This window comes from Algoriphagus vanfongensis DSM 17529, from assembly GCF_000429465.1.
In the GTDB taxonomy this organism is placed as follows: domain Bacteria; phylum Bacteroidota; class Bacteroidia; order Cytophagales; family Cyclobacteriaceae; genus Algoriphagus; species Algoriphagus vanfongensis.
In genome coordinates, this window is the sequence record NZ_AUBX01000009.1 from 1 (window position 1) to 57671 (window position 57671).

The 57671-nt window shown below is 42.3% G+C and carries 44 protein-coding genes (1 of these 44 running past the window's edge); 27 read left to right on the plus strand and 17 right to left on the minus strand.

Annotated elements, in window-relative coordinates; translation table 11 throughout:
• The first annotated feature begins 968 nt into the window (after positions 1-968).
• Positions 969-1421 carry a carboxymuconolactone decarboxylase family protein gene (locus G460_RS0101190; RefSeq protein WP_026953656.1) on the plus strand — a complete coding sequence of 151 codons (453 nt, stop codon included), beginning with the start codon at positions 969-971 and terminating at the stop codon, positions 1419-1421.
• A gap of 77 nt (positions 1422-1498) precedes the next feature.
• On the opposite strand, the gene G460_RS21190 is transcribed toward G460_RS0101190, so the two are convergent.
• The 7 genes from G460_RS21190 to G460_RS23135 form a co-directional block, all read right to left on the minus strand.
• A complete protein-coding gene (locus G460_RS21190) occupies positions 1499-2350 on the minus strand; it encodes a glycosyltransferase family 2 protein (protein WP_051315858.1) in 852 nt (283 codons plus the stop codon).
• A gap of 20 nt (positions 2351-2370) precedes the next feature.
• Entirely contained in the window at positions 2371-3315 is a 945-nt protein-coding gene (locus G460_RS21195) for a glycosyltransferase family 2 protein (RefSeq protein WP_051315859.1), read from the minus strand.
• Between the two features lie 3 nt (positions 3316-3318).
• Entirely contained in the window at positions 3319-4263 is a 945-nt protein-coding gene (locus G460_RS0101205; RefSeq protein ID WP_026953657.1) for a glycosyltransferase family 2 protein, read from the minus strand.
• Complete coding sequence (locus G460_RS0101210; protein ID WP_026953658.1) at positions 4260-6077, minus strand: ABC transporter ATP-binding protein; 1818 nt, start codon at positions 6075-6077, stop codon at positions 4260-4262. Before G460_RS0101210 ends, G460_RS0101205 begins: the two co-directional genes overlap by 4 nt.
• 7 nt (positions 6078-6084) lie before the next feature.
• Positions 6085-7071: a glycosyltransferase family 2 protein gene (locus tag G460_RS0101215; RefSeq protein WP_035463726.1), complete on the minus strand. Its 987-nt coding sequence runs from the start codon at positions 7069-7071 to the stop codon at positions 6085-6087.
• A 710-nt stretch (positions 7072-7781) separates the two neighbouring features.
• A complete protein-coding gene (locus tag G460_RS23460) occupies positions 7782-7904 on the minus strand; it encodes a hypothetical protein (RefSeq protein WP_281171638.1) in 123 nt (40 codons plus the stop codon).
• Between the two features lie 304 nt (positions 7905-8208).
• A complete protein-coding gene (locus G460_RS23135; RefSeq protein WP_157366841.1) occupies positions 8209-8349 on the minus strand; it encodes a hypothetical protein in 141 nt (46 codons plus the stop codon).
• Between the two features lie 429 nt (positions 8350-8778).
• Between G460_RS23135 and G460_RS0101225 the strand changes: the two genes are divergently transcribed.
• From G460_RS0101225 to G460_RS0101245, 4 genes are all read left to right on the plus strand, one after another.
• Complete coding sequence (locus G460_RS0101225; RefSeq protein WP_211226729.1) at positions 8779-10218, plus strand: hypothetical protein; 1440 nt, start codon at positions 8779-8781, stop codon at positions 10216-10218.
• Positions 10215-11780, plus strand: coding sequence for a hypothetical protein (locus G460_RS0101230; protein ID WP_026953661.1), 1566 nt, complete (start codon positions 10215-10217; stop codon positions 11778-11780). The genes G460_RS0101225 and G460_RS0101230 overlap by 4 nt, the downstream gene beginning before the upstream one ends.
• Before the next feature lie 246 nt (positions 11781-12026).
• On the plus strand, positions 12027-13172 hold the full coding sequence (locus G460_RS21200) for a glycosyltransferase (RefSeq protein WP_035463727.1): 1146 nt from the start codon (positions 12027-12029) through the stop codon (positions 13170-13172).
• Between the two features lie 279 nt (positions 13173-13451).
• Positions 13452-14228: an ABC transporter permease gene (locus G460_RS0101245; RefSeq protein ID WP_051315919.1), complete on the plus strand. Its 777-nt coding sequence runs from the start codon at positions 13452-13454 to the stop codon at positions 14226-14228.
• Positions 14229-14648: 420 nt separating this feature from the next.
• Here the strand turns inward: G460_RS0101245 and G460_RS0101250 are convergent, their stop codons facing one another.
• Positions 14649-15665, minus strand: coding sequence for a polysaccharide deacetylase family protein (locus G460_RS0101250; protein WP_026953664.1), 1017 nt, complete (start codon positions 15663-15665; stop codon positions 14649-14651).
• 343 nt (positions 15666-16008) lie between these two features.
• Positions 16009-16947: a GNAT family N-acetyltransferase gene (locus G460_RS0101255; RefSeq protein ID WP_026953665.1), complete on the minus strand. Its 939-nt coding sequence runs from the start codon at positions 16945-16947 to the stop codon at positions 16009-16011.
• 245 nt (positions 16948-17192) lie between these two features.
• Here G460_RS0101255 and G460_RS0101260 point away from each other — a divergent pair, with 245 nt between their 5' ends.
• From G460_RS0101260 to G460_RS0101290, 7 genes are all read left to right on the plus strand, one after another.
• Complete coding sequence (locus tag G460_RS0101260; RefSeq protein ID WP_026953666.1) at positions 17193-18011, plus strand: polysaccharide biosynthesis/export family protein; 819 nt, start codon at positions 17193-17195, stop codon at positions 18009-18011.
• 5 nt (positions 18012-18016) lie between these two features.
• Positions 18017-20479 carry a GumC family protein gene (locus tag G460_RS0101265; protein ID WP_026953667.1) on the plus strand — a complete coding sequence of 821 codons (2463 nt, stop codon included), beginning with the start codon at positions 18017-18019 and terminating at the stop codon, positions 20477-20479.
• A gap of 342 nt (positions 20480-20821) precedes the next feature.
• Complete coding sequence (locus tag G460_RS0101270; protein ID WP_157366842.1) at positions 20822-21742, plus strand: DUF6263 family protein; 921 nt, start codon at positions 20822-20824, stop codon at positions 21740-21742.
• 447 nt (positions 21743-22189) lie between these two features.
• A complete protein-coding gene (locus G460_RS21205; protein ID WP_084421125.1) occupies positions 22190-23524 on the plus strand; it encodes a purple acid phosphatase family protein in 1335 nt (444 codons plus the stop codon).
• Positions 23525-23617: 93 nt separating this feature from the next.
• The gene (locus G460_RS21210) at positions 23618-24550 is read left to right on the plus strand and encodes a glycerophosphodiester phosphodiesterase family protein (RefSeq protein ID WP_051315860.1); all 933 of its coding nucleotides are present in this window, start codon (positions 23618-23620) and stop codon (positions 24548-24550) included.
• Positions 24551-24643: 93 nt separating this feature from the next.
• Positions 24644-25444, plus strand: a complete 801-nt coding sequence (locus G460_RS0101285) for a DUF3050 domain-containing protein (protein ID WP_026953669.1) — start codon at positions 24644-24646, stop codon at positions 25442-25444.
• 63 nt (positions 25445-25507) lie between these two features.
• Positions 25508-26302 (plus strand): SDR family NAD(P)-dependent oxidoreductase, encoded by a 795-nt coding sequence (locus G460_RS0101290; protein ID WP_026953670.1) that lies wholly within the window; start codon positions 25508-25510, stop codon positions 26300-26302.
• Between the two features lie 99 nt (positions 26303-26401).
• On the opposite strand, the gene G460_RS0101295 is transcribed toward G460_RS0101290, so the two are convergent.
• The 3 genes from G460_RS0101295 to G460_RS0101305 all read right to left on the minus strand — a co-directional run bounded on the left by G460_RS0101295 (position 26402) and on the right by G460_RS0101305 (position 30568).
• A complete protein-coding gene (locus tag G460_RS0101295) occupies positions 26402-26929 on the minus strand; it encodes an RNA polymerase sigma factor (RefSeq protein ID WP_026953671.1) in 528 nt (175 codons plus the stop codon).
• Between the two features lie 247 nt (positions 26930-27176).
• Complete coding sequence (locus tag G460_RS0101300; RefSeq protein ID WP_026953672.1) at positions 27177-29387, minus strand: ligand-binding sensor domain-containing protein; 2211 nt, start codon at positions 29385-29387, stop codon at positions 27177-27179.
• Positions 29384-30568, minus strand: coding sequence for a sialidase family protein (locus G460_RS0101305; RefSeq protein WP_026953673.1), 1185 nt, complete (start codon positions 30566-30568; stop codon positions 29384-29386). The genes G460_RS0101300 and G460_RS0101305 overlap by 4 nt, the downstream gene beginning before the upstream one ends.
• Before the next feature lie 382 nt (positions 30569-30950).
• Between G460_RS0101305 and G460_RS0101310 the strand changes: the two genes are divergently transcribed.
• Entirely contained in the window at positions 30951-32228 is a 1278-nt protein-coding gene (locus G460_RS0101310; protein ID WP_026953674.1) for an MFS transporter, read from the plus strand.
• Positions 32229-32230: 2 nt separating this feature from the next.
• Positions 32231-33400 carry an AraC family transcriptional regulator gene (locus tag G460_RS0101315; RefSeq protein WP_026953675.1) on the plus strand — a complete coding sequence of 390 codons (1170 nt, stop codon included), beginning with the start codon at positions 32231-32233 and terminating at the stop codon, positions 33398-33400.
• 92 nt (positions 33401-33492) lie between these two features.
• On the opposite strand, the gene G460_RS0101320 is transcribed toward G460_RS0101315, so the two are convergent.
• Complete coding sequence (locus tag G460_RS0101320) at positions 33493-33870, minus strand: hypothetical protein (protein ID WP_026953676.1); 378 nt, start codon at positions 33868-33870, stop codon at positions 33493-33495.
• Complete coding sequence (rlmD, locus tag G460_RS0101325) at positions 33867-35273, minus strand: 23S rRNA (uracil(1939)-C(5))-methyltransferase RlmD (protein ID WP_026953677.1); 1407 nt, start codon at positions 35271-35273, stop codon at positions 33867-33869. The genes G460_RS0101320 and rlmD overlap by 4 nt, the downstream gene beginning before the upstream one ends.
• A 119-nt stretch (positions 35274-35392) precedes the next feature.
• Between rlmD and G460_RS0101330 the strand changes: the two genes are divergently transcribed.
• The 5 genes from G460_RS0101330 to G460_RS0101350 all read left to right on the plus strand — a co-directional run bounded on the left by G460_RS0101330 (position 35393) and on the right by G460_RS0101350 (position 43057).
• Positions 35393-36196 carry a hypothetical protein gene (locus G460_RS0101330; protein WP_026953678.1) on the plus strand — a complete coding sequence of 268 codons (804 nt, stop codon included), beginning with the start codon at positions 35393-35395 and terminating at the stop codon, positions 36194-36196.
• A gap of 400 nt (positions 36197-36596) precedes the next feature.
• Complete coding sequence (locus G460_RS0101335; RefSeq protein ID WP_026953679.1) at positions 36597-37409, plus strand: SDR family oxidoreductase; 813 nt, start codon at positions 36597-36599, stop codon at positions 37407-37409.
• Positions 37410-41279, plus strand: coding sequence for an AAA domain-containing protein (locus G460_RS0101340; protein ID WP_026953680.1), 3870 nt, complete (start codon positions 37410-37412; stop codon positions 41277-41279). It abuts the gene before it with no gap.
• A gap of 129 nt (positions 41280-41408) precedes the next feature.
• Positions 41409-41762, plus strand: coding sequence for a helix-turn-helix domain-containing protein (locus G460_RS21215; protein WP_035463729.1), 354 nt, complete (start codon positions 41409-41411; stop codon positions 41760-41762).
• Positions 41756-43057 (plus strand): type II toxin-antitoxin system HipA family toxin, encoded by a 1302-nt coding sequence (locus G460_RS0101350; RefSeq protein WP_026953681.1) that lies wholly within the window; start codon positions 41756-41758, stop codon positions 43055-43057. Before G460_RS21215 ends, G460_RS0101350 begins: the two co-directional genes overlap by 7 nt.
• On the opposite strand, the gene G460_RS0101355 is transcribed toward G460_RS0101350, so the two are convergent.
• Positions 43054-43938, minus strand: a complete 885-nt coding sequence (locus tag G460_RS0101355) for a DUF72 domain-containing protein (RefSeq protein ID WP_026953682.1) — start codon at positions 43936-43938, stop codon at positions 43054-43056. The genes G460_RS0101350 and G460_RS0101355 overlap by 4 nt on opposite strands.
• Before the next feature lie 511 nt (positions 43939-44449).
• Here G460_RS0101355 and G460_RS0101360 point away from each other — a divergent pair.
• The 8 genes from G460_RS0101360 to G460_RS0101400 all read left to right on the plus strand — a co-directional run bounded on the left by G460_RS0101360 (position 44450) and on the right by G460_RS0101400 (position 56313).
• The gene (locus G460_RS0101360) at positions 44450-47521 is read left to right on the plus strand and encodes a SusC/RagA family TonB-linked outer membrane protein (protein WP_026953683.1); all 3072 of its coding nucleotides are present in this window, start codon (positions 44450-44452) and stop codon (positions 47519-47521) included.
• A gap of 2 nt (positions 47522-47523) precedes the next feature.
• Complete coding sequence (locus G460_RS0101365) at positions 47524-49125, plus strand: SusD/RagB family nutrient-binding outer membrane lipoprotein (protein WP_026953684.1); 1602 nt, start codon at positions 47524-47526, stop codon at positions 49123-49125.
• Positions 49126-49208: 83 nt separating this feature from the next.
• Positions 49209-50357 carry a glycoside hydrolase family 18 protein gene (locus tag G460_RS0101370; protein WP_026953685.1) on the plus strand — a complete coding sequence of 383 codons (1149 nt, stop codon included), beginning with the start codon at positions 49209-49211 and terminating at the stop codon, positions 50355-50357.
• Positions 50354-51199 (plus strand): ROK family protein, encoded by an 846-nt coding sequence (locus G460_RS0101375; RefSeq protein ID WP_051315862.1) that lies wholly within the window; start codon positions 50354-50356, stop codon positions 51197-51199. The genes G460_RS0101370 and G460_RS0101375 overlap by 4 nt, the downstream gene beginning before the upstream one ends.
• A 53-nt stretch (positions 51200-51252) precedes the next feature.
• Complete coding sequence (locus G460_RS0101380; protein WP_026953687.1) at positions 51253-53106, plus strand: FAD-dependent oxidoreductase; 1854 nt, start codon at positions 51253-51255, stop codon at positions 53104-53106.
• 190 nt (positions 53107-53296) lie between these two features.
• Positions 53297-54121 carry a hypothetical protein gene (locus G460_RS0101385; RefSeq protein WP_157366843.1) on the plus strand — a complete coding sequence of 275 codons (825 nt, stop codon included), beginning with the start codon at positions 53297-53299 and terminating at the stop codon, positions 54119-54121.
• 265 nt (positions 54122-54386) lie between these two features.
• On the plus strand, positions 54387-54935 hold the full coding sequence (locus G460_RS0101395) for an RNA polymerase sigma factor (protein ID WP_026953689.1): 549 nt from the start codon (positions 54387-54389) through the stop codon (positions 54933-54935).
• Positions 54922-56313, plus strand: a complete 1392-nt coding sequence (locus G460_RS0101400; RefSeq protein WP_026953690.1) for an outer membrane beta-barrel protein — start codon at positions 54922-54924, stop codon at positions 56311-56313. The genes G460_RS0101395 and G460_RS0101400 overlap by 14 nt, the downstream gene beginning before the upstream one ends.
• A gap of 460 nt (positions 56314-56773) precedes the next feature.
• Here the strand turns inward: G460_RS0101400 and G460_RS0101405 are convergent, their stop codons facing one another.
• Together G460_RS0101405 and G460_RS0101410 are read right to left on the minus strand one after the other, a co-directional pair.
• Entirely contained in the window at positions 56774-57505 is a 732-nt protein-coding gene (locus G460_RS0101405; protein WP_026953691.1) for a DUF4397 domain-containing protein, read from the minus strand.
• Between the two features lie 90 nt (positions 57506-57595).
• Positions 57596-57671: the 3' portion of an aldo/keto reductase gene (locus tag G460_RS0101410; RefSeq protein ID WP_026953692.1), read on the minus strand. The gene runs 911 nt beyond the window's last position; 76 of the gene's 987 nt are visible here — the last part of the coding sequence; the start codon falls outside the window, past its right edge; its stop codon occupies positions 57596-57598.

The following is a 57671-nucleotide window of genomic DNA, read 5'->3' on the forward strand; positions in this document are numbered from 1 at the left end:
GAGCTTGTCTCGGAGATCCGATTGTTTTTAGCCGGACTTTGAACCAATAAATGAATTGTCCGAAGGCAATTCAAAGCTGATTTCGGGCAAAGGCTCCCGCATAGTTATCGGGATGGGTACTTTTGGCCTTCAAAAGTACCAAGAAGGAGATTTGTCCACTGCTGCCTTCTGTCTTTATGTTATGCGGGGCCTTGGCAAATTCTGCCTAATCTTCGCCCAAGCCCGTGTCTCCACGGGTGTTATTCGAATGGATTTTTTTGTGCTGCTTCTCCAGAAGCTGCACTTTGATCCAATAAGACATCCGACACCCAACCTCCAACTTCCTAACCTCCAACTTCCCGTTTCCATCTTGCTGGCAAATCGCCTCCGTCTCCGAATCACGATCCTCGGCCAGCGCTGAGGAAGATTTTAATTCTCGTTTTGCGCCGGGTTAAAACCCGCCGCTACCCATCTTGCATACCTACGGCATGCTCTCCAAAATCCAGAGTGCTTAACATTTTATATTCTCAATTCATCCAGCCCCCATCACCGGACACAGGGCATCCGGCATCCAATCATTTTCAGCTTTTTCACTTCAAATTTTAGACTTTCAAAAAGCTTCCAACTTCCCAACATCCCTGCATCCTAATCTCCAACTTCCCGTTTCCATCTTGCTGGCAAATCGCCTCCGTCTCCAGATACAGGGCCAGCGCTGGGAAAGATTTTAATCCTCGTTTTGCGCCGGGTTAAAACCCGCCGCTACCCATCTTGCATACCTACGGCATGCAATCAAAATTCGAGAGTGCTCAACATTTTTCAAAACACTATCCTGAGTTTTTACAGCGCCTTCCCCAATATCTTTTGGCTTCATTTTTAGGTTTTACTCCAGAATACTCGAGTGAAATTCGGAGCAAGTATCGTTCTTAAACCAGTTTAAGTTTTTTCGTAGAAGCATTGATGAACTTTGATTCATCAAAAAATAAACTGTCATGGAAAAACGAATCAACATTCAAGCAGTAGAGCCACTTGCCTACAAAGCATTGCTTGGCTTGGAAAACTATCTTTCTCAGGTTTCAATATCCAAGAGATTTATAGAGCTGATAAAAATCAGAAGTTCGCAATTAAACAACTGTGCATTTTGCATCAATATGCATGCAAAAGATGCGATGTTCAATGGCGAGTCGCTGCAAAGAATTCTTTTATTGAGTGCTTGGAGGGAGGCTCCAGATCATTTCACTGAAGAGGAAAAAGTGATTTTGGAATTGACTGAAGAAATCACCTTTATCCACAGAAAGGGGCTTAGCAGCGAAACTTACGAAAAGGTAAGAATATATTTTTCTGAAAATGAGATCGCCCAATTGATCATGGCTGTGGTCACAATCAACAGTTGGAATAGAATCGCCGTGAGTATACACTTGCCTATTGGGGATTTGTCAAATTAAGAATAAGGAAGAGTGTTATTCTGTCTCTTCCTTATTCATTTGCTCAGCAAAGCTGATTTGCGTTGCAAAAAACACGTTTATTTATGTTTTTCAAAAACAAAGGAATGACTTGTCCTTTTTAATCGATAGCTAGATAAAAAGGATAGCGAAAGTATTAACTTATTGATAAACTTCGACCAGCTTCTAGGATTGCGGATGGGGCCATGCAAGTGCTGCTGAAGAAAATGTGCGTGCTTTTGGTTGAGCAAGTCTATAGTGGATTTTTTGTCCTGTTTTGTCACTGATTTTCGTCGAGAAATCGAATGAATTCTATAATAGAAACCAATGCAGGGCAGTTTTTTTACCCGTCCTCCATCTTTCAAGAGACTGATCCAAAATTCCCAATCTTCCCAACCCCACTTCATCCGCTCATCAAACCCGCCTGCCTTTGCCCAGTCTTTTTTTCGAAATAAAGCCGAAACAAAAATCATGTTATCCTGGGCAAGTGATTGTCTGCAGAATGGACGCAATTTCCAACGGCCCGTTTTTTTGCCAAATTTTTCTGCCTCACAATAGACCAATTTGATATCGTCATCTGCCTCCAGAAGCCTTATGGCTTGTTTGATATATTTTTTGCCGATTTTGTCATCCGCATCCAAAGGCAAAATATAGGTGCCTTTGGCCAGTGAAATTGCTTTATTCCTGGCGACTGACGGGCCTGAATTTTCCTGAGAAAATGCACTTACTTTCTCAGGATGCCGCTCAGCTAGTTCTTGTGCCAATGTGTACGAGTTGTCTGTAGATCCATCATCTACGATGATAATCTCGGTTTGTTGGTAGCTGGAGTTAAGCACGGAATTCACCGCTTCCTCCAGATACATGACATGGTTGTAGCATGGGATAATGACAGAAACGAGGGGCTTTTTTGTGGAGTGTAGTTGGGTTTTCATGGGGTGTGGTGTTGGTTTTTCTAAAAGTTGGTTTGTGGATGTGTATGCTGATGCTTTCTGGCGAGCTTGTGGTATTTGAGCATCTTGTTCAGATCACTGAATTGATACATCTTCTTTAGGTGAGCGAAGTCCCAGAGGGGACCAGTGAGCATGGTATGCTCAAATAACTTTTCTTCCTGAGCCTGATTTAAAATCAAAAGATGTTCTTTCTCTTTTGCTGATAGTGATGTGTTTATTAATTGTAAAGAGAGCCACTTTCTGAGCTGAAGTTCTCCGTAGTACATTTTCAGCTTTTGCTGGCTCATGCTGCCTTTGTGAACCCGGATTTTTGTGTAAGCAGCAGGATTATCTAGAAACTGAACATGGAAACCTGCGAGGGCACATTGTATCCAGAAGTACCAGTCTTCTGAATTTGAAACGGTTTCAGGAAATGTGATCCCGTGATTTACGATGCCTTTCCGGATCAAAGGACTGGATACCGTGGTGAAATTTCCTCTGATCAGGGATTGTACCAATTCATAGCCTTTGCAATCCAAAACAGGATGGCTATTTCTGTTTTTTAATGCTATATCTTCAAACACCTTTTCTGGGGATTTTGAATCAAAATACCATGTCTGACAATAGGAGATTGCTACCGCTGGATTTTCCTCCAGATGCTGGACTTGAAGTGACAGCTTTTCCTCGCTAAGTAGATCATCGGCATCCAGAAATTGGATCAAATATCCCTTACATAGCTTGATGCCCTTGTTCCGTGCATGGGATAACCCGCTGTTCTCCTGAAAGTGATAGTTTATCCTAGAATCTTTTTCTTGATAGAGCTGTGCTATTTCTCGGGTATTGTCGGTAGATCCATCATCAATCACCCAGACTTCCCAATCCTTCCAGCTTTGCGCTAGGATAGAATCCAGGCATTGCCCTAAATAGGCCGCATAGTTATAGCTCGGTATGATTATCGATACTTTCATGGACTATTTGAAAAGAGTCTTGGTTTTCATTCCCCAGATCTGTCGGATGGCAAAGCCTAAGCGTCTTTTTGGTTTTTGTTTTGGGATATGAAGCAAGTCATTTTGATACTTCCAGATGGTATATCCAAATCTGAAATTGAAGAAATTACTAGCGCGATTTTTTCCCTGCTCGTAGAGACTGCTGTTGAAGCCCGGCCCCATAACCTGTTGCTCATAGGCGGCGCAGATTTCCAGCCAATCATTTTCACGCTGGATTCTGGAAATTGTCGTTTGGAGTTTAGTTTCCTTTCTCTTAGCTCCCAGGATATCAGTTAGGTTTTTCTGATGCTGCCGGTATTGGACTAGGCATTCGTCATGATAATCTATGGTGCCATAGTGGGAGGCTACAAAGACCATCCAATGATCATAAAAGCCCTTTTGTGGGAAAGGGAAAATGTAATCCAGCAAGTCTTTTCGGAAAAGCATGCTGTGTCCGGATACACAATTGAAAAAGAGAAAAGGCAAGGGGTTTTTCCCCCTGACAAAGTTCAATTTGGTACGCATGCTGATTCCCATGCTCTTTCCTTGCTCATCTATCAATTCGGAATCATGGTACACCAGCATGTTGTCTTTTAGGATATGAAATAACTTTTCCAGTTTATCCAATGCCCAGACGTCATCCTGATCACAAGGTGCAATAAGCTCTCCCTGACATGCTTTGAAATTTGCAGCGAAGTTGCCCTGATAGCCCAGGTTGATCGGATTTCGATGCAACTTGATCTGAGGATGCTTCTCCATGTATTCCTGCACGATAGACACGGTTTCATCTGATGAGCAGTCGTCAAATACGGAGATTTCCAAATTGGGATAAGTTTGATTGATCAAGCTGTCCAATTGGGGTCTCAGGTAGCGGGCACCGTTATAAGTGCACATGGCTATGGATATCAGAGGGAATGATTGGTTGCTCATGCCTGATTGAATTGTTGTTTGTCGATAAGCTTGCTATAAAGGCCTTCCTGGAGCAAAAGCTCGTAATGAGTGCCTTGTTCCACGATCCTTCCATTGTCCAAAACCAATATCAGATCGGCGTTTTGGATGGTGCTCAAACGATGGGCTATCACCAAAGTAGTCCTGTTTTTCATCAGCTTATTCAGCGCGTCTTGAACCAGCCATTCTGATTCAGTATCCAGTGCAGAAGTTGCCTCATCCAATAGCAAAATGGGAGGGTTTTTTATCACCGCTCTGGCAATACACAACCGCTGTTTTTGTCCTCCGGAAAGTTTGGTTCCCCGGTCACCAATATTGGAAGCATACCCATTTGGTGTTTGTAGGATAAAGTCTTCTGCGTTGGCGATTTTGGCAGCTTGTTCGATTTCCTCTTGGCTGGCGTCTGGCTTACCAAAAGAGATATTGTTGGCTATGGTATCGTGAAATAGGATGGAATCTTGATTGACTATCCCGATCAGATTACGTAGGGATTCACTGGATACGTTCTTAATGTCTATTCCATCAAAACTTATGCTTCCTTCCTGAGGATCGATAAATCTAGGTATCAGATCCATCAAGGTTGATTTACCTCCACCGGAAGGCCCTACCAATGCAACTGTAAATCCCCTGGGGATAACCATGGATATGTTTTTCAATATCTTTTCATTCCCATAGGAAAAGCTTACGCCTTTGATTGCGATGCCGCTCTTTAGCCCTTTTAATTGGAAAGCTGCTTCCTGATCTTGAACAGCCGCTTTTTCATCTATCAGATTCAGTACTCTTTCGCCCGCTGCTATTCCAGAATGGATCGTGCTAAAAGATTCCGTGATCGCTTTAGCAGGTCGCATAATTTGCGAGAAAATTGCAATGTAGGTGATGAAGGCAGAGGCATTTAGTTCGGATTGGTCAGTGATGACCAGCGATCCTCCGTATAGTACGATGATGATCACCATTACCACACCGAGCAATTCGGAGACTGGAGCTCCCAGTTGCTGTCGGTAAGACATCTTTCTGCCGATTTCGGAGAACTGGATGTTTTCTTGGTGAAATCGGTTTTTGATCCGCTCGGTCGCATTGAAAGCCTTGATGATCTTGATTCCAGATAGAGCTTCATCCAGGTAGCTTACCATCATTCCGAACCTTTCTTGGGCTTCTGTTGCCTGAGCTTTCAGTCGCTTGACAATTTTTGAAATCACAAAGGCCGATACCGGAATTACCAACATGGCAAACAAGGTGAGTTTGACGGATATAGCAAAAAGTATAAACAGATATGCCAGCAACTGAAAGGGCTCTTTGAACAAGACCTGCAGTGTGCTAGTCACTGAATACTGCACCACTTGCACATCTGAGGTGATTTTGGCGATTATATTTCCCTTCCTTTGCTCATTGAAGTAGCCTACATGTAAATCCATTACATGATTGAAAACTGACTTTCTCAAGTTTAACAAGGTGTAAATCCTCAGGTTTTCTATCACTCTCTGGGAGATATACCGAAAGGTATTGCTAAGTAGTACTGAGAGAAAGATGAAAAAACATACCCATTTGAGCGCCTCATAGATGCCCCAGTTCTGCTGTATATGATAAACATAGTAGCTGAAATAATCCATGATTTGTACCCAGGATTCAGGCTTCGCCATCGTTGCAGGTTCTTCCTTGAACAGCGTGCTGAGCAATGGGGCAAGTAGTGCCAAGTTCAGCGTATTGAACAGAACTGCCAGAATGGTAAACAACACATAGGGTATCGCATACTTTTCTATAGGTTTGGCATAGGAAAGCAAGCGCCAATAGGTCTGCATCATAGTATTACAGGACAGTTAGTTCTTTATAGTTCAATAATCCCTGGATGGTGGCAGTGACTTCAGCTATGCTTTTTCTGCCACTATTGCTCATCATCAGGTTTCTTATTTTTCTTCGGGAGTTTCTGATCTCGTATTTATGGTCCTTAAAGGAGGAATATGATTTTAAAATCCAAAACTGGCCCAGCAATAATTTGGGAAGCACTTCTCCCCAAAAGAGGTAACGTCTCCAGCGCTTGAGATCTTGACGATCCATATGGATGGCATGAAACAGCATCCTGTTGCGGAAGTAGATCTCTTTGACTTTTATCTTCTGGAAGAAATTTTTTGTGGTATGAGATCCCAGATGAATGCAACTGGCTTGATGCTCGTAATAGCTCGCCCATCCAAGCTTCCAAGCCCGTATGCTGAGATCCAAATCCTCTGAATAAAAGGGAGAGTAGATTTCATCAAATCCTTCCAGTTTGAGTAATTTTTTGCGGTCTATCAGGCAGTTGGCGCCAGAGAGGAAAGTCGTAGGTATTTTGATATGCTGGGCATTTTTCGGACAAGCCTGCTGGTCAGATTTCAATTTATATCCATTGAACCTTGGGATTTTTGCGGCCACTTCAATTTTGTTCTCAGACTTATCCAGCATTTTTCCCATCACGCCAAAAGTGTTTGTGTCCTTAAAATAGGGGAGAAGCTTTTCCAGATAGTCAGGGGCTAATTTTACATCAGAGTTTAGCAAGAGCACCAGGTCATGCCTGGCAGTCATTATTCCCTGATTACATGAATAGGAAAATCCTTTGTTTTTGGGGTTTGTGATTAGAATGATCTCTGGATAGTTTTTCCGAATAAATGAAACAGAATCATCCTGCGAAGCATCGTCTACCAGAATAATCTCATACTTGCATTTTGAGTTATTCAGTGCTTGTATTGTGAATGGCAAATACTTAGCGAGGAGGTCCTTCCCATTGAAATTGGGGAGAACAACTGAAATGGAAAAATTCAAAATTGTGGCGGTTTAGTTATAAGAGTAACGCCAGAGATACCAAAAACGCTACATTCGGTTAATGGAATCTTGTTTTTGTTGAAAATATGATAATGTGTTTTACTGACACATTACCCCTTGACTTAGTCGGATTTTTGATTGGGGCAGTGAGTTTTCTTTGCTACTATTTCAGGTTGTTTTTTTTAGTGAGTTCCAATCAGAGCGCTCTGTATATGATTCACTTGATAATAGTGTATGCCAAGCTCTGATATGATCTTCATACTTGATTCTCGGCGTTTGTTATTTTGAGCTGAGTTAGCTTATTGATGTTGATTCCTCTGCTAGAGGATGCCTTTGTCTACTTTGATTTTGAGGGTAAATACCCAAGACTAACATTCAATCGACTTTAAGAGGCTTTTTCCATTTATGTTAACCATGCCCGTGTCTCCACGGCGTTATTCGAATGGATTTTGTGGTGCTGCTTTTCCAGAAGCTCCAACTTCATCATTCCAGCTGTTCGACATCCGCGATATTTATCGGGAGCAATGTCGAACCACTTATCATAGGATTTTCAATCCGCAATAAATGAGGTTTTTTGTCGATAAATCGAGACAGTTCCTTCGGTCGTAATGAATCCTAGGCAAGAGAATCCATTTTTTGGGTGATTTTGTATGAATTGGAATGGCGCTTTAGCCCATTCCAACAAATTGAGCCTCATTCCACTCTGGGCTTTAGCCCAATCTTCGGGATTTGGTCTCGTTCAAGCCCGTGTCTCCACGGGCGTTTTTCATATAGATTCTACGTTGTGCTGCTTCTCCAGAAGCTGCACTTTGATCCAATAAGACATGGGACACCTAACCTCCAACTTCCCAACCTCCAACTTCCCTGCCTCCTAACCTCCAACTTCCCGTTTCCATCTTACTGGCAAATTGCCTCCGTCTCCGAATCACGATCCTCGGCCAGCGCTGGGAAAGATTTTAATCCTCGTTTTGCGCCGGGTTAAAACCCGCCGCTACCCATCTCGCATACCTACGGCATGCAATCAAAATTCCAGATTACTCAACATTTTAAATTCTCAATTCATCCAGCCCCCATCACCGGACACCGGGCATCCGGCATCCATCCATTTTCAGCTTTTTCACTTCAAATTATAGATTTTCAAATAGCTTCCAACTTCCCGACTTCCAACATCCTGTGCTGCTTCTCCAGAAGCTGCACTTTGATCCAATAAGACATCCGACACCCAACTTCCAACTTCCCAACCTCCCTGCCTCCTAACCTCCAACTTCCCGTTTCCATCTTGCTGGCAAATCGCCTCCGTCTCCGAATCACGATCCTGGGCCAGCGCTGGGAAAGATTTTAATTCTCGTTTTGCGGCGGGTTAAAACCCGCCGCTAACCATCTCGGATACCTACGGCATGCAATCAAAATTCCAGATTACTCAACATTTTAAATTCTCAATACCTCCAACCCCCATCACTGTACACCGGGCATCCGGCATCCATCCATTTTCAGCTTTTTCACTTCAAATTATAGATTTTCAAATAGCTTCCAACTTCCCAACATCCCAACCTCCAACTTCCCAACATCCCAACCTCCAACATCCCTGCATCCTACCTCCAACATCCCTCTTCAAACCTCAATTTCCCAATCATCTCCCTCAATTAGAATTTTTAGGTTTATTTTGAATCAATGATTCGCTTGCTTTCTGTTTTTTCCAGTCTGATTGTGGCATTAGTTGTAATTGCCGCGCCTTTGGGTTTTGATGTGTCCGATGAAGGCCTTTATCTTATGCTGGCACATCCTCAACAGGAGAATCAAGCTGGTATTTTGAACTATGATTTGTTCTTCAAACTACTACACGAGCTGACGGGCTTTCATATTGGAATAGTAGGATTGCGAATCGCACGATTAGTTGCCTACTTTTTTGCAGCATTTGCATTGTCCGTTTTTTATAAAAAAATTCAATGTAAGGAAAAGCTCTCCTTCTCCGTTTTTCTTTTGGCATTCTTGGGGCTTTCCACTGCCTACGCCTTTTTGCCTGCCAGTCTCTCTTACAATCATCTTTCAGTAGTCTTGGTGTCTGCTATTCTGGCTATTCTTTCCTATTCCAATCAGGATTGGAGTAAATATTTCCTAATGGGGATAATTCTCGGTGCTTTGGTTTATGTGAAAATAAGCACCGCTCTCTTGATGAGTATCATTGTCTTATTGGTAGGAAAGTCAATTCACACAAAGCTAGCTACTAAGTTCCTACTCTTGACTCTGCCTTTTTTGGTCTTTGAGATCCTTTTTTACTTTTTTCTTGGAGAAAATGCCTCTTTAAGGCTACTGAAGGGGATAGAACTTCAATCTGCCCGGCCGGATTATCATTTTCTACTCTTGTTTAAATACACTCTGGTAGGCGTGTTTTGGTTTCTCCTCACCTTTGGTCTTGCCTTTGTCACACTGCATTTGGTACGGAAAGTCTATCTTCAAAGCCTGCTTCTAATTCCTATGGTAGGAGGGATATTTTATCTTACGATGATTACAGACGAATTCAATCATCTGTTTTTATTGATAGCTGCTGTAGCCTGGGCAGTTTTATTTAAAAAACATCGATTTTTTGCTCTTTCTTTAAATCAGAGAAAGTGGCTGATTTTATTGCTCACCTTACCTTTTTTACTTCACTTTGGGAGCAATGTCTATTGGCTAAGAATCGGAATCCATTACCTGATATTTTGGATTATTGCTTGGTATATCTGGATAGATCAACACAGTCCATCATGGAAACCTTCATTTACTTGGGGAGTGTCCTGTACTAGTTTATTCTTAGTTTTTTATGGCTTGTGGTGGCATCCATTTCAGCAAAAAGCTCTTTGGGAGTCCACTGAAACTTGGGAATATTTGCCAGGAAAAACCATCTTACTTTCGAAGAGTCAAGTGAATCAATTGCATAAAACGAAAGAACTATTCCATGGGCAAGAGCAAGTATTTGCTGCCTACAGAATTTCTGGACTTCCATTTCTTCTGGGTAAAACAATGCCCAAAACACCAGGTATTTGGGATGAATCACAATTGAAAGCTCATTTTCCCAACGGATTTGAGGGGATGTATATTTATTACCCCATAGATTCACTGCCTGATTCTTGGCCTGCACCGACTCTTATTTTGGAATCTTTTGAATGAGAAGACATAGTTTACTTCCTATTATCCATCACTATTTACCTATTGTCTGGTTTATTCTAATCTGGGCAGTTTTCTTTTTGCCTTGGAGATTTCAAGTCAATGATGATGTCATCATGATGTGGCTGGTTTCAGGTGCTTATACCGGTCAAACAGAAACCTACGCCCTCTTTATCCATCCCTTGCTCAGTTATTTTTTGGCTCAGTGCTATACCGTGATACCCCAGTTCAATTGGTATGGCTTTGTGATGATATGTACCAATGGTGTATCGGCTTATTTACTTTCCAACTGGATATTTTCAAGACCTGCTACAGATACATGGAAGTGTTTTTTTTTACTGTTTACTTTTGCCATTTTCTTACATCTGAGCCTATTTGTACAGTTTACTACAGTGGCTGGATTCGCTGCACTAGCGAGTCTATTGTATTGTACTGAGTTTGACAGGCAACCCAAAGGAATCTCTATTCTTGCATTTGCTTTATTTCTTGTCGCCACTATGATACGTTGGGAGTCAGTAGTTTTGATAGGTCTAGGATTCTCCATGTTTTTGATTTGTTTCTATCGTAAAGCAATAAATTCCTGGAAAAAATGGATCTCTTTTTTCGCTGCTTTTTTCATTCTGATAATTGGGAAGTCGCTCTATGAGAATCATTGCGTAGATCAAGATTTTCTTCGTTTTGATCGTCTACGTGCTGCAGTAATAGACCACCCAATGTTTGTAGAAGATATTTTGAGAGATCAGGTAAAGGAAGATTCCGATTGGTTTTATTTTGGAAGATGGATGTTTGAAGAGCTTCCCATTGATAATAAGTTGCTGATTGATAAAAAGAAAGAATTAGATCAAAGACTGTTTTCCACAAGGGCAGTTGCCAGCGGAATCAATAGAATATTGCGTATACAATCCACAGAGTTATTCAAGTCCATGCTCATGGGATGTATGCTGGTTTTGTTTTGCTTTCTCATACTACCTGCATATAGAAAATTAGTGTTTGGCTTAGCTTGGGGGCTTTTTTACTTGATCTTCAATCACTTTTACTATCTCCAAGGCAGAGTTAATTTCTTATTTTTCTTGGTGTTTTTAGTTCCCCTTTTATTCTTTCCGAGATTAAAAATAAACAGGATGTGTCTGAAAACACTGTCTTATGTGGTGGGTTTTCTGATCTGTATGCACTTTTGGAATTTTTATCAGGAATATCTCGGAAGAAATATCATTGGAAAGGAACTCAAATCTTTGATAGAGCGGCGGGAATCGGATACTCCCATTTATTTGGAAGGGGTTTTGGAGTATCATTTTTTGGATCATTATTCTTACGAAAACCCTGTTCCTTTTCTCATTCAAGGCTGGATTTCGAGAAGTCCATTTCAACAACAAGCCAATCAACGCTTTCATTTCGAGGATCAAAGCAAACTTCAAGAGTTTGGACTTTTGTCTTTTCGCTCACCCGAACCTTTGGAGTTTCCAGATTATATGGAACGTATCTCTTCGAAGTTTATCCAAAATCAAGAAATAAAGACTGAATATTTGCGACTGGAATATTACAGTCAAGTAAGTCCAAAACAATAGGAGGTAATGTATTTATCTGCCACTGAATTAGTATAAAATGAAGCTCGCAAAAAAGAAACAATAAAGATCCGGTTTATTTTGCTTCCGTTTGCTGACTTCAATCCTTGATAACAAAGTGGATTTTGGGTATGTGGAAAAGTATATCTTTTTTTTAGCTTCCAAAAATCCTTTTGCCAGACCTTTAATTCCAACAAGTCCACTGGGCTTTATCACGAAACAGATATCTTTGAAGCAAATTTCGCACTCTTGGCAAAAACCAGAATACTACATCTGATCAAATCCTTGGGAAGAGGTGGAGCTGAAAAGCTAATCCCTCAGACGGCCTTGGTTCATGATCAGTCCAAATTTGAGTTTCATTGTCTCTACTTTTATCATCAGAAAGAAAATATAGTAGATGAATTGGAGGCAGCTGGCGTACAGGTTCATTTGATTCCTTCTGGTAATTTGGGACTGTTTTTTCAAGTCAATAAGGTCTGCGAATTTGTAAGAGAAAATGAGTTTGACCTTATCCATGCCCACCTTCCCTGGGCCGGAATCTTGGCCCGCCTGGTAGGGAAGAAGGTAAAGATTCCTATAGTTTATACAGAGCATAATACCTGGGATAGATATAACAAATTGAGCTATTGGGGAAATCGTCTTACGTTTAAAAATCAGGATATCGCCATCGCAGTTTCTTATGAGGTAGCACTTTCTATGCAACTCAACTCCATCTGGGATCCTTATCAGAGAGGAGGAAGGCTCCAAGTCAAAGTCATCCAAAATGGTGTCAATACAGATGTATTTGTCAAAAAAGAGGATGAGCTTGCCCTGAAGGAAAAATTAGCTATTCCTTTAGATTCTCCTATTATAGGAAAAGTAGCTGTGTTCAGATCTCAAAAACGGCTTTGGCTATGGGTCGAAGTCGCGATTAAGATTCTTCAGCAATTTCCACAAGTCCACTTTTTGTTGGTTGGCGATGGAGAGTGGAGATCAAAGTTGGAAAATCAAATATCGGCCTCTGGATGGCAGGATCATTTTCATCTGGTAGGAGTGCAGAAGGATGTACTTCCGTATTTGCGCATCATGGATATTTATATGAGTTCTTCTGAGTTTGAAGGCCTACCTATAGCGATGCTGGAAGCCATGTCCTGCGAGGTGCCAGTAGTAGCTACGAGAGCTGGAGGTATCGGGGAAGTAATACTGCATGGCAAGCAGGGCTACCTTTGTGGGATTGACGATTGGGAAGAGTTGGAGAAATATTGTTTACAACTCCTTCAGAACCCTACTGCTAGAGATGAAATGGGGGAAGCATCCAGAAAGCAAGTGCTCGAAAACTTTAGCATGAAAAAAATGGTAGCCGAACTAGAGTCTATTTACCTTGCTTCACAAGCGTCTAAATCCGAAATTCATTAAATAGTAAACTTCGTTCCCAGTATTTTTTCAATATTTCGTCTTTTTTTTAGCTACTTAGAGATGTCATCAATGATTCACTATTCAGTTATTCTCTGCCCAAAAAATCTGATTGTTTTTTTAATCACATTTTTTACCATTAATTTGGACTGAGTAATTTTATTACTCGGTGAGCCTTTTCATACCTCATCACATTTAGCATTAGTATCTAACAAGTTGAAATCAACCAGCCCCAGCGAATCTCCTTACTACAAGGTCATAGAACCTTCTTCCGGATGGAAAATGGTAGATTTTCAGGAGTTGTGGAGGTACAAGGATCTGCTGTATTTTTTGACACTCCGGGGAATCAAAGCCCGCTATGCACAGTCGATTTTAGGAGTTTCTTGGGCGATTATTCAGCCACTTTTTACCACGTTGGTATTTACATTGGTATTTGGTGGACTGGCAAAAGTTGACTCCGATGGCATGCCTTATATTTTGTTTTCTTATTTGGCGCTATGGCCTTGGAATTATTTCTCTGGCACATTGACAGAGTCTGCTAATTCCTTGATTCAGAATGCCAACATGATCACCAAGGTTTATTTTCCCCGGATGGTATTGCCGCTGTCAGCCATTTTGTCCAAACTTCTGGATTTTATTATTGCCTTTGTGGTCGTGATTGGCCTCTTGATTTACTTTGGTCAGATGCCGGGATGGGGAATCCTGTTTCTTCCATTATTGATTATTCAATTGCTGATGTGCAGTCTTGGAATCGGGATGTTTTTGTCAGCTCTGGCTGTCAAATACAGGGATGTCAAGCATGCCCTGACCTTTATGGTTCAGCTGTTGCTATATGCCGCTCCGGTAGTATACAGTACTCAGGCAGTTCCTGAAAAATACCTTCAATTTTATATTCTTAATCCCATGGTAGGAGTGATTGAAGGCTTTCGGGCGGCCTTTTTGGATAGACCTATGCCTTGGGGATGGATTTGGCCGGGCTCTATCGTGGCACTTTTCGTTTTTGTTTTTGGGATGATGTATTTCAGAAGAATGGAAAGGATCTTTGCCGATGTGGCTTAGTTATTTCAATCAACCATTTATAATTAAATAGGCCTAAAATGAAGCTTTTAGGTTAGTCAATTGATCACTAAATAGTCCATGGCTCATTGAGTCCCAAGCCCGTGTCATCACGGGCGTTTCAATTGAATCTCGTTGCTATCCTCCGGCACCAATTCTCTCTATCCAATTAAATCTCTTGGCCGGAGTGGATTGGCTTGATATCCTTTTTTACCAGGGGTTCCGCTGCGCTTTATCCCTGGCTAATAGGATTTCGCCCCTACGGGGCTCTTACCTTTCTCAATTCCTAATTCTCAATTCAACATTCTTCATTCCTCACTTTAAACTCTCCATTTTAAATTTTAAACCTCTCTAAATTCTGTCTTCCGTCTCCCGTCTTCACCCTTCTCCTTTAAGCTTTCAGATTTGGCTGATCACTGATCTCTACCTAATTCCATTTTCAACCATCGATAGCCTTCCTTCCATGTATTCGAGTTTTTCTCCTAATCCTTTCATATTCATAGATTGAAAACCATAGGTTTCTTGAAGTTGAATGAATTTCTGAATGAGCCGATCCAGCTCCTTTAAGCTGGCCACAGGGTTATTGCCAAAATTATGCGGATGCCACCAAAGATGGTACACTTGAGCATTTTTGGCAGCAAACTCCATTTCATCCATAATTCTAGTTAGTCTAGTTTTATTCAAACTGGTACTGGTTTGAGAATAGGGACGCAAAATTCTTGAAGCGGGGATTATCAAGGGCTCTTCGGGGAATGACCGAATCTCTGATAGGGGATAGGAGCTTCTTTTGCCAACTGGGAAAAAGCAATCAGCAGACCTGAAAAATTTCTTGCTAAAGCTTTCATGTTGGGTTTCTTGCCAGTACCAATTTTTTGGATTTCCTCTCACGTAGTGATATCCTTGCTCCAAGCAAATAGGTAAATAGAGTTCGTTGATGTGATTTCTTGGGAAGACCAAGGATTTCAGTCTAAGTCCGAATTTATCAAATGCTATTTTTTGGCTTGCCTGTAAATCTTGCCTGAACTGATCTGGGCTTTGACCTCGCACTAGTGTGTAATAATGCGCAAAAGAATGTGAACCTAATTCCTGTCCTGGAGTCCGAACAATCATCTCAATCAATTCGGGAGCAAAATGCACATCCGGCCTCAAACCATGCTTCTGAGCCCATTCATAGGCTGAAAGCCGTTTGTTTCGGTAGGTAGGGGGAGATTCTGGACAATAGGCCTTCCATTCCTCCTCATTTTCTGCAAAAAGCATCCCTACAGTCGCCCAGGTAGCTTCCAGTTGATTTTTCGCAAATCTATCCAGCATCTCAGGAATGACTCTTCTTGTTGCTGCAAAATATTCTGATTGATAGCTTTCTCCGACCTTGTCAAAAATTCCCCAAAGGAGTTCGAAATCCAAACTGATAACAAATACGCCGGGTGCCTTTGGGTTCATAGGATAAAATTGAAGCTTGTTTGTCTTGCGCTTCAATATAGGGAATATGGCATTTGCATCTAAAACTAATTTTGAATCACGAGATGTTGTTTCAATAATTTCAACTAGGCAACATCCGCAAAATCCACCGGAGGATTGTCGAACGTTTGTTTACTAAATCAAGAATATACTGGTAAAGCTTTTGATAGCACAAGTTTCCTTTGACTTGATGAATAGGGATACATACGAAATGAGCTTTTCCAATTCCTAAATAAAAACAGCTCATCGTTAGTGGGACTTTAGGCCCTATATTCCATACTTGAACGCAAATCGTCGGGGCCTTGAGTGTTACAAACTGTTTTCGCTAAAATAATTCTAGGTCTCCTAGACTCCATTCCCATGGCAGGTCAGAAGGAGGACTATTCAAATTGAGATTTCGAAGGGTGACTTGTGGGCCAATCGGCAGTGCGGGGAGCCAGCCCAGGGAAAGAGAAGCAAAAGAATTCTGATATAAGCCTGAAATACTGACCCATCTGCATCCACTTTTTTGAATTTGTACCTTCAACCTATCTTGCAGTTGTTGCATTTCTGAACGCTTCAAATCCTCTGTACCAAAAAAATCAACTATACGAAACTCTGTGCCTTTACTGCCTTCTTTGAGTCTGTAAAACAAAAGGTAGCTAAATCCATCTGTAATAAATGAATAGGTGATGAGGGGGCATTCCTCATATCTCCATCTGATGTAGCCAGGTGCCAAAAAGGTGTGAATTCCAGATTTTGGCTTGCTGGCACCCTGTTCCAGTTTGGTAATGAGAGTGCTGCACTGTTCCCAGTCTTGGCCCTCTTGCTGTTGGGCCTTTTTAGGAAATATTATAGGCTTGATTTGAATGGGTAACTTTCCCCAAGTTTCCCAACCCATTTTGAGGTAGCCAGGGAGACTTTGCTTATTGGGTGAGTTATAGATCAGTGCCCAACCATCCTTCGTAACCTGCTCAAGTAGCTTTTGGGTGAGACGGGTGAAAATTCCCTTGCCCTGAAAGGAGGGGTGAATAGCTGTATCCACTGCACGTCCCGCTTTGATTTGCTTTCCTAAATCTGTAAACTTCCATTTCAAGAATGCTCGGACACCAAGTATTTGCTTGTTCTCCTCCATCACCAAAACGGGTGATGGGCCAAAGGGATTGTCCAGATGCTTCCACTTCCAAAACTTTTCGGACTTCTCAAGCAGACTTTCACCCAAGGATTGCTTGAGAAGGTCAACTATTTGAGGGATGTCCTCATTTTCAGCTTTACGAATAATCATATGGCTTGGCTCCGGGGGATAAATTCAAATACAGGCTTGGGCTTGCTGTCTTGCTAGGCCTAGTTTCACACTTTTAAAGATCCAAGTTTCCAGAAAAATCACTGCATAAATGCTCAAAAACTTTCAATAATGCATTCAAAAAGGTTTTTTGAACAGGTATTTCTGTTCTTACATTTTATCCAACTAACAATTCCCCAGCCCAACATTTTGTATATATTTGAATCTGATTACCCATCCAGAATTTTATGAGAATTATCCCCGCAGTATTTTTTGTTCTGATTTTGGCTAGCTCCTGTATCAGCAATAAGCGGATCACCTATTTACAAAATCTGACAGACAGTACTTCGTATGATTTGGAGGAGTTTATCCCCTATGCTGAAGTAGATTACGAATACGTTTTGCAACCATTTGACATGGTGGAAATAGACTTTGCCTCTTCCGATGAGGAGTTGACCGAAGCATTCACTTTTCAAAATACTACTACTGGAGTAGGAGTAGGTGGTGCAGGTGGAGGTGGTCAGGGATCAGATCCTTTGTATTTCAGAGGCTACAAAATTGACCAGAATGGGGAAGTGGAAGTGCCAAAACTGGGCAAAACCAAAATAGCCGGATTGACTGAGGAAGAAGCCAAAACTATAATTCAGGAGAAGATCAATGAATTTTTCAAAGAAGAGGTGTATGTCAAGCTGCGTATAGCAGGCATTCGCTATACGACTTTAGGAGAGTTTAATAGTGTAGGGGTGCAGATTATTTATAAAAATAGAGCCACGATTTTTGATGCTTTGGCCAATTCTGGCGAGACGACCTTGTTAGGAAAAAAAGATCAGCTCTTTATAATCAGACAATACGATGGGGGTACAAAAATCCACCAGATCAATCTGAATGACAGAGCATTGCTGGCCAGCCCTTTTTATTTCATTCAGCCCAATGATATTTTGTACATGGAGCCGATGAAAATCAGACAGATAGGTACAGCAGATAATTTGACAGCTTCTCTTGCACTTTTTGCAGGACTATTGGCTTCTACATTATTGATTATTAATTTGGTGACTGGAGGGAATTAGCGGCTATGGAAAAATTGGATCTCAGTCAATTAGACAACGAAGAGAAAGCGCTCGAGATACGCTATGTCGTGGCCAAATATATTCGCTATTGGCCTTGGTATGTGCTGTTTACGCTGATTTTCTTGATTGCTACCTTTTTATTCCATCGCTATACAGTAGATGAGTATGAGGTGACTGGATCTATGGTGATCAAAACCAATACCTCTCCCGAGGCTCGAATTCTAGATCGTTCCAATATTTTTAATTCAGGCATAAATCTAGAAAATGATATCCTCAGACTCCGATCCAAAAATCTTGCAAGGGAAGCTCTCAAAAAGGTTCATTTTGATGTTGAGTATTTTGCCAAAACAAATATCAAGGCAATCGAACTCTACGATAGGTCTCCTGTGCGAATAATAGTAGATTGGGATCACTTGCAGGTCACAGATACGCAGGTGGAACTGGAAATTCTTTCAGAACAAAATTTCAGGCTGGTGCCGTTTGCGGAGAGTATATTGGATATCAACTCTGCCCAAGCAGCTGGAGACGAATCCATCTATAATAAAACCTACACCTTTGGGACCGAAATAGAAACAGGAAGGTCTAAGTTTACTGTTCATCTGGTCAATCCAGGTCGAGTGGGTGATGTCTTGGTATTTCAGCTCAAAAACCCATCCACTCTGGAAGAAAGATGGGCAAAGGCAGTCAATGTGGGGATGGAGAATGAATATAGCTCCGTATTGCGACTCAGTACCACTACCAAGGTGGTAGAAAAAGGTAGGGATTATATCAATGCTCTGATGGAATCTTACATTGACTATGACCTCAATGAGAAAAACAAAATTCAAGAAAATACGATTGCCTTCATCGAGGAACAGTTGGGTTTTTTGGAAGATTCACTGAAGCTAAAAGAACGTGAATTGCAGGACTTCAAGGTAGAAAATAAATTGTTGGATGTCTCCGCAGAGTTTTCCAATATTCTATCCAAAATGAATGACCTGGATGAGAGAAATGCAGAGTTGGATTATCAGCTGAAGTATTTTGAAGAGATCCGCAACTACATGGAAATGAAGAGCAAGGATTTCTCGGAGGTTATTGCTCCATCCGTCATTGGCGTACCAGATCCCTTGCTCAATGGCTTGATTCAGACTTTGGTGGCCCTGTCTCAGGATAGGAGAAAGCTACTGGCCACGGTCAATGAAAATCACCCAGAAGTCATCAAAATTGATGTACAGATGGAAAAAATTCAGGATGCTTTGTTTGAAAATGTGGTGAACTTGATCGCAAATACCAAAAAACAACAACAGAGCATCCAGCGGGAGATCGGTACCTACGATGCAGAATTTGCCACTTTACCAGAGTCAGAATCCAAATACACCGGGATTTTCCGAGAGTTTAAGCTACGGGAGTCTCTCTATACCTACTTATTGGAGAAGCGCGCAGAAGCAGGTATTGCCAGAGCGTCCAACGTCTCTGATAATGCGATTTTGGATGCTGCCAAAAAAGGAACTTTGGTGTTTCCGAAAAAGCAACAGAACTATGCACTTGCTGTGGTTTTGGGATTATTTCTTCCCTTTGGTTTCATAGTGGTCAGAGATATGTTTGATGATAGTATCAAAGATCAGCGTGACCTTAAAAAACACTTTATGATTCCTCAACTCGGAGTCATTGGCTACTCTCAAAAAGAAACGAACAGAGTAGTGTTGGAGCATCCTAAATCCGCTGTTGCGGAGTCTTTTCGCTCTCTGAGATCCGCTATCACCTATCTTGCAAGCGGGAAAAATACCAAAAGGATCTTGGTGACATCGTCGGTTTCTGGAGAAGGCAAGACTTTTACTTCCCTTAATTTGGCCTCCGCTATGGCCTTGGGATCTAAAAAGACCGTGGTAGTCGGAGGTGATTTGAGGAGACCAAAATTGGCTTCCTACTTTGGAGGGACGGAAAAATTGGGTCTATCGACTTATCTAATCGGAAAAGCGGAGCCAGAGACAATCATTATGCCTACGGAGCAAGAAAATTTGTCTTATGTGCCTTCGGGGGTGATTCCTCCTAATCCGGCAGAACTTCTTCAAACCCAGCGACTGAAAGATTTTCTTCAGTTTTTAGATGATAGATTCGATATCATCATTTTCGATACACCTCCTATGGGGCTGGTATCCGAAACTATAGATTTGATGCGTTTATTTGATATCAATCTATATGTAGTCCGTCAAAACTATACCATCAAAGATCACCTGGTCATGATCAATGACTTGTTTAATAATAAGCAAGTCAAAAATGTCTATGGGGTGTTCAATGGAATTATTAATTCCGGATACCACTATGAAGGCTATAACTATGGCTATGGAAATACCTACCTTTATTCTCAAAATAACAAGTACATGTACAATTATTATGGGGATGATCTAGAAGAGAAGAAGAAAAAAATCAAGAAGCAGCAGGATATCCCTTTTATGAAAAAGGTGAAAAAGCTTTTTAGAACTCGATAAGTGACCTAACTGATTTTCTATACTTCAAATTTGGCATTACCGAATCTTCCTGCGACTTGAGGGGCAATACTCGGCTGTTTAATCCTTTTAGTTTCCGATGTAGTCAGTTCTTTTGCAATTCTACGAAGGGATATTGATGAGGTAAAGAAAATACAAACATGCTACTATTTTTAAGATACTTTTCGGATTCAATTTTTATCGATTCACAATCAATGGATTGTAAATTATCCATAGAGCAGAAGATTGGCGAAACTTATAAACTAGTATTTTAGCCTTGGCAGAGATGAAAACCATCACGATTCTGCTAGAAAAGACTATTCATTTTATTAATTCTAGAATCCTATGAGGTTTGTTTACACACTGATTTTTACTGTCTTTATTTATTCTTTTGGCATTGCTCAAAGTACTGACTTAATGTTGAATTTGGAAGAGGGGCAGGTCTATCGACAACGTACCAGTAGCACCGCTACAATCAATCAGAATGTTAGTGGGCAAGAGATAAACATGGTCATGACTATCAATGGCACCATGTCTTTTTTGGTCAAAAGCCAAACAGCTGCGGGGTATGAATTGGAGACGAGCTTCAACTCTCTCAGCATGTCCATGGAAATGCCTCAGGGAAAATTAGAATTTAGCTCAGAGAATGCAGATTCTACTGATGTCTTTTCCACCATTTTATCAGCGATGAAAGATAAATCGTTTCTCACCATCATGGACAAAAAAGGAAAAGTGTCCGAGGTTAGAAATGTGGAGTCTTTATGGGATAATGCCATCAATAATTTTGAGCAGATTCCGCCTATGCAAAGGGAGCAAATCAAAGCGCAAATCATGAAGGCCTATGGTGCAGAAGCACTGAAAGGCAATATGGAAATGGTTACCTCCATCTATCCAGAAAAACCTGTTCAGATTGGCGATAAATGGAATGTAGTCACTAATCTAGAATCAGGAATGTCAGCAATCATGACTACTGAATATGAGCTTGTGACTATCGCAGATGACTATGTACAGATCGGTGGCAGCTCTGTTATCCAGACAGCAGATAAAGATGCTTATGTGGAAACTAATGGCATGCCCTTGAAATATGATATGAAAGGATCCATGGTATCGGAAATCAAAGTGGATAAAAGTACCGGCTGGATCAGGGAAGCTAAAATAAGTCAGGAAATTTCGGGTGACGCCTACATAAAACGAAATTCTCAAATGCCTGAAGGACTAAAAATTCCCATGGTTATGAAGAACGAGCTGCTTATTACCAATCAATGAATACCTTTTTAGAGTATCCTCTGGAAAGGTAAACGATAGCCCTGATTTGTCCTGACAGATCAGGGCTTCTTTTTGCTTTAACATTGGTTGGTCCGGTCTATCACTGGATTTTAGATGACTTTTCTAATCATCCAACTTGTAAAGTGTATGGCTAAAGGAGCAATTGAGCCTCCGATCCTTCAAAATCCAGATTTCTGATTTAAATGTCTATTTAGGAAGGGATTGAGATCCGTATGGATAGGGATAATTCATCTATCTTTTATGATAATTAGCAGTGGTAAATTGCGGACTATCGCCCCATACCCAAATCAAAGATTGCGAGGAAACTTCTTTTCTCTATGATTTTGAATGATCATCTAATTTTTTATCCAAAAACCCTAGTCCATTTTCCTTCCACACTAGTTTTATAGGTGAATCATCAATTAAAAGGGTTTAAATAACAGGAAGATGCGTTTTTGGAGAGATGTTAGATTTTTATTTGTACTGTGTTTACTAGCGATATATGGGCCGAGTTGGGCTCAGGATTCTGTAAGGGTTTTGCCTCATTTGATGCCATCCGCTAAGCCAGATAGAATTATTCTCAACGTTACAGAAAATCCACTCGAATCTGTTGCTGTCAATTGGCGGACAGCTACAGCACAGTCAGCATCCTTTGTGGAATATGCTCTGGCCACAGATGGTCCTGAATATCGGGAGCAAGTCAAGCAAATCAAAGCCACTACCAGCTACCTTCAAACCCAACAGGATGACGAGCCTACCATTGAGGCGCATTATCACGAGGCCGTATTGGAGGAGCTGACAGAAGGAGAAGTCTATGTGTATAGAGTGGGAGTAGGGGAGAATTGGAGTGAATGGTTTCAGTTTGTCATGCCCTCATCCGAGCAGCCGATTAGTTTTACTTACTTTGGAGATGCCCAAAATGAGGTGGCTTCGATGTGGAGCCGCGTAATCCGTGAGTCTTCATTTCAGTTTCCACGTACCAATTTTATGGTCTATGCCGGCGATCTGATCAATCATGAAGATGCTGACTACGAATGGGGAGGTTGGTTTGAGGCTGGTGGATTTATCCATGCCTCTACGCCGGTGATGATGTCTCCTGGTAATCATGAGTATGCCAAGAATCCTGTGACGATTTCCAAGCACTGGAGACCGCAGTTTAACCTCCCACTAAATGGTCCGGAGGGGTTGGAGGAACTAGCCTATGAGGTCAATTATCCTGAGCTGAAGGTGATTTCCCTAGATGCAGAGCTGATCGATGAAATTCCAGAAAAGCGGATGGCTCAGGTGAATTGGCTACGAAAGATTTTATCCGAAAACCCAAAAAAATGGACTGTGATTACATTTCACTACCCGATATTTTCTACCAAGCCCAACCGAAACAATGAGGATATGCAGGAGTTTATTCAGCCCATTTTGGAAGAATTTGGAGTGGATCTGGTGCTACAAGGTCATGATCATGCCTATGCCAGAGGTCGTGTGACCTATCAGGGAGGGAAGGAAACATTAGGAGAAGGACCGATGTATGTGGTCTCCGTGGCAGGGCCTAAAATGTATGATATCGGTGATGATCCCTGGATGGATAGAAAAGCTTTCAATACCCAACTCTTTCACTGGGTAGAGATTGATGGAAACAGACTGGAGTTTAAGGCGCTGACTGCAAGAGGAGAATTGTATGATGCCTTTGTTTTGGAAAAAGACGGGGCCGGTAAAAATACACTTCGTAATCACATTCCAGACTTACCCGAACGTACTATGAAAATGTTTGGGATAGATCAGCCTTAATACAAATAGCTGAATGTATTCCCAAATGGATAGATCTTTGAGAATTTTCCTGTCCAGACTTTTCTTGTAATCTATTTTCCAAACCCCATTCAAATGAAAAATTGCCGTCAATTCTGGATCTTGCTATCCTTCCTTCTCTTCTCTCAGTTTACATTTTCTCAGCAAGTTTCAGAGCAAAAACTACAATGGATAAGAGTCTATCAAGAGAATTTTGATCGTCTCAATGCTCCTAGCGCCTCTCCTCAAAGTCTCAAAAAAATTCAGAAGTCATTTCGTAAGAAGGCAGGAAAAGAAGTGCTCGTAGCAGCACATAGAGGAGATCATATGGAAGCACCGGAAAATTCCATTTTGTCTTTTGAGCATGCTATTCGCTATGGAACAACGATTGTGGAACTAGACATCCGCAATTCCTCGAATGATTCTCTGATGATCATCCATGATTCCTCAGTAGATCGAACTACGCAAGGGACAGGTATGGTGGAGGAGATGAGCTATGATAAATTGAGAGAACTCAGCCTGATCAATGACTATACCTTCGAAGCCACAGCATGGAAAATCCCCACTCTTTTTGAATCGCTATCAGCGCTCAAAGGTGAGCTCCTGATCGATCTGGATATCAAATGTGATAAGATTCAAGATATCTATGCTACAGTGGAAAAATTGGATATGATGGATCAGGTGCTGTTTTTTTGTGATGAAGCGGATATGAATTACGTCCTGAGCCAAGATCCCAAAGCCATGGTCATGCCTCGTGCAAGATCCATGGAGGAACTTGAGCAATTGATGAAAAAATATGACCCCAAAGTGATTCACATTGACGATTCCAATTTTGATATTCCGGAAGCGGTAGCTCTGATCCGAAGTTATTCCAAGAGATGTCGTGTATGGGCCAATGCTCTGGGAGACCGTGATACCGAGGCTATTCAAGGGAGTGATGAGGGGATATTGGAGCTTCGAAAGCTCGGAGTCGATGTCATCCAGACAGACTTGCCGAGGTATGTTTTTCCATTGATGGAGAATAAATAGGTAACCCATACCTCTGATTGTCAACTGGCTTAGTCTGTTCCGGAACTACCAGGTGAAAACTGTCGTTTGTTAGGCTAGTTTTCAATACCAATTATGTCTACCAATCATCAGATAGAGAGAATTCAGAAGGCAATCGAGCCTCTGAGACAGGAAATTATCCACCACAAAGTATACGGAGCTATCAAGGACCTAGAGGATCTTCAATTGTTTATGGAGTCTCATGTCTTTGCCGTCTGGGATTTTATGTCCCTGCTCAAAGCACTTCAGAATCAATTGACTTGTACCACAGTGCCTTGGTTTCCGAAAGGAGATCCGGATAGCCGATTTTTAATCAATGAGATCGTCAATGGAGAAGAGTCGGATGTCGATGAGTTTGGCAATCGAATGAGCCACTACGAGCTGTACTTACAGGCGATGAAGCAATGCGGGGCAGATTTGTCTCCTATCGAAAAGTATCTGGAAGTATTGCAGCAAACAGGAGAACTCGACCAGGCCAGAAATGCCGTGAACGCTCCAAAAGCTGCCTTGGATTTTGTTCAGTTTACGTTTGATATCATCTCTAGTCAAAAGGCACACTTACAAGCAGCCGTATTTACTTTTGGACGGGAAGACCTGATTCCCGGGATGTTTTTGTCCATAGTCAAAGATATGCGGGAGAGATTTCCCGAGCAGGTTTCTATTTTCAATTATTACCTCGAAAGACATATCGAAGTCGATGGTGACCATCATAGTCACCTGGCACTGCAAATGACCGCTAATCTCTGCGGTGAAGATGAGCAAAAGTGGAAAGAAGTAGAAGTAGCCACTGTGCAGTCTTTGCAGCAGCGAATTGCGCTATGGGATGGGGTGCATAAAGAGATTTTGAAAAAGAAGCAGCAATCCCTGCTAGCGTAGGAGCACTTCAATCCTCATTTACAGACACACGGAATATTCAATTGTCAGATATAAATCAGAATTATGGACTTACAATTAAAAAATAAAGTAGCATTGGTCACAGGTTCCACGGCAGGCATTGGCTACGCAATAGCCAAAGGCCTAGCTTCCGAAGGAGCCAAAGTGATAGTAAATGGCCGCAAAAAGGAGGATTTGGAAAAATCTGTCCAACAGCTCAAAGAAGAGTCAGGGAATGATGGCATTACAGGTGTAGTCGCTGATTTTTCGAAGAAAGAAGAAATCGATCAATTGCTGAAAGAAGTACCAGAAGTCGATATTTTGGTCAATAATGTCGGGATCTTTAATCAGGTTGATTTTGCAGATATCAGTGACGAGGAATGGTTTGAGATGTTTGAGATCAATGTCATGAGTGGTGTCAGGCTTTCCAGGCACTATTTTCCAAAAATGATGGAGAAAAATGAGGGGAGGATTATTTTCATTTCAAGTGAATCTGCTCTGAATATCCCTATCGAGATGGTGCATTATGGTTTTAGCAAAACCGCTCAGTTGGCTGTATCTCGTGGATTGGCCCGCCTGAGTAAAGGAAGCAACGTCACTGTCAATTCCGTCTTGCCAGGTCCGACTTATAGCCGCGCCAATGTACAGGATTTGGAAAATGCAGCCAAGGAAAGCAACACGACGGTGGAAGCAGTCATTCAGGAATTTTTCGAAAAAAGAAGGCCTACATCTTTGATTCAGCGGTTTGCCGAAGCCGAAGAAGTGGCAAATATGGTGACCTATATCGCAAGTCCTCTCGCTTCTGCTACCAATGGAGCAGCACTCCGAGTCGATGGAGGCGTGGCCAATTATATCATTTGATCAAAAAGTGATAAAAAAAGTACAGTTGAAAAAATCCCAATTCACAATTATCATCCAATTCATATCAAAAAATAGATATCCTTCCGGAGAAGGGAAAAATCAAGTCAGGTAATTTCTTAAGCTCAATCGAGCTTTGATCAGGTGGTTTTTAACAGTGTTTTTTGAAATCATCATCTGCTCGGCGATTTCCTGATAGGATAAGTTGTCAAAGTAGGAGAGTCTGATGACTTTCCTTCTTTGCTCCGACAGCTGGTCGATTCCTTCTTCCAGTCGCAGCATTAGTTTTTCTTCCTCTTCTTTGAGGTCCACGGATGTTTCGATTCGATTGTGATAGTATTCATCTACCTTTTTTCGGGTGCTATTGAGTCTGTTGAAATAATCAATCACCTCATTTTTGGCAATGGTGAAGATATAGGCTTGGATACCCTTTTCAGTATTGAGTTGCTTTCGCTTTCTGAGGATTTTTAGGAAGACATTATGAAAGATCACCTCAGACTCCTCCGCATCCTTAATCAGCGAAATGATGAAGCGGATCACTCCCGGTTTGTAGTAAGAATAAATGGTTTCTATGGCTTGATTGTCGCCTTTCTGAAAGTTGATAAAAGTCTGATGATTCGGTGCAGTCATGGGTTCCGGATATCTTGTTATACCAAATTTTCAAAAAATCGGCAGGCTTTTATCCGTAAATCACGTATTTAAATCCTCAATTTGCGAAAAATAGTGTTTGTTATTGCTTCGTAATCAGAATGTTAAGTTTTTGTAATGAGTGCTACCTCAGAGTTTTACTGAGTTTAACGAAAAAGCGGTAGGAGTTCATGGACTAGAACTTCTACCGCTTTTCTCTGTCTTTTTAGCTGTCTAAGCTACCTATTTCTTATTGTATCACGCCGAGATATCTGCCCATCCAATAAGGCAGAAGCCAGATATCTCCGGCACTATTGGCAGTTTTCCCGCCTCCAGTCGCATCCAATGTAAAGCGATTTCCATTATGCCGTGCAATGCGGGTTTCGGAAGGAGGAAGAACTTGGGAGGTGCTCTGTCTTCTGAAGTTTGGTTCTAGCAGATGAATGTCTTTTCGATGGCTGTTTTTGATGTCCCAAGAAATCAAATCAATCGGATGTTTTTGCAACCACCAAACAGACTCTTCCAAATCAAAAGATTGGGGCTGGACCATAGCGGTAATGATGTTCCAAAGTGCATCCTTTTCCGGCCTTTCAGCTTGCCAGTGATCCAAGATGCTGGCTGTATATTGATTTTTTAAATCTTGGTCAAAAGCATAACGGTACAAGCCCCAGTATCCTAAAAAGTACATCTCATCATCCGAATGGTTCCAAGCCTCGGATAGCATCTGCGCATAGCTGTCACTTCCGTCTCCGGATTGGCCAATGATAGCCATGGGGCGCATTAGGTTTTCCAGATAGCCGTACTCATTGATCAGCTCCATGGCTTTGGATTTGTATTTCTCTTTGCCGGTGAAGTGGTAGGCTGTCTGGAGCATCGCGAGGATGTTGGATGAATTGAGTTTTCTGTCTCCCACTTGGGTAGGAAACTGATTGACATATTCAGGATTCCACCGACCCCATTGGGTAGGTTTTCCATCAAAATCGACGAGGTACATGTCATTTACCAAAATATGTGACATCATTGCGTCAATGAGCCCGATTGATTTTTCTTTGACCCAATCATCAGCCACGAGCTCCGCCAGTACACCAAAAACAAATATATGCCCAATCGCTTCATCACTGCTGGTTGTGGCTTTCCAGTCCCACTCCGGATCCTCGGCATGCTGCCATCTCTCTGGATCAGCCAAGACATCCTTGTAGCCACTCCTTTCAAAGGACCTGGAAGGAAAGCCTTCTACGGGATTGATGGTATAGAGTCGCTCCATTGCCAATAGAGACTGTCGGATCTGCTCTAATGCCTCAGGCTCTTGGGTGACAGCATAGCGGAATCCCTGTGCTGCCAGATACATAGAGGTCCAGAGCCCATCATTATCTGAATCTTTTAGTTGGCCAGTTTCGATCTTGCCACTTTCTGCCAGTCTCAAACTTGCATTGAAGCCGTTTCGCAGGTGGTTTTTTCTGAGGCTTTCTTCAAAAATTTCAGCTTTTTGGGCCAATGTCATTTCCTTTCGCTGGATCAGTCCCAAGCCTTTGTTTGTCAAGATGGCGATTCCCTCGAGAGCAATTTCCAAATCAAAAACCTGTTCTCCCGGAAGCCATCTTTCCAGATAGTAATAGCTGATGGCTCCAGATTGTTTTTTTACAAAGGCTCCCTGATCCGTGCCAAACCATAGGTCTTCTCCTTCGATCAGGATAGTGTTGATGGATAAGACCGGCAATTGGTCTTGGATAGGTGACTTGATTTTGGCAAGTATATCATAAGTGAAATACCCGGTTTTGGTTCCGATGATCAGTTGATTGCTAGAAGGGAAGTATTCCAAAGCAGTCATGCCAGGCTGGGAGAGTATTTCTTTCAAAGCACTCTTTCTCGGGTCGAAGGAATAGACTTTTTGGGAGGTCAATATCCAGAACACTTGCTGCATGGAGTCAAAAGACAAGTCTATCACCGAACCAGTTACGGTGATCGGAGCTGCATTTGCCTGTGTTTTTTCCAAATATTGAATCTGGGATCCAGCTGCTATCAAAAAGTCAAAATCTGCGCCTCCTTCCAGTAGCTTTGCCTTACTGAGACTATGTGGGAGATAGAGACTTCCGGCCCAGGCATTGCTGAAGACTGCCTGATCGTCCAGATAGACCAAGTGCCCCTGATAGGAGTGAACCGCCTGTACTTTTTTGTCCTTCATCGGTAGATAGCTTCTATCCGTCACCAGAGTGCCCCAATGCTGAAAAAATCCTCCACTGGGCCGGAAGAGTTGATTTTGCTGAAGGATCTGTATGACTCCATTATTGTCTGTAGCCATGCTGTATGCATTTAGATCAGTCAGTTCCTGACTATAGATGACACTGTACTCTTGAGTGAAAGGCTGGTCATAAAATACGCCTCCGCTGCCAGACTGAGCGAATGTGTTTAAATAGAAAATGCTTGATAAAATGCTGGTAATTAGTAAAAATTGTTTCTTCATTTTGATATAAGTAAGGCGGGGTTTACAAGTCTATATTGAATGGTTTTTCCTTCTGGTAAATGCTTGGAATAGGTGATGTGGATCATGCCACTTGGGTCTTGAATCAGCGAGGGATAAGAGAACCTACCTGTTTTTTCTTCTTGGTATTCCAAGTAATAGGGATCGGACCATGTTTCTCCTTCGTCATCGGATCGCCAGAGAGCCAACTGGTAGCGGTCAGATGTCAGGTCATTTCCTATCATCCACCAGTCCCCATTTTGCAAACGCAGGATTTCTACACTGGCAGAGTTGGGGAATTCCGTTTTTTGTGCGGTGGACCAGCTCTCACCAAGATCGGTGGACATGCTTTCTTGGATGCGTGTCGGGTAATCTCCCGAGTCGCGTAGCACTGCTAGAATGTCTCCATTTGATTTTTGTACCAAAGCTGGCTGGATCGGACCCTTGCCGACCAATGGCAAACTAGGCCTCCAAGTATTTCCCTGATCTTCTGAAATGGCCATCAGGGAGAAATTAAAGCCATCTGAATAAAGAGGAAGAATGATTCTAGTGTCGAGAACCAGCGGCTTGATTCGAGTCATCCAGCCAACGCTTCTTTTTTTGGAGTCCTGAGCGGCATCAAGAATCATGGATTCATAGGTAGGAGCGTAAGTAGACCATCCCAGTCCTGTTTTAGGGAGTTCTTTCATTCTCTCTGCGACCTCCTTGGCAAACTCATCTCCAGGCTTTAGTAGGATATTGTCCTGCCAGGTCCATCGGGGAGCGCCAGCACTCATGTAGTCTGTACTACGCTTTACCCTCAGGATAGAATGCTCCCATTCATTTGCCAAAACTGCTATCCACACGAGAAACAATTCATCGGATTGATTGAGAAAAACAACGGGGTTGCAGTCGGGAATTCCGGGTGTGTCGGCCATTTCAAATGGCTCGGACCAACTGGACTGACCTTTTGCCTTGCGGGAACCCATGATGCGAACGTCGTCGGCTTTTCTTTCACCAGACCCCTGAAACCATACTGTCAATAAATCTCCATTAGGCAAATAGACGATGCTACTGCCATGAGTGTGTTCTTGCTGGATAGGAAAAATGGCTTCATTTTGAACAGAAGAAACAAGGGATACCTGCGACCAAAGTGGAGAGATAGAGGCAAAGAGGAAGAGGATAGGGAGGAGGTGGCGGGGCATTTAGTGGGCTGGGATCAGAGAAAAGAACATGAAAAGGAGTTAGGTTTTAATTAGCTGATGAGGGATGCTTCATGGGACTGCATCTATAGGTATGAGATATATGTTGAGATCATGAATAGGATAGAGGTTTGTCAAATCTTTCAGTTTGAATATTTTATGACAGAGTTGCTATATCGGTGTTACCTCCTTATTTTGAAAATGGACTAATAGTTTGGCTGTATTTCTTCAATTCCATAAGGTTTAAACAAGCTAGATGGGCTGATTCAGGTCTTTGGCGCCTGAACTAAAATGTAGGGAAGAGATATTTCCCAAATTTTACCAATCTGTTAACTTCTTAGTTTTTAAAAATCTTTTGAGTAGTCTTGACACTTTAAATTAACAAATGGAAAATTCGGTAGATGTGCCTGACCAGAAACGGTCAGGAGGAATGCTTTGGTTGATCATCCTGATTTTTTTTATCATCTCATTGATGTCCAATGTTTTGGGGCCGATCATTCCGGGGATTATCGATAGCTTTTCGCTGAGCTATGCTTTGGCTGGATTCCTACCATTTTCATTTTTTGTGGCCTATGGCGTGATGTCGTTACCTGCAGGTCTTTTGGTAGAGCGATGGAAAGAGAAAAAAACGCTGCTACTGGCCTTTGCTTTGGCAACTGTTGGAGCGCTTGTATTTGGTTTTCAACCCCAGTTTGGGACTGCCTTGGGCTCCTTGTTTATCATAGGCATGGGGATGGCTATTTTGCAGGTCGTGATCAATCCGCTTTTGCGGGTAGTAGGCGGTGAGGAGCATTTTGCTTTTAATTCGGTACTAGGTCAGCTTGCTTTTGGGGCGGCATCTTTTTTCAGTCCTATGCTATACTCTTACCTAGATCAAAATCTCTATACCCCAGATGCGGCTCCATTGGTGCAAATGCTGGAGAACTGGGTGCCTGCTGATATGAAGTGGGTGTCCGTGTATTTTCTGTTTGCGGTGATTGCTCTGGTGATGCTCGGTCTGATCGGGGTGACCAAGTTTCCGAAAGTAGATCTAAAAGCGGATGAAAAAGTAGAGGTCGGTACTGATCTTCGGAATCTACTGGGGAAGAGAATGGTGTGGATGTATTTCTTTGGGATTTTTAGTTATGTAGGATTGGAGCAGGGGATTGCCAATTGGGTAAGCCAATTTTTGGAAGATTATCATGGCGTGGATCCAAGCCAGGAAGGTGCTCAGGTCATTTCATATTTTTGGGGACTCTTGACGGTTGGTTGTTTGTTAGGACTGGCCTTGTTGAAATTTTTGGATAGCAAATTGGTTTTGCGAGTGTTTTCTTTAGGAGCTGTAGTAACGCTATTGGTAGGTTTGCTGGCAGAAGGTGGGATTGTATTGGTTGCATTTGCATTTTCAGGATTTTGCCTTTCGGTGATGTGGTCTATTTTGATCTCTCTGGCATTGAATTCAGTGGATTTTGCCCATGGCACTTTTGCGGGAATTTTATGTTCGGGGATTATGGGCGGAGCGATTGTGCCTTTGATCATCGGGACACTTGCAGAAGTTTTGACATTGCGAACAGCGCTGTTTTTTCTCTTGATTCCTTTGGGATACATTTTGTTTATCAGCTTCTGGGCGAAGCCTTTGGTCACAAATGCCCGATTGAGCAGTTTGAAAGACTTATTCCGCTAATCATGTATCGCATTATTCTTTTACTTGATTTTGGAGAAGAGTATAGCAAGTCCCTGCTCAAAGGAATAACCAGCTATACGAGTCAGCATGGGCAGTGGACTTTTTGTCGAATGCCGCTTTACTATCGGGAGATGATGGGTGTCAAAGGGATTCTCAAATGGGCTCAGGAGTGGAAAGCGGATGGGATCATCGGTCAGCTTTACAATGAGATGGAGGAGGAGTTTGAAGAAAGCACTATCCCGGTGATTGCGCAGGATTTCAAGGAGCGATTCCGAAAGATCCCCAATATATCAGGCTCTTATCGGGAAACGGGCCGTCTCGGAGCTGACTATTTTTTGGAGAAGGGCTATTACAATTTCGCCTTTTATGGCTTTAACAACATCGTGTGGTCTCGGGAGCGTGCGGAAGGGTTTGAAGAAGGCATCCGAAAAGCAGGTTTTCAGGTCAATTATTTTGAGCACAAGAAAGCACGGTCTACTGACATCTGGTATTACAAAAGTAAAACGCTCAATAAGTGGCTTAAGAACCTTCCTAAGCCGGTGGCATTGATGGCCTGCGATGACAATCAGGGAGTACATATCATCGAAGCCTGCAATCATAATCACATTCGGGTGCCTCAGGATGTGGCAGTGCTAGGTGTGGATAATGACGTCATGCTTTGTGAACTCACAGATCCTAAGCTTTCCAGCATTGAGTTGGACATCGTACAAGGTGGCTATGAGGCTGCTCAGATCATGGAGGAGATGATCCAGAAGGGAACCAAAATCAACAAAAACATCTATGTGCCTCCCATCAAAGTGATCACGAGATCCTCTACGGATATGTTTGCGTCCTCAGATACCTATGTAGCCCAGGCGCTGGAGTATATCCATGGACATCTGGATCACAATATCTTGGTCGATCAGGTGGTGCGGGAGGTGCCACTTTCCAGAAGAGCACTGGAGAAAAGATTTGTGCAGGTGACTGGATTGCCGATCTACAAATACATCACTAAAGTCCGGATGGAAAAACTCGCTCTGAGACTGTTGAGTACAGATCAGAGTGTTTTTGAGATTGCGCTGGACTTAGGATTTCAAGACAATAAGAATGTAGCCCGTCAATTCAAGCAAGTGACAGGCTTTGCTCCCAATGAATACAGGCTTCGCTATGGAAATCCTGCCAAAGGGAGATAATTCCCTCTGGTCTGTTTTTTACCCGCATTATGGATTTGAAAATCTGCTACGAACCCAAAGCAAAATTTGGGTTGAAGAAAAGGGGGCAGTGATTACTCTTCCGGATAAGGAATGTAGACAAAGCTGGTAAAAGCTCCATCCATAACGAAAAGGCAACAGAATTCATCCGGATCTTTGTAGGCTTTTTTAAATTCTTCCAAAGATTCTTCAGAGATCAATTTTCTCTGAACAAATTCATCTACATAGGTGATGAAGTAGTTCCACTCCAAATCTTTCTCGGCTTTGCCCAGAAATATCTTGCCGATAGGCTGCATTTCCTTGGCGATCGGGAAAATGGGATAGTCTGAAAAACCGCGGGATTTGATCTGATAAGCTGCCTCTTTGAGCACATCAGAAATCTTGATAAAATCACTGCTGATCGTACCGAGGTACTTTCCGTTTAGTTCTGGATCGTTGAAATCTGAAATCATGGTTTGAGAGTTAAGCGTATGACATTTTCGACATGATAGGTTTGGGGAAACATATCGACAGGCTGAATTCGTTCCACCTGATATTTCTCTCCCAATAAAGCCACATCCCGGGCTTGGGTAGCCGGATTGCAGGAAACATAGACAATCGTCGGTGCTTCTAGTCTCAAAAGCATAGTAATCACATCCTCGTGCATGCCGGCTCGTGGAGGATCCGTGATGATTACGTCTGGTTTGGCATGTTGCGCAATGAATTCCTCATTTAAGACATCTTTCATATCGCCAGCATAGAATAGGGTGTTTTCTATGCCATTGATTTGGGAATTGAGTTTGGCGTCTTCTATAGCAGCTTCCACATATTCCACGCCGATCACCTGCTTGGCTTTTTTGGCCACGAAATTGGCAATGGTCCCTGTTCCAGTATACAAGTCATAGACCACTTCATCGCCTTTCAACTCGGCAAAATCCCGAGTGACTTTGTACAGCTCATAGGCTTGATTCGAATTGGTTTGATAAAAGGATTTAGGTCCGATTCTGAATTTGAGCCCTTCCATTTCCTCTTCGATATAGGGTAAGCCTGCGTATGTCACCAAATCCAGATCATGGAAAGTTTCATTTCCTTTGGTATTGATCACGTAGAGGAGGGAGGTGATTTCAGGGAACTTTGTTTTCAGAAACTCCATCACCAGAGGTATCTGATCTGGATTGTCCTCTCCAAATTGGACAATGACCATGGTCTGACCAGTCGAGGTAGTACGGATGATCAGGTTGCGAAGTAATCCAACTTGCTCGCGAATGTCATAAAAGGTGAGTTTATTTTCTAGTGCGAAAGTTCGCAGCTCATTTCGGACATCATTGGAAATTCCACCCTGAAGGTAGCAGTGGTCGATATCGATGATTTTGTCAAACATTTTGGGAATATGAAAACCCAAGGCATTTCTGTCAAAATCTTCCTCAGAGCGGATCTGCTCCAGAGTCAGCCATTTCTTGTTGGAAAAAGTAAAATCGAGTTTGTTTCGATAGTAGCGTGTTTCTGCCGAACCTAAAATCGGTAAAACTTCCGGAATCGGCACTTTGGCGATTCGTGTAAATTGATCGACTACCTGCTGTCTTTTGTAATCTTTTTGAAGTTCGTAGTTGATATGTTGCCACTTGCATCCGCCACAAGTGCCAAAATGATCACAGAATGGCTCCACACGGTCTTTGGAGTATTCATGAAAATGAATGGCTTGTCCCTCCATAAAGGAGCTTTTTCCTTTGGTAATGCGTACATCCACCAAATCTCCGGGAGCCACTCCAGCTACAAATACTACCTTTCCATCATGGTGCCCCACGCATTTTCCCTCGGAAGCGATTCGCTCGATTGCGAGATTGGAAACCACCTTGTTTTTCATTTTTCGCGACATGGCCGCAAAATTAGGGAAAAAAGACGAGCTTGAATAAATGGACTAAAGATTGAAACTGGTTTGTTAAATAATTATCAGGATATTGGATTACTTTGAAACTTATAGAGGTTTTTAAAAAAATGCAACTAACCAAAATCAAAGGGTTTAAAGGAAATGAGGAAAGTGTAATACAGGTTTATGCTTGGGGTGAAATTGAAGAGATTTTTAATGCGATAGATTGGGAAGAATTTCACATTTTGACTTTAGAAAAAAGTGAGGGATGTTGCTGTGATATTAGTGGCAATACTAGTGTGGATGGACTTTCTGCCTCGATCCTTTATAATGGTGAATTTTATATAACTGATGAAGCTCCAAATAGCCTTCAATTCGCAAAAAGAATATTAAAGGTCTTTTTTGTTGATGAGGAAAAAGCTTTTGAGATTTACTTTTCAGGAAATACATTACCTCCAAGAATTCTGAAGCGATCTACAAATAGATTTTTTGGAATAGTTATGCTGGTGTTTTTACTCTCAATTACTCTGATTCCTGCATATATCTTATTGAAGGATGACTTAAAGTTTCTCGGAAGAAGGGATGTCGCATATGCGAGAGCAGTTGTTGTTGATATCAAAAAGCAGAATTATGGTGGAAGGTATTTCTTTCAAAGAGTCACTTATGAGTTTAAAACCGAACAAGGGGTTTATCAGGGCGAGTTTTTAGGAGGAAATCGACAGGGATTTTCTCAGGTTGGAGATGAATTAAAAATACGATACATAAATTCTGATCCTACTATCAGTGATTTTGAAGGGAGATATGTCAAGGTTACTAAAGCCAGAAATTCTTCAGCTTACGCAAAAGCACAAAAAAGAGAACAAGACAGTTTGAGACTTGGATTAGATAGTCTTTCTGAAATTCAAGATATGGATACTGTATTCATTCCCTGATTCTACAATTAGAGTGCCTCTCTGAGGCTCATGTGATGGGTTCCTGCTGGAGCTTGCGAGATTGGGGATTCATTGGGTGATATCAAGTGTATAGTAGCGCCAGCGGTGCATTTTAATGTTTGTGAAAATTAGCATCTTAGCTTCATAGTACCTCTCTAAGGCTTTTTTGATGGATTTACATTGCAGGGATAGGGATGAGGTTATTGAATTATTCTGTTACTTTTTGTTGGGGGCGTGGTAGCACCAGCGGTGCGTCATGATTGTAGCCTTTCGGATGTATGAGGCTCTTAGAGCACCAGAGGTGCGATTTGATTAAAAGCTTTGGAAATCAAAATCAATTGCAATGGTTGATTTTCAAAAGGAATCCCATTTCCTATCTTTACCCACCTAAATTGTAGCGATGAAGTTTAAAGATAAAGTAGTAGTCATTACTGGCGCCACATCAGGAATCGGAGAAGCTTGTGCGGAGGTATTTGGGAGAGAAGGAGCCAAACTCTGCATCACGGGTAGAAATCCTGAAAAACTTGGAAAAACACAGCAGCAACTCGAGTCAAAAGGATTTGAAGTCTTAGCAGTCTTGGCAGATGCCGGTTCAGAATCGGATAACAAAAAGATGGCTGAAGAAGCCCTTCAACGATTTGGCCGAATTGATGTCTTGATCAATAATGCGGGGATTTCTATGCGTGCCTTGTTCCAGGATTTGGATTTGGAGGTTTTTCACAAAGTCATGGATACCAATTTCTGGGGCACTGTCTATGCTACTAAGTATTGTCTTCCGGCTATTTTGGAGTCCAAAGGATCTGTCATTGGAGTTTCTTCGATCAATGGCTATCGTGGTACTCCAGCTCGGACAGCCTATACAGCCAGTAAATACGCCATGAACGGTTTTTTCGAAGCCCTTCGCACGGAAGTGATGAAGAAGGGAGTTCATGTGCTGGTGGTAGCACCTGGTTTTACAGCTTCTAATATTCGAAATTCCGCTTTGACCGCAGATGGATCTTCTCAAGGTGAATCTCCCCGTGATGAAGGGAAAATGATGACTTCTGAAGAGGTGGCTCAGCACATGCTAAAAGCCACAGTGAAAAGGAAAAGAGATATTGTCTTGACTTCTGAGGGCAAATTGGCTGTGTTTCTGAACAAATGGATTCCTGGGATTCTGGATGGAATCGTCTATAATAAAATGGCCAAGGAAAAAGACTCCCCCTTTCAGTAAATGCCCGAAACAATCTTTCAGACCTATCTCAACCGACTGACCGACCTGTCTACCCGCAACAGGTCGCTTTATTTGCCTAGGTTGGAGGGATATGGAATGATCGATTTGAAAGATTTTGATTTTTTGATCGGTGATTCGGCTTTTAGCCTGATTAGATCATTGACTGAGGGTAAAAAGCACATCTCATTGATCCCAGAAGTAGATCCGCGTTCTGGAGATTCCAACCAACTTTCTAAAAGTTTGACTAGGATCTCCCATCGGGATCAAATGAGTCAGGAGGAAACCGGCGAGCAAAGTCTACATGTCGCTTGGCTTTTTGCAGAAGGAAAGCTTATTAATGGACAAGTGCTGCGAGCTCCACTTTTGATCCAGTCCGTTACTTTGATTCGAGAAAAGAAACAATGGAAGCTTGCATCAAATGGGGGTTGGAAATGGAATTCTGCTTTTTTGCTTGCGTGGAGGCATGCTATGAAATCAGACTTTGAAGAGGAACTGTCTGATGAATTGCTGGGTGAACTGCCATCAGACATGGTGGATTTTCGCGTGAAATTCAACCTGTTGATTCAGAAGTTTTTTGATATTCAAGTTCAGTCCAACCTGTTTGAAGATCAGGTCCAACCTTTTGCCAATTCTCAGATTTATCTGGATCAGGAACGCTTTCAGGATGGAAGACTAGTCTTGAAACCTTATGCGGTTTTGGGTTCGTTTTCGCAGGGGGACAGTTTCCTGATTTCTGATTATGTGCGACTGAATGCATCGAGTCAATTTGAAAACCTTGAGGAATTATTCCAAATGAACTTTGGTACTGATGAGTTGCTACCAGAACCTAGAGAAGAGAATCTGTACCCAGTATTTCCTCTTGATGCTTCCCAAGAACAGGCACTCATTCAGGTCAGAAGAGGGAGAAGTATTGTCGTACAAGGTCCTCCAGGCACCGGTAAATCTCAATTGATTGCCAATTTGGTATCAGATTTCATCTCCCGAGGCAAAAAAGTCTTGGTAGTTTCCCAGAAACGAGCTGCTCTGGATGTGGTATTTGAGCGGATGGATAGCTTGGGTTTTGGTCCATTTCTGGCTGTAGTGCATGATTTCCATGGAGATAGGAATTCACTTTTTGATAAAATCAGGATGCAACTGGATGCTATCGAGCTCTATCAGCAAGAGAATAGAGGGATGGATTCGATCCAGCTTGAGCGCGAGATTGCTGTTCTTTCCAGGACGATCTCTAGACTTTCCGACAAGTTTGAAGAATTTAGAAGGGCCTTATTTGATGCGTCTGCGGCAGGCTTACCTATCAAAGCGCTGTATCTGAAGGCAGCTCGACAAAAACCATTTTTTGAGTCCGAAGAATTGCTGCGATTGGATTGGGAGCAAGCTGGAAAATTTGAGAATGACTACCGGGTTTTCTTTGCCTATCAGGATAAGTTCGAGCCTGGATTTTGGCAGGAGAGAAAGTCTTTTGCGATGGTAAAGCCAAGTGATTTTTCAAAGATTGCTGATGCCTTGTATGAAGTCGAGAAATTTGGAAGCGGTGGCCTTGGACCGTTTCCCTTAGTCCAATATATACCGGTTCTGGAAGCAGTGTTGAAAGGAGAGTTGCAAGCTCAGCAAGTAGAACTTGCTCTTGATTCTTTGCTTTCACTCGCTGTTCCGGAGCAGCAGTTTTTCTGCGCATTTGATACTCAATTGATGCAGTCTATCCGGGCACATACGTCCTTCGTGGAAGCGTATTTGAGGATCAGTGCTGCTTGGGAATTTGAGGTGGGTGAGGACTTATTGGCTTTGGAGCAGGAGCTTGAAGCAATTCTTCCGAAAGTAGCGACTTGGTGGGGAAGAGTGATTGTTCAATTTCAAAAGACTCGATATCCTCGAGTATTTGAGTTGCTGAAGGAAAATAGACAGGCTCTAAAATCAGAGGTTTTGCAAAAGGCTTTGGATGAAGTTAGGGCAAGAATCGAATGGAATCAAAAACGCAATTCTCTGCCCGACCTGCCTTTTGTGGACGAGTTTTCTGAATTGCCGAGTCTTTTGCTTCAGCTCCAATCCTGCAAAGAATGGAGTGATAGCTGGAGTTTGATTTCTTCACTTTCGCTGTTTCGATCTTTCGAAGGGCAAGATTTTCAAGATTTTCGTTCTTCCTTAAAGCAGGCGCTTGAAAGCATTCAGCAGCTTCAAAGTCAGGCATTATCTTGGAGGTTGTGGTTGTCTGACTATCAGATCGTTCAGGTGATAGAACATGGTCTTTCTGGTGTGTTTTCTGATCCCCGCATGGAGTGGCAATCTATTTTCGGAGAATTGCAGGCGTTTGATCTGTTTCTGGAAAACTGGGATAGGAAAGATTTGGGACTGAGGCTTTGGTCCAATGATACTAATCCATGCCTTGAGGAGCAATTAAGCCATTTTTGGAACGGTTGGTATTTGGCGTGGATAGGCGAGCTGGAGCGTAGGGATCCGGTCTTATCCGAGGCTGGCAGTATCAAGATGAAGCATGAAATGCAGGAGCTTCCCTCAGCTATTTTAAAAAAGAGAGAGCTTTCTCATCATGTGGCTTTGCTGAGGGTGAGGGAAGAGATGGTGCGTGAGCTGGAGTATAATCGACTTGGAAATCGACTCACCTTCCGGGAACTACAGCATCAAGTGACTAAAAAACGGCAGAAATGGTCTGTGCGGAAAGTAGTGGAGGAGCTCAGCCATGAGTTGTTTCGAGTTTTGCCTTGCTGGCTGTGTAGCCCTGAGACCGTGTCTGCTGTTTTTCCGATGGAGCAAAAGTTTGATCTGGTGATATTCGATGAAGCTTCGCAATGCGCCGTAGAGAAAGGTTTGCCTGCGATGCTAAGAGGTAAGCAGCTAGTGGTCGCTGGAGATTCCAAGCAGCTCAGACCTACCGACTTCTATCGGGTGAAATGGGATACTCAGGATGATGGGGTAGAGTTGGAGTCCGAATCACTTTTGGAGCTTGGTGCTTATTACTTTGAAGAGCATTCGCTTCGAGGGCATTATCGTTCGGCTGACCCGGCTTTAGTTCATTTTTCCAATCAGCATTTCTATGAAGGGAAGTTGGAAGCATTGCCAGATTATCTAGCGATCAAGGAGGCTGTTTCGGCTTTTACCTGGAGAAAAATTGATGGGTTCTGGCAAAACCAAGTCAATAGATTGGAGGCAGAGGCTGTGGTGGTCCAAGTGAATCAAATTTTGGCAAAAAATCCGAAGCATAGCATAGGAGTAGTGACGGGTAATTATCCTCAGATGGAGTTGATTCGGGAGTTGCTCTGGACGAGTGGGGTACAAGATGGTGCTGTCAAAGTTCGAAATATCGAGAATGTGCAAGGAGATGAATTTGATCAGGTGATTTTATCACTGGGATACGCAGCTAATGAGGAGGGGAAGCTGACTACCAATTTTGGTTTGCTGGGTAAAAATGGAGCTGCAAATCGACTGAACGTGGCTGTCACCCGAGCCAGAAAAAGGATGCATGTTATTTCTTCTCTTGCTCCGGAAGACTTTCGTCCGAAGCATCTCCAAAATCATGGCTTACATCTACTTTTTGAGTTTTTGAGTTTTGCAGAAAAGCAAAGCCAAGGTCATACAATAGCTTTGTCGGAAAATAGCGTAGAGGGTTTTGAGGTGGAGTGGAGTTTGAAGCGATTGCTTGCTGAGAGGAATTCACAGTATTCTCTGGATACGCCGTCTCATTTGATGGACTTGGTTGAGCAGGAGGGGGGGGCTCAAGGGCATGCTATTTTGACGGATGATCAGCGTTTTTTTAATGCTCCTTCTGCCAAGTCTGCTATGGCCTATCATCCTATTCTACTTCAAAGTAAACACTGGGACTGGAGATGGAAGTGGAGTAGAGAGTTATTTTTGGACTAAATTTTGTGTTTTATGTATTATAACTCATTCAATAATAACAATAAAATGATTTGATGTGTGATAAATCATTTATAAATTTTGTTTGTTTTTGGTGTGAAATATCATTCATTATAAGTATATTTGTTTGTAATGAATGATTTATCGGTTATGGATATTGCTCAGATGTCAGATATGGCTATACTCGAGATGATCGGGAAATATGTCAAGGAGAAAAGAATTCGAATTCAAAAGACCCAGGATCAATTGTCTCATGAGGCTGGTATCAGTCGCTCTACCTTGAGTCTTTTGGAGCGCGGAGAAAAGGTGAATTTGATCACTTTGGTGCAAGTCCTGCGGGTTTTGGATGAGTTGCAGATGCTGGAGATGTTTGACGTGCAGCCTCAGATCAGTCCGATCGAATATATCAAGCTCCAGAAAAAATACGAGCGTCAGCGAGTTCGTAATTCCGGAATGGCGGCAGAAAATCCTCCATCAGAATGGTAGTTGCGGCAGAGATTTGGCTTTGGGATCAGCTGGTGGGGGCTATTTTGTGGGATGAGAGACAGCAGGTGGCGGGGTTTGAGTTTGATGGGAAGTTTCTTCGGTCCGGATTGGATGTTGCGCCTATCACGATGCCTCTTGCTCAAGGGAGGCGCTTGCATAGCTTTCCGGAATTGAGGAGGGGTAAGAATGATCCATTTGACACCTTTAGAGGTTTGCCGGGGTTGCTGGCTGACATGCTTCCTGATAAATATGGGAATCAGTTAATAAACGCTTGGCTTACACAGAATTCACGTCCATCAGATAGTTTGAACCCTGTAGAGTTGCTGTGCTTCATAGGGAAAAGAGGAGTTGGGGCATTGGAGATTCAGCCATCACTCAGGCAAGAGTCTGGCCGCGCGAGCAACTTGGAGATAGAGAGTCTGGTGGGAATAGCCAACAGAGTGCTGAGTTCGAGGGAGGATTTTCAGGCCGATCTCTCCAAGGAAGAGGAGGTTGCTTTGGCGGATATTCTTAAGGTAGGGACCTCTGCTGGGGGAGCCAGGGCAAAAGCTGTGATTGCTTTCAATGAAATGACTGGGGAAGTGAAAAGCGGACAGGTGCATTCTCCAAAAGGCTTTAGTCATTGGATTATCAAGTTTGATGGAGTGACGGATAGTCAATTTGGGGCTTCTTTAGGCTATGGAAGGGTAGAAATGGCCTATTATAAAATGGCATTGGAGGCAGGGGTAGAGATGAGTGAGTGTAGGCTGATGGAGGAAAATGGCAGGGCGCATTTTATGACCAAGCGATTTGACCGAACAGCCAGTGGCCAGAAAATTCACATGCAAAGTCTCTGTGGTATCCGGCATTTTGATTTTAATCAGGTGGGATCTTATAGCTATGAGCAGGTCTTTGAGACAATGCGAATGTTGCGGCTCAGCTATCCAGAGGCGGAGCAGTTATTTATTCGGATGGTCTTTAATGTATTGGCTAGAAATTGCGACGATCATACCAAGAATTTCGCTTTCCTGATGGATCAGACGGGAAGCTGGAGGCTTTCACCTGCATACGATATCTGCTATGCATATCGTCCGGGCAGTCATTGGGTGAGCTCTCAGTCCTTGATGGTCAATGGGAAGCGAGAGCGTATTCTAGACGAGGATTTTTTAGAAGTAGCTAGGAAAATGAACATCAAAAAGCCCGAAGAAAAAATCAATCAGGTAAGGAATGCTGTTCAGAATTGGCTTCAATTTGCAGAAGAAATCAGGGTGGATTCTTCCCTTAGAGACGGCATTCAGGCAACGCTATTGGTCTAAAACTGGAGCTGATTGCTTTCACCGTTGGGGATGGGGAGCGAAAGCCCCAATTTTTGATTGAGCTGTTTGATGAAGTGAGCAGAGAGAAGGGGAGATTCTTTCTCGACGTTTTGATGGACAAAGAAATAAAGCTTCTGAAGTCCCTGATCTTTCCATTGTTCGATGCGTCCTACCCACTTGTCTAAGCGCTCGTAATCACTGGCTACATTGGCTCCTACAAAGCGGACAAATGCCTCTCCGTTGCTAAGTCTCATGTGGAGCATATCTCTTCTTCCTGCGGTATCCACGATGATATTGGAAGTTTGGTACTGACGAAGTAGGTTGTAAAAGTCTTCGGCTTCACTCCCTTGAAACCAAGCTTCATTTCGAACTTCGATTGCCAAGGGGATGTCCTTGGGAAATTCAGAGACAAACTTGATGATTCGATCGATGTCCTTTGGCTTGAAATTGTCATGTAATTGCAGGAAAATCATTCCCAGCTTTTCTTCCAAAAAACTCATCCGATCGACAAACTCCTCGGTGAGGGTACGCACATCTATTAGTCTTTTGAAATGGGAAATCGATTGAGGGATTTTTGGAAAAAACTTGAAATCAGCAGGAGTTTTTTCCTTCCAGATCAAGATCTGCTCTTTTTTAGGTACTCCGTAATGGGTGGCATTGAGTTCGATGGAGTTAAACTGTCGGGAATAGTAGCTGAGTTCGTCTTTTGTGCCTCTTGGATAAAAACCTTTAAGCTCCGCTCTGTTCCATTTAGCGCAGCCTACTGATACCTGTAAAGGTTCGTGTGATGGTAGCTTAAGGAGAGTTTGCTGGGTGTCTGGGTGATCTGAGGGGAGATTGAAATCAATTTTTTCGGGATTTGCTACGCTTCCGAATTTCATGAGGGGTGGTGTTTGGGTGAATATCAAAGATAGAGCCAGTGCCTGTATTTCCAATATTGAAAGAGAGACATGTTGTCCAAGGTACTTTGTGAGTGGTCAAGCATCAGTGCATTGTGTGTCTTATTAATCTAATCTTTTGGGTATTATTCTTCTTTTTGATCTTCATATATCAATATTTTGCAGGTACTTAAATGTAAAAAATCTAAAATAAATTTTAATGACTGGTGACATATCTAAAAAAATTGAAAAAGCGTCTTATTTATGAATAAAAAAATTTTTGATTTGCTTTTGAAATTTTCTTCAAATTCCTAGATTTACCTAATACAGTTTTGCATAAGGTCTGAATCCTGAGGTGTGACTTTGGGTTTCGGTTTATTGACAGAATTATTCATAACCAATTCACAAACAAATTTTAGCTTATGGCGAAAGATTTACGATTATTTCTTTCCAAGGGAGCCTGGGTTCAGGCCAAATTCCAATTCACTTTATTTCACAATTTTAATTACCAGCTATGAGAAAAGTTTTATCAATTGCTTTTACTCTGGTTATGTTGGTCTGTGTTTCTAATCTGACACAGGCACAGTCTAAAGTTGTCAAGGGGGTAGTGACTGCCTCACCGGATGGATTGCCCATGCCGGGAGTGACTATTTTAGATAAGACTAACCAGACTGGGACTACCACCAATGTAGATGGTGAGTATTCCATTTCAGTAGGACCAAATTCAATTTTGGTGTTTTCATTTATCGGATATACTACCCGAGAAGTGACTGTAGGTAACCAAACGGAAATCAACATCAATCTGGAAGAAGACGCTAGTGAGCTTTCAGAAGTAGTGGTGACCGCTTTGGGGATTAGTAAGGAAAAGGAAAAACTTGGATACTCACTTACTGAAGTAGGAAGTGAAACTATGACCAAAGCCCGTGAAACAAACGTGGCAAACTCACTCGCAGGTCGTGTGGCTGGTTTGGTGGTGAAAGGTACCAATTCAGGCCCAGGGGGGACTTCCAAAATCACGCTTAGAGGAACTCCAAGTATCAACGGTACTGGATCTCCTTTGTATGTAATCAATGGTGTGCCAATGGACAATACTCAAAGAGGATCTGCAGGACAATGGGGAGGTAGCGACAACGGTGACGGTATCGGAAACCTATCTCCAGATGATATAGAGACTATGACGGTTCTTAAAGGTCAAGCAGCATCTGCTCTTTATGGTACCAGAGCATCCAATGGTGTCATCCTTATTACAACTAAATCAGGTAAAAAAGGAGGAGAATGGAGTGCCAACTATAATCTCAACTATATGGTTGAAAATCCAGTTGACTTTACAGATTTCCAAACGATGTATGGCCAAGGGACAGGTGGCCAGCGCCCAACTACCGCTACTGATGCTCAGACTACTGGTCGATTGGCATGGGGAGAACCTATGGGGGGTACCGTAATAGGATTTGATGGAAATCAGTATCCTTATTCTCCGACAAGTGATACATATCTTGATTTCTACAGAACAGGTTCCAACTTCACCAATACGGTATCTGTTTCCAAAGGTCTTGGAACAGATGGCTCGTTCAGAATGTCAGTTTCGAATCTTGATTCCAAGTCGATAGTGCCAAATAGTGGCATGGACAGATTGAGCTTAAACTTGAATGTAGATCAAAATATCACGGACAAATTGAATGTGACTGCAATGGTCAATTACATTGATCAAAAGTCTACCAATATTCCAAATTTGAGTGATGGACCTAAAAATCCAAACAACTTCTTATTCTTGGCTCCAAACATTTCGCAAAGCATATTTGATCCAGGCTATGATCCTGAAACTGGCGCGGAAACCGTATTTAGTGATGATATTTATGTGACAAACCCGTACTTCATCGTCAATCAAGGTATCAATGATCTAGGTAGAAGAAGAACGATTTCTGCATTGTCTACCAAGTATAGCTTTACAAAAGATATCTATGCTATGGTACGTATCGGGAATGACGTATCCAATGATGATTTCTACAGCATAGACCCTTATGGATTGGCGTATTCTGCAAATTTGCAGGGTAACTTGAATTCAAGAGGTCAATCTTATAGATCAGAACTTAACATTGATGGTATCTTCGGAGCCAAAGTGCAATTGACTGAAGGCTTGGTGCTTGACGGTCTTTTGGGTGGGAATATCAGAAAAAATAAATTTGAATCTGTAGGAGTAGGAGGTAGCAGATTTGTATTGCCATATCTGTATTCTCCATTCAATGTGGAGACATTCTCCAGATCTTATGATTATTCCCAATTGGAAGTTCATTCAGGGTTCTATTCCTTAGACTTTGGTATCAAAGAGTTTTTGACACTTTCTACCACTGGTCGATATGACGTCTACAGTACATTGACTAGTCCTGTTTCAGATGATAATAGTATTTTCTCTCCTTCAGTTTCTGCAGCATTTCTATTTGATCAATTCCTGGATATGCCAGCGATGGATTTTGGTAAGTTGAGAGTTTCTTATGCTGTGACAAGTGGAGATCCTGGAGTTGCATACAGCAATCAGTTCTATTATTCTTCTGCAAATTCTTTTGCTGGAGTACCTGCAGGTTCCTCTCCGACATCTCTCCCTAATTTGTTTTTGAAGCCATTTACTACTGATGAATTTGAAATCGGTTTGGATGTCAATTTCTTCAATAACAGATTGGGACTTGATATGGCCTATTATACTAAAACCACTCATAATGAAATTATGAATGCAAGCTTGAGTATTGCGTCTGGATTCAATAGTGCAGTGGTAGCAACAGGGTCCATCCAAAATAAAGGCTTGGAAGTATTGTTGACTGGTAAGCCAATTCAGACTGCAGAATTTGAGTGGACTTCTTCTTTCAACTTGACAAAAGTGAAAAATGAAGTACTAAGTACAGATGAAAATAACAACCCTGTAAACCTCGGACAAAACAGAGCTACTCTTGGAAATGCGGTAACAGCCTATGTGGTAGGTGAAGCTGGTCCACAGATCAGAGCTTATGATTATCAATACAATGCGGACGGAAGCATCGTAGTGGATGAGGCAGGTCTTCCTGTGCGAGGTGAACTGATCAATATGGGAACAGTACTTCCAACTTTGTACGGTGGATGGAATAATGAATTCAACTACAAAGGAATTTCTCTTTCATTCCTGATTGATTACAACTTTGGAAACAAAGTCCTATCTGCAACTGAGTTTTATTCTACTTTCAGGGGCCTAAACAAAGTTACTTTGGAAGGAAGAGAATCAGGCGTAACCAATGGTGGAGTCACAGCTCCAGCAGAAGAATATTACAAGGCGTTGGCTCAAAATATCACACGGACTTCGGTAGTTGATGGAGATTTTATCAAGTTGAGACAATTTACCCTAGGATATTCTCTACCTGCTTCTTGGTTTGGCAACACTCCTGTGATTAAAGGCTTGGATGTTTCATTTGTAGCTAGAAACCTAGCCATCCTAATGAGAAAAGCTAAGAATATTGATCCAGAAGCAAGCTTTGGTTCCAATATCAATTATACAGGTATAGAGGGAACTTCGCTTCCAAGCACCAGATCTTTCGGTTTCAACCTGAACTTTAAACTGAACTAATTATGAAAAAATATATAAGCATATTGCTATCTGGATTACTCTTGACCGCTTCAGGTTGTGATGGTGATTTTGCAGACATCAATACCAATCCAAATAGTGCTGGATCTAATGTGTTTGATCCAAATTTGATATTGCCTACGGTTTCCTATAATTATGGCAATATGATGACAGGATATACCGGCGCGATCTTATTCCAAAGTATGTGGGTCCAAGTCATGGCCTCTACTTCTACAGGTGGTGCTAACTACTATTCAAACGCTGATAAATATGTGGCTTCCGGTAGTACCAATAGCTATATTCAAAGTGTTTGGAACGACGGATTTTCATCTGCATCCAGAACATTCCAGATGCAGAAATTAGCTGAAGAGAAAGGTTTTAGCAATCTGTATGCTGTTGGAACTATCTGGAAAGTATTGACACTTTCATTCGTTTCGGATGTATATGGAGATATTCCTTATTCTGAAGCCTTGAGGGCCGAAGAGGGAATCACCCAACCTGTGTATGATTCTCAAGCTGGTGCTTATACTGCAATGCTGTCGGATCTAGAGGCAGCTATTGGATCTCTTTCTGACTCTGGAGATGCCATCAAAAATGATGTGCTGTATGGAGGTGATTTGAGCAAATGGAGAAAACTTGGCTATTCTATCATGCTGAGAATGGCTATGAGATTGGTAGATGCTGATCCGTCTACAGCTCAAAATTATGTGTCTAAAGCAATAGCAGGGGGTGTGTTTGCCTCTACAGCTGATGAAGCAGTGTTGGTATCTGATCAGGCCAATGGATATGCTAACTCCAGTGCCAATGCACTGAATGTCACAGATGATGTGTATGAGGTAAGATGGTCTGATCATTTGATCGATTTCTTGAAGTCTACAAATGATCCTAGATTGTCTATCGTGGCAGAAGTACCTGCTGCAGGCCTTGCAGCCAATAGAAGTAGTGCAGCCGGAAACAATGATCCTGCAGTTCAAGTGGGATTACCTAATGGATACGATCTGAGAGGTGGAGCCACAGATGTTTCGAATGAACCAAATTACCCGGGCCCTACTGGTTCTGGTGATGATATTGCTCCTATTGGGGCGTATTCAAGACCTACGGCTATTTATCGAGACCGTGATGCACCAGTGTTTATTTTGACCTATGCTGAGGTACAGCTTTTGCTTGCTGATGCAGCAGCCAGAGGTTACGGTGTGCCAGGCACAGCGTCTAGCTATTATGCTGCTGGTGTGGAAGCTGCTTTGATTTCAATAGGTAAATTTGGTGGTGGTAGCGTAGCACCATCGGCTGCTGCTGCTTATGCCGCGGCCAATCCATTGGATACCAGTAGTGCAACAGCATCATTGAAGATGATTAATGAGCAAATCTGGGCAACAACTGGCTTATTCGCCAACTTTGTAGAGTCATGGAATAATTGGAAAAGATCTGGCTACCCAGAATTGACTCCAGTAAACTACTCCGGTAATTTCTCAGGAGGCCAGATCCCTACGAGACAGCTGTATCCAGCTTCCGAAAGTACTACAAATCCAGAAGGACTTGCAGGCGGAGTTTCTTCAATGGGCGGTGATACTTGGGTGACGAGAATGTGGTGGGATGGTGGAAATTAATTTTTCCTGATCCTTAAATTGACAGAGGTTTTGATTGAGTTCAAAACCTCTGTCTTTTTTATATTCGTCCCAAATTATCCTTTATGAAAAATCTATTGCTTTTATTTTTTGTCTCTGCATTAGCCTGCTCTCCCAAAATTGAAGAAGAAGTCACCGCGCCTGATCAAGACTATGTCGTCATAGGCTATGTGGCTGGCTGGAAAACACTCAATCCCAAAAAAATCCCAGTAGACAAACTCACTCATATCAACTATGCATTTGCCGATGTAAAAGATGGAGTCGTCACCCATATCGGAGATCGCAAGGAAAAGGACAGTCTCAACTTTCTACAACTTCGCAGACTAAAAGAAATCAATCCGGAACTCAAACTATTGGTTTCCATCGGTGGTTGGACCAATTCCAAAGGTTTTTCAGAGGCAGTTTCCAGTCCGGAAGGGATCAAAAAACTTACCCAGTCTGGAATTGAGTTCCTTCAAAAGTATCACTTGGATGGATTGGATTTTGATTGGGAATACCCGGGAATGCCAGGAGATGACAATCCGCATAAACCAGAGGATAAGGAAAATTTTGTAGCAATGCTTCGCAGTTTTCGGGAAGCGCTAGATTCATTAGGTGCACTTGACGATACGCACTATTTGAGCACCATTGCGTCAGGTGGATTTCGCAAATACTTGGAAGCAAATGATATGGCCGAGGCCCAAAAGTATCTGGATCTTATCAATATCATGACTTATGATTTTTATACAGGAAGCGATGAAGTCACAGGACATCATGCCAATTTGCATGGCTATGGAGGCAAAGGAGCCTCAGCTGAAAAGGCAGTAAAGGAACATGTCGAATTCGGAGTACCTGCGGAAAAGATAGTATTGGGCGTGCCCTTTTATGGTCGGATGTGGAGGCAAGTGGGAGCTGATCAAAATGGCCTTGATCAGCCTGGAGCTTATGCGATGGGCTTGCCTTATCATCAGGTTTTGGCTCTTTCCAAAAACTCCAACTATCAGCGCTTTTGGGATGAAGCTGCAGCGGCTCCATATCTTTATTCAGCTAAAGATTCTACTTGGATTACGTATGAAGATGAAGAGTCTCTTCAGGGTAAAATGCAGTTTGTCAAAGATCATAAATTAGCCGGGGCTATGTTTTGGGAATTGTCGGAGGACAATACCCGTCGGCTTTTGAAGGCTTTGAATACTGCTTTAAGGGGAGAGAAAGAATCAGAAAGCCCCAAGCCATGATCGTAGGCGTTGATATAGGCGGTTCGCATATTGCAGCTGGTATTTTGAATAAATCATCGGGTGAAATCCGCATAGATAAGTTTTCAGAAGCATCTGTAGATTCCAGTGCTTCGGCCAGTGATATTATTTCCAATTGGGCAGGTTTGATACGAAGCATTGCTGATGCTAAAGCCGATCTTAAAGTCGGCATTGCGATGCCAGGTCCATTTGATTATGAAAGTGGAATTTCGCTGATTTTGGAACAAGGAAAAATGAAGTCACTGTATGGAAAGTCCATCAGGGATTTGTTGGCGAAAGAGCTGGAAATTGTCCCGGCCAATATTTGTTTTATGAATGATGCTGAGGCCTTTTTGAAAGGAGAAAGTTTGGCTGGTGCAGGGAAAGACTACACCAATACAATGGGTTTGACACTGGGAACGGGCTTGGGGTCGGCGATTCAGGTGGAGGAAATTGTCAAAGATGCCAAGCTTTGGACTGCTCCTTTTCGGCAAGGAATCGCGGAAGACTATCTAGGTACCAGTTGGTTTCAGAAATATGTCGATGAGCGGTATTCTAAGACTATCGCAGGAGCAAGAGAGTTGATGGAAGAGGGTTTTGATCCTTCTATTCGGGAGGAAGTTTTCAAGGTCTATGGTCAGGCATTGGGAGAGTTTCTCTTTCCTTATGTGATCAGGCTTCAGACCCAGGCTGTGATTTTGGGTGGGAAAATTGCGAATGCTCATTCCTATTTTCTACCCAGTGCCCAATCCTATCTCAGGAACTATGGAGTGGATTTGGCCTTTCACATATCTCAGTTGGGAGAGCGCTCTACATTGATTGGTGCCGGTGGAGTCTTTCTCTAAAAGACGCTGAGTTCATTTCTGATTAAATTATAACCCTAATAACACTATACCCGATGCGGATTGCTTTCTGTTTATTCTTTTTCTTGTCGTTTTCCAATCTAAGTTTTTCCCAACAACATTATGACTTGATCATCGTGGGAGGAGGGGCCAGTGGGACTGCTGCCGGTATCGCTGCTGGCCGAGCTGGTGTGAAATGTTTGATTATCGAGGAAGGCCCTTGGTTGGGAGGGATGCTGACTGCGGCGGGTGTTTCAGCGATTGATGGAAATCACCGACTGCCATCCGGTATTTGGGCTGAGTTTCGAGACAGTTTGATAGCTCATTATGGTTCGCAGCAGTCCATGTCTACAGGTTGGGTTTCCAATACACTTTTTGAACCTCAGGTTGGAAATCAGGTTTTTCAAGAAATAGCTCAGGGAGTTGATAACTTGGAACTCGCTTTTCAAAGCCAATGGAAAAGTGTGAGCTATGAAAATCAGGTTTGGAAGGTAGAATTTGATCAGCAGGGAGAGATGAATTCTGTTTCAGCGCCACTCCTGATAGATGCTACAGAGCTGGGTGATGTGGCAGCGTCATTAGGTTTGCCTTATCGCTTGGGAATGGATGCAAGAGAGGAGATCGGAGAAGAGTTTGCGCCGGAGCAAAGTAATGACATCATACAAGATTTGACATATGTGGTGACATTGGAGGATTTTGGGCAAGGATCGGATCGAACTATCGCAAAGCCAAAGGATTATGATCCAGCCGAATTTGCCTGTGCCTGTGCCCATGCAGATCCGATTTCAGACAATGATCCCACCTTGGATTGTGACAAGATGATCAGCTATGGCAAATTGCCCAATGGCAAGTATATGATCAACTGGCCAAATTGCGGGAATGACTATTATGTCAACCTGGTGGAACTAAGTCCTCAAGCACGTGATCTAGAAATAGAAAAAGCAAAGCAAGCCAGTTTGAGATTTGTCTATTATATCCAGCAGGAACTGGGCTATAAACATCTGGGAATTGCCGAAGGTGAGTATCCGACAGAGGATGGTTTACCGATGATTCCATACCATCGCGAGTCAAGAAGATTTCTTGGCAAGGTGGATTTTACACTTCCCTATGTGAGAACTCCCTACGAGGCAGCGAGTCCGCTGTATCGCACTGGAATTGCCGTAGGAGACTATACCATTGATCATCATCATAAGAAAAATTCCGAGGCACCTGCGATAGATTTTATAAAAATCCGAGTGCCTTCTTACAATGTTCCCTTAGGTGCTTTGGTACCCCAAGATCAGCCTGGTTTGATTTTGGCCGAAAAGAGTATCTCCGTGTCCAATATTGTCAATGGAGCTTCCCGACTTCAGCCCGTTGTATTGGGTATCGGGCAGGCGGCGGGAGTGTTGGCTGCAGTTTCAAAAAAATCAGGAAAATTGCCAGATCAGGTTTCTATTCGGGAAGTGCAAGAGGCTCTATTGGATCAGAGAGCCTTTGTCATGCCATTTTTGGATGTAGAAAGAGAAGATCCGTATTTTCAGGCGATACAGCGAATAGGAGCCACGGGAATCCTACAAGGCGAAGGAGTGCCCTATCTCTGGGCAAATCAAACTTGGTTTTACCCGGATAGATTAGTGACAGAGTACGAATTGATTTCAGGTTTGAAAAGCTATTATCCGCAGTTGGATGGATTCTGGGGAGCATCTGGAGACTACCTGACTTTGGAGAAGTTGAGTCATTTTCTTAAAATATTTAAGCCAGATTTGACCTTGGAAATGCTTGAGGAAGGATGGAATTATACAAAACTTCCAGAAGCCTTCGATAAAGATAAAAAATTGACTAGGAGGGAAGTGGCGGTGTTATTGGATGAGGTGTTGGATCCTTTTTCTATGCCTATCCAATGGAATGGGGAACTGGATAATCTTTAATATTTTGAAATTCTTTAAATTTTCATCAATGATTTTTGTTCGGAGGGTATTACTAATCTTTTGCCTTATCGGTTTTTCAAATTTAGGCAATAGTCAATCTTATTTTAGGTTGATTGATAGTAGTTCAGGTGCATATTCGAATAGTTACGATTCTGAGATTATACAAGACGGTTATTTGAATTTTGGCCAATTGCATCATAAGAAAGGAGAAGAAGTTTTGAAATATGTTCGTTGGTCAGATGATGCGGTGGATTTTGAGGATCATGAATTTTTCTTGAGTATCAATAAAGCAGAATTTTTACCAGTTTGGCTTCCAATCGATTTGTCCAAAAATGACACTTTGGATGTTTTTTTAGAACCAGACCCCAATTATATCTCCTACAAGACGAACCTTCATTACAATAAGTGTGGAGAGCCTATTTATAGAAAATACTACCCAAAACCACTAAGGGATTGGTCAGATTTGCCTACAGAAGCTCAATCTAAAATCAAAGAAAGGCTAATCAAATCAATGGGGCAGGAGTTTTTCGAAAAGCTTTTTATTTCCTCCATCTATGAATACGACGGAACAAAGATGAATAAAGCCGAAGGTAGAGTTCTATACCAAAATGGTGAAAAAGGCTATCGAATATGCTTGTCTTTCAAAGATGAAGTAGCTGGCGTAGCCCAGTATTCTGCTGACTTTTTTGCAAATGTCAAAGGAGAAATTTCTGAAATGCCCGCCTACCCAGCTTGGAGTCAGTGGGGTGTTTTTGGTCAAAAGAATAAAGGGTTATTGGCATTTGAGCAAATTGTGAGGATTGTTGAAAGTGACTCTACCATCAATTTTGAAAAGTCCAGTTCTGAGTTTGAGTTTTACCCCAGAGCAAATACCTTCGCTTGGGTTTTTAAAGAAATAACAGGGAAAAGTGAAGAAGGTCTTCAAAAAAGTAAATCCACTTACATTGACGCAGTTTCAGGAAAATTGCTTGGTGTTATTTATGATGAAACATTAGTTTTCGAACATTTTTACTAATTCCTGTAGCGCCTGATCTCTTTATGCCGTCTCCCCTAAAAAAGAAAATGGGATTGTTTTCAAGAGGCGTTTTGTTAATGTTCTTTTGCAGCTTTGTATTTCAATCTGGTGAGGAACTCAGCCGGACTCAACAGCAGCAGACCATAGCAATGATGCCCTTGAATCTTCCTGATCCCTGCTCAGAAAAAACCGATCACCAAAACCCACTTCCGGAGAAGAAGCGTTTGAATACAGACAAACCTGGGATTTAAGTAATTCTACAGTATTGAATTGGTCTGACGAAGAGTTGATTGACGGTTGCAAACGTCGATCTGCAAAACATGAGGAAATTTTTTTCAAGAGGTACTATGGCTACGTCATGGGTATCAGTCTTTCCTATGCCAAAGATCGAGATCTGGCCCAGGAGATCGTCAACGATTCCTTTCTGAAGTTTTTTGGCTCGGTTGCCAATTTCGAAGAGTTTCAATCTGTCAAATCCTGGCTTCGTCGGATTACCGTCAATACAGCCATAGATTTCTACAGAAAGAACAAGCGAATCCGAGAGCAAATGGAGATCAATGAACAGACCGAGGTCTTTCACGAGGTCAATGCCTTGGGAGATCTGGCCTATGAAAATCTGATCGCCTTGCTCAATCAGCTTCCTGAGGATCAGAAGCTGGTGTTTAACCTCTACGAAGTAGAAGGGTATAGTCATAGAGAAATCGGGGTCAAACTCAATATCACCGAAAGTTCGTCCCGAGTTTATTTGGCTCGCGCAAAATCCAAACTGCGCCAGCTAGTTCAAATACATTTGAAAGAATATGCAGGAAGATAAGCTAAGCAAACAGATAGCAGACTCCCTGAAAAATCATCAGGAAAGCAATCCGCATCCCTATGAATTAGGGGCATGGGAGAGGTTTGACCAGAAGCGAAAGGCAGATAAACGAAAAGCCTGGATGCAGTGGGTCAGTGGAATAGCTGCCAGCTTATTGCTCTTGGCAGCATTATATTTGGTAGTAGATACCAATCAGAGTATTCAAGATACAGAGCTCCTGTCCACAAATAGCAAAACTGGAATAAGTCAAGATTCAGTGAACTCGACAAAATCTGATGATTCTCAAAGTCTAGCGGGAAATTCATCCGATACTTCAGTAGAATCCGAAAATAAAATCGATCAGTTTGATACAGCTCCTCAGTCAAAATCTGCAACGAGTGATTTTATAGCAGCTGCGGAACCAACCCAGCAGAATACGGGATCTGTGACTGAGTCTCAGACTAAAGGCACGACTAAAGCGCTACCAAACAAGCAGGTTGAAAACAATACTTCTGTTCCTACTATAACCAATATGAGCAGAGAAGCAGAGCAAACTAGTGTAGTCGCTCAAAATCAGGAGTCTACAATTACAAATAATTCAAGTTCGGAAAAGTCAATCGAATCTTCGGTTGGGAATGCAGTTGCTGATAATCAGGTGCAGGAATCAAAACAAGAGAACTTAATCGCTTGGACTGAAGAGTCTGAGATCAAGGAGATTCCAAAAGATAAATCTGAATGGAGTTTTGGCTTGGGAGTGGCTCCAGGCTATGGGGCTAGTCAGCAGGAGGGCGCAAATGTGTCTAGTTCTACTTTGGGACTAGGATTTTTGGTGGATTTGGATTTGCCGGGTAAACTGACTTTGAGTTCTGGTTTGGGCTTGAACTTGCTCAATCAAGAAAATCAGGCAAATTCCTCCTATAGCAATGCTTTTGCCTCTTCAGTGGCTCCAAGTACGGAGACGATTGTGGTGCGCCAGACTCAGGTAGAAATCCCCCTCTATGTCAGATACCCAGTGACTCGTAATAATTCAGTGACTGTTCAGGCAGGGTTTTCTAATTTCTATGCTTTTAGTCAAAAGGCGGAGCAAAAGACTTCATTTTCCAGAAGTGTGACGGTGGCTGCAATGGATGCAGCAGGTTTGAATTCGTACAAGACTGTGAATGAAAATGTGGTACAGAGCCGTACTCTTGAACCGGTAGAATCTAAGTTTTATCCGTTTGCCACGATGAACTTTGGTTTGAATCTACGGGTACTTCAGTCTGAGAAATCAAGCTATGTACTGATGCCTTTTTACAATTATCCTCTGACTCAGTTCACCGGATTTGGGGATAATCCCGGCTTTTTCGGAGCATCTTTCAAGGTTAATTTTGGGGGAGGATCCAATCAGGAAAAGCAGTAAGGAGATTAAGGTTGTAGACCTTAATCACTCGTCAAGGGACCGAAGTAAAATCTATAATAGATAACCGATATCCCAACTACTCAAAGACAACGGACCACTGGTTTTAGTAATCAGTGGTCTGTTGTTCCGATGATCATTGAGTCTGAATGCTTCTAACTTCGGTCATCAGAAATCATACTAATTTTCATCCAGCCTCCCTCATTCAACCCTATCTGAAAACTGATCACTGAGACTGGGTAATTCCAACATTGGACATCGAACTAATTTTCGTCCTACTTCCTGCATCCAAACACCACCTTTATCTAAGCACTGATCACTGCTTCTGAGTACTTTTAACTTCTGGCACCAACCTAATTTTTATCCAACTTCCAACTTCCCAACTTCCCCACATCCAATCTTTCTACCCAAAAAAAAAAATCCCGGATCAAAGATCCGGGATTTGTTGCATGACTGATTTTGATCAGTTGTAGTTTATATAGTTGGTTATCAATTGCAAATCTCTCTTTTTGTTGGATTCAAGCGTAGTGCCCAAGCCTCTCATTACAAAGGTGTAGACACGATTGCCTTTGAGGTCGATGTCTTCTGCCGTGAGTAGAGTTTCTCCGGTTTCTACAGACTTGATATGGACTGTGTAGATGTCGGCGATGATTTCTTGAAATCCGGAAGGGGAACCAAAAGCAACGCTTGGAGTGATTGCTTCCTCAATTTCTTCAATTTCGAGATAGACTTCCTCTGTGTCTGGAGAGAGATGAACCAGTCTCACTTGGGCAGAATCAGCCACAGGTTCTTTCCATTCGTCTTCGACAAGGATAGCATCCAAGTTTTCTACCTCATCCATCACATACATGGAGTAGATGACGTCTTGCTCTAGGGTAAAGTCTTTTTCCAGCAAGGAAGTGGTGGAATTGAAAGACGAGAATTTGAAAGTTCTATCTCCAATGTAGAAAGGACTATATGCCAAAAGCTCTGAATAATTCAGCGGGTAATTGTTGACTTTGTTGGCATTGGCGTAGATGTCCATGGCGGGAGCATCTGGTGAGCCTTGGTAGATGGTGATGTAGGCAGCTGGGGTGGCGTCAGGACCATCAAAATCGTCCAGACAGCTAGACATCATCAAAGTGGAACCAAGGATTCCGGCGGTTAAGAGTCCTCTGAAGCTGATGTTTTTCAAAGAATTTAATCCTTTAATCATATTGTTGGTATTAGTTTTAATTCTCCGCCAAGACGGCAACCAATCCCAATTCGCTTCAAGGATCGTCAAAATTTTATTTTTTGCTTCCGATTATCGGTCTATCATCTTTTGTGAGGATTCTGGATAGCGCTCTCCTTTGACGGAGATTTTTGAGAATTCGAGATTG

What these genes read in the sequence shown, in the direction of transcription:
- G460_RS0101360 (WP_026953683.1), top strand. Translation starts at nt 44,450, where the DNA reads ATGAGAAAAGTTTTATCAATTGCTTTTACTCTGGTTATGTTGGTCTGT.
- G460_RS21195 (WP_051315859.1), bottom strand. Translation starts at nt 3,315, where the DNA reads ATGAAAGTATCGATAATCATACCGAGCTATAACTATGCGGCCTATTTA.
- G460_RS21205 (WP_084421125.1), top strand. Translation starts at nt 22,190, where the DNA reads ATGCGTTTTTGGAGAGATGTTAGATTTTTATTTGTACTGTGTTTACTA.
- G460_RS0101365 (WP_026953684.1), top strand. Translation starts at nt 47,524, where the DNA reads ATGAAAAAATATATAAGCATATTGCTATCTGGATTACTCTTGACCGCT.
- G460_RS0101285 (WP_026953669.1), top strand. Translation starts at nt 24,644, where the DNA reads ATGTCTACCAATCATCAGATAGAGAGAATTCAGAAGGCAATCGAGCCT.
- G460_RS0101295 (WP_026953671.1), bottom strand. Translation starts at nt 26,929, where the DNA reads ATGACTGCACCGAATCATCAGACTTTTATCAACTTTCAGAAAGGCGAC.
- G460_RS0101375 (WP_051315862.1), top strand. Translation starts at nt 50,354, where the DNA reads ATGATCGTAGGCGTTGATATAGGCGGTTCGCATATTGCAGCTGGTATT.
- G460_RS0101305 (WP_026953673.1), bottom strand. Translation starts at nt 30,568, where the DNA reads ATGCCCCGCCACCTCCTCCCTATCCTCTTCCTCTTTGCCTCTATCTCT.
- G460_RS0101400 (WP_026953690.1), top strand. Translation starts at nt 54,922, where the DNA reads ATGCAGGAAGATAAGCTAAGCAAACAGATAGCAGACTCCCTGAAAAAT.
- G460_RS0101300 (WP_026953672.1), bottom strand. Translation starts at nt 29,387, where the DNA reads ATGAAGAAACAATTTTTACTAATTACCAGCATTTTATCAAGCATTTTC.
- G460_RS0101335 (WP_026953679.1), top strand. Translation starts at nt 36,597, where the DNA reads ATGAAGTTTAAAGATAAAGTAGTAGTCATTACTGGCGCCACATCAGGA.
- G460_RS0101380 (WP_026953687.1), top strand. Translation starts at nt 51,253, where the DNA reads ATGCGGATTGCTTTCTGTTTATTCTTTTTCTTGTCGTTTTCCAATCTA.
- G460_RS0101315 (WP_026953675.1), top strand. Translation starts at nt 32,231, where the DNA reads ATGTATCGCATTATTCTTTTACTTGATTTTGGAGAAGAGTATAGCAAG.
- G460_RS0101370 (WP_026953685.1), top strand. Translation starts at nt 49,209, where the DNA reads ATGAAAAATCTATTGCTTTTATTTTTTGTCTCTGCATTAGCCTGCTCT.
- G460_RS0101210 (WP_026953658.1), bottom strand. Translation starts at nt 6,077, where the DNA reads ATGCAGACCTATTGGCGCTTGCTTTCCTATGCCAAACCTATAGAAAAG.
- G460_RS0101330 (WP_026953678.1), top strand. Translation starts at nt 35,393, where the DNA reads ATGCAACTAACCAAAATCAAAGGGTTTAAAGGAAATGAGGAAAGTGTA.
- G460_RS0101245 (WP_051315919.1), top strand. Translation starts at nt 13,452, where the DNA reads ATGGTAGATTTTCAGGAGTTGTGGAGGTACAAGGATCTGCTGTATTTT.
- G460_RS21190 (WP_051315858.1), bottom strand. Translation starts at nt 2,350, where the DNA reads ATGAAAACCCAACTACACTCCACAAAAAAGCCCCTCGTTTCTGTCATT.
- G460_RS0101260 (WP_026953666.1), top strand. Translation starts at nt 17,193, where the DNA reads ATGAGAATTATCCCCGCAGTATTTTTTGTTCTGATTTTGGCTAGCTCC.
- G460_RS0101405 (WP_026953691.1), bottom strand. Translation starts at nt 57,505, where the DNA reads ATGATTAAAGGATTAAATTCTTTGAAAAACATCAGCTTCAGAGGACTC.
- G460_RS0101340 (WP_026953680.1), top strand. Translation starts at nt 37,410, where the DNA reads ATGCCCGAAACAATCTTTCAGACCTATCTCAACCGACTGACCGACCTG.
- rlmD (WP_026953677.1), bottom strand. Translation starts at nt 35,273, where the DNA reads ATGTCGCGAAAAATGAAAAACAAGGTGGTTTCCAATCTCGCAATCGAG.
- G460_RS0101270 (WP_157366842.1), top strand. Translation starts at nt 20,822, where the DNA reads ATGAGGTTTGTTTACACACTGATTTTTACTGTCTTTATTTATTCTTTT.
- G460_RS0101310 (WP_026953674.1), top strand. Translation starts at nt 30,951, where the DNA reads ATGGAAAATTCGGTAGATGTGCCTGACCAGAAACGGTCAGGAGGAATG.
- G460_RS0101355 (WP_026953682.1), bottom strand. Translation starts at nt 43,938, where the DNA reads ATGAAATTCGGAAGCGTAGCAAATCCCGAAAAAATTGATTTCAATCTC.
- G460_RS0101265 (WP_026953667.1), top strand. Translation starts at nt 18,017, where the DNA reads ATGGAAAAATTGGATCTCAGTCAATTAGACAACGAAGAGAAAGCGCTC.
- G460_RS0101190 (WP_026953656.1), top strand. Translation starts at nt 969, where the DNA reads ATGGAAAAACGAATCAACATTCAAGCAGTAGAGCCACTTGCCTACAAA.
- G460_RS0101290 (WP_026953670.1), top strand. Translation starts at nt 25,508, where the DNA reads ATGGACTTACAATTAAAAAATAAAGTAGCATTGGTCACAGGTTCCACG.
- G460_RS0101250 (WP_026953664.1), bottom strand. Translation starts at nt 15,665, where the DNA reads ATGAACCCAAAGGCACCCGGCGTATTTGTTATCAGTTTGGATTTCGAA.
- G460_RS0101350 (WP_026953681.1), top strand. Translation starts at nt 41,756, where the DNA reads ATGGTAGTTGCGGCAGAGATTTGGCTTTGGGATCAGCTGGTGGGGGCT.
- G460_RS0101230 (WP_026953661.1), top strand. Translation starts at nt 10,215, where the DNA reads ATGAGAAGACATAGTTTACTTCCTATTATCCATCACTATTTACCTATT.
- G460_RS23135 (WP_157366841.1), bottom strand. Translation starts at nt 8,349, where the DNA reads ATGGAAACGGGAAGTTGGAGGTTAGGAGGCAGGGAGGTTGGGAAGTTG.
- G460_RS21210 (WP_051315860.1), top strand. Translation starts at nt 23,618, where the DNA reads ATGAAAAATTGCCGTCAATTCTGGATCTTGCTATCCTTCCTTCTCTTC.
- G460_RS0101205 (WP_026953657.1), bottom strand. Translation starts at nt 4,263, where the DNA reads ATGAGCAACCAATCATTCCCTCTGATATCCATAGCCATGTGCACTTAT.
- G460_RS21215 (WP_035463729.1), top strand. Translation starts at nt 41,409, where the DNA reads ATGAATGATTTATCGGTTATGGATATTGCTCAGATGTCAGATATGGCT.
- G460_RS0101255 (WP_026953665.1), bottom strand. Translation starts at nt 16,947, where the DNA reads ATGATTATTCGTAAAGCTGAAAATGAGGACATCCCTCAAATAGTTGAC.
- G460_RS0101320 (WP_026953676.1), bottom strand. Translation starts at nt 33,870, where the DNA reads ATGATTTCAGATTTCAACGATCCAGAACTAAACGGAAAGTACCTCGGT.